Annotated in this window: 58 protein-coding genes (2 of these 58 cut by a window edge); 23 read left to right on the forward strand and 35 right to left on the reverse strand. The window is 46.1% G+C overall.

The features are described 5' to 3' along the window. The 4 genes in view from AC4CV5_RS15995 to AC4CV5_RS16010 are tightly spaced (at most 49 nt apart) and all read left to right on the forward strand, a layout consistent with a single transcriptional unit that may run on beyond the window. Positions 1–383, forward strand: partial view of a hypothetical protein gene (locus AC4CV5_RS15995; protein WP_019713648.1) — the final stretch only. It extends 841 nt beyond the left edge of the window; the window shows 383 of its 1,224 coding nt (coding positions 842–1,224); the start codon falls outside the window, past its left edge; it ends in the stop codon at positions 381–383. Positions 384–394: 11 nt separating this feature from the next. Next, positions 395–1,162, forward strand: coding sequence for a YfjC family protein (locus AC4CV5_RS16000; protein ID WP_019713647.1), 768 nt, complete (start codon positions 395–397; stop codon positions 1,160–1,162). A 23-nt stretch (positions 1,163–1,185) separates the two neighbouring features. Further along, positions 1,186–1,743 carry a YfjD family protein gene (locus tag AC4CV5_RS16005; RefSeq protein ID WP_019713646.1) on the forward strand — a complete coding sequence of 186 codons (558 nt, stop codon included), beginning with the start codon at positions 1,186–1,188 and terminating at the stop codon, positions 1,741–1,743. 49 nt (positions 1,744–1,792) lie between these two features. Beyond that, complete coding sequence (locus tag AC4CV5_RS16010; RefSeq protein ID WP_490923238.1) at positions 1,793–2,122, forward strand: YnfA family protein; 330 nt, start codon at positions 1,793–1,795, stop codon at positions 2,120–2,122. A gap of 35 nt (positions 2,123–2,157) precedes the next feature. Here AC4CV5_RS16010 and AC4CV5_RS16015 read toward each other — a convergent pair whose 3' ends face one another. From AC4CV5_RS16015 to rlmD, 11 genes are all read right to left on the reverse strand, one after another. Continuing rightward, on the reverse strand, positions 2,158–2,337 hold the full coding sequence (locus AC4CV5_RS16015; protein WP_003239795.1) for a small acid-soluble spore protein H: 180 nt from the start codon (positions 2,335–2,337) through the stop codon (positions 2,158–2,160). A 52-nt stretch (positions 2,338–2,389) separates the two neighbouring features. After that, positions 2,390–4,207, reverse strand: a complete 1,818-nt coding sequence (gene acoR / locus AC4CV5_RS16020; protein WP_490923240.1) for an acetoin dehydrogenase operon transcriptional activator AcoR — start codon at positions 4,205–4,207, stop codon at positions 2,390–2,392. Between the two features lie 117 nt (positions 4,208–4,324). Next, positions 4,325–5,701 carry an acetoin dehydrogenase complex dihydrolipoyl dehydrogenase gene (acoL, locus tag AC4CV5_RS16025; RefSeq protein WP_166853883.1) on the reverse strand — a complete coding sequence of 459 codons (1,377 nt, stop codon included), beginning with the start codon at positions 5,699–5,701 and terminating at the stop codon, positions 4,325–4,327. A 19-nt stretch (positions 5,702–5,720) separates the two neighbouring features. Continuing rightward, entirely contained in the window at positions 5,721–6,917 is a 1,197-nt protein-coding gene (locus tag AC4CV5_RS16030) for a dihydrolipoamide acetyltransferase family protein (RefSeq protein WP_490923241.1), read from the reverse strand. A gap of 13 nt (positions 6,918–6,930) precedes the next feature. Beyond that, positions 6,931–7,959, reverse strand: coding sequence for an acetoin:2,6-dichlorophenolindophenol oxidoreductase subunit beta (gene acoB / locus AC4CV5_RS16035; protein WP_490923243.1), 1,029 nt, complete (start codon positions 7,957–7,959; stop codon positions 6,931–6,933). Position 7,960: 1 nt separating this feature from the next. Further along, complete coding sequence (gene acoA / locus AC4CV5_RS16040; RefSeq protein ID WP_166853886.1) at positions 7,961–8,962, reverse strand: acetoin:2,6-dichlorophenolindophenol oxidoreductase subunit alpha; 1,002 nt, start codon at positions 8,960–8,962, stop codon at positions 7,961–7,963. 227 nt (positions 8,963–9,189) lie between these two features. Next, on the reverse strand, positions 9,190–9,879 hold the full coding sequence (locus AC4CV5_RS16045; RefSeq protein WP_248602551.1) for a YfjL-like protein: 690 nt from the start codon (positions 9,877–9,879) through the stop codon (positions 9,190–9,192). Positions 9,880–9,909: 30 nt separating this feature from the next. Further along, positions 9,910–10,362, reverse strand: a complete 453-nt coding sequence (locus AC4CV5_RS16050) for a DUF6884 domain-containing protein (RefSeq protein ID WP_166853888.1) — start codon at positions 10,360–10,362, stop codon at positions 9,910–9,912. Between the two features lie 144 nt (positions 10,363–10,506). Beyond that, positions 10,507–11,079, reverse strand: a complete 573-nt coding sequence (locus AC4CV5_RS16055) for a GNAT family N-acetyltransferase (RefSeq protein WP_490923244.1) — start codon at positions 11,077–11,079, stop codon at positions 10,507–10,509. A gap of 258 nt (positions 11,080–11,337) precedes the next feature. Next, positions 11,338–12,321, reverse strand: a complete 984-nt coding sequence (locus AC4CV5_RS16060) for a tRNA dihydrouridine synthase (protein WP_166854707.1) — start codon at positions 12,319–12,321, stop codon at positions 11,338–11,340. Positions 12,322–12,702: 381 nt separating this feature from the next. Next, complete coding sequence (rlmD, locus tag AC4CV5_RS16065) at positions 12,703–14,103, reverse strand: 23S rRNA (uracil(1939)-C(5))-methyltransferase RlmD (protein ID WP_490923246.1); 1,401 nt, start codon at positions 14,101–14,103, stop codon at positions 12,703–12,705. A 189-nt stretch (positions 14,104–14,292) separates the two neighbouring features. Between rlmD and AC4CV5_RS16070 the strand changes: the two genes are divergently transcribed. Next, on the forward strand, positions 14,293–15,291 hold the full coding sequence (locus AC4CV5_RS16070; protein ID WP_373924100.1) for a hypothetical protein: 999 nt from the start codon (positions 14,293–14,295) through the stop codon (positions 15,289–15,291). Between the two features lie 32 nt (positions 15,292–15,323). Here the strand turns inward: AC4CV5_RS16070 and AC4CV5_RS16075 are convergent, their stop codons facing one another. Continuing rightward, positions 15,324–16,187, reverse strand: coding sequence for a DNA-3-methyladenine glycosylase family protein (locus tag AC4CV5_RS16075; RefSeq protein ID WP_490923248.1), 864 nt, complete (start codon positions 16,185–16,187; stop codon positions 15,324–15,326). Between the two features lie 117 nt (positions 16,188–16,304). On the opposite strand from AC4CV5_RS16075, the gene corA reads away from it, so the two are divergent. Continuing rightward, positions 16,305–17,264, forward strand: coding sequence for a magnesium/cobalt transporter CorA (gene corA, locus AC4CV5_RS16080; protein ID WP_166853895.1), 960 nt, complete (start codon positions 16,305–16,307; stop codon positions 17,262–17,264). Between the two features lie 100 nt (positions 17,265–17,364). Beyond that, positions 17,365–18,225 (forward strand): NAD(P)-dependent oxidoreductase, encoded by an 861-nt coding sequence (locus AC4CV5_RS16085; RefSeq protein ID WP_490923249.1) that lies wholly within the window; start codon positions 17,365–17,367, stop codon positions 18,223–18,225. 37 nt (positions 18,226–18,262) lie between these two features. On the opposite strand, the gene pdaA is transcribed toward AC4CV5_RS16085, so the two are convergent. Next, positions 18,263–19,054: a delta-lactam-biosynthetic de-N-acetylase gene (gene pdaA, locus AC4CV5_RS16090; protein ID WP_166853897.1), complete on the reverse strand. Its 792-nt coding sequence runs from the start codon at positions 19,052–19,054 to the stop codon at positions 18,263–18,265. A gap of 100 nt (positions 19,055–19,154) precedes the next feature. Beyond that, positions 19,155–19,340 (reverse strand): SE1561 family protein, encoded by a 186-nt coding sequence (locus tag AC4CV5_RS16095; protein ID WP_003223132.1) that lies wholly within the window; start codon positions 19,338–19,340, stop codon positions 19,155–19,157. Between the two features lie 145 nt (positions 19,341–19,485). On the opposite strand from AC4CV5_RS16095, the gene yfkAB reads away from it, so the two are divergent. Both yfkAB and mscC read left to right on the forward strand, forming a co-directional pair. Beyond that, positions 19,486–20,607, forward strand: a complete 1,122-nt coding sequence (gene yfkAB, locus AC4CV5_RS16100; RefSeq protein WP_222143796.1) for a radical SAM/CxCxxxxC motif protein YfkAB — start codon at positions 19,486–19,488, stop codon at positions 20,605–20,607. Beyond that, positions 20,608–21,450, forward strand: coding sequence for a mechanosensitive ion channel protein MscC (mscC, locus tag AC4CV5_RS16105; RefSeq protein ID WP_490923251.1), 843 nt, complete (start codon positions 20,608–20,610; stop codon positions 21,448–21,450). A gap of 38 nt (positions 21,451–21,488) precedes the next feature. Here mscC and AC4CV5_RS16110 read toward each other — a convergent pair whose 3' ends face one another. Next, positions 21,489–22,283 carry a YfkD family protein gene (locus AC4CV5_RS16110; protein WP_490923253.1) on the reverse strand — a complete coding sequence of 265 codons (795 nt, stop codon included), beginning with the start codon at positions 22,281–22,283 and terminating at the stop codon, positions 21,489–21,491. A 70-nt stretch (positions 22,284–22,353) separates the two neighbouring features. Next, on the reverse strand, positions 22,354–23,409 hold the full coding sequence (gene cax / locus AC4CV5_RS16115; RefSeq protein ID WP_166853900.1) for a calcium/proton exchanger: 1,056 nt from the start codon (positions 23,407–23,409) through the stop codon (positions 22,354–22,356). A gap of 167 nt (positions 23,410–23,576) precedes the next feature. Between cax and AC4CV5_RS16120 the strand changes: the two genes are divergently transcribed. Continuing rightward, positions 23,577–24,752 carry an MFS transporter gene (locus AC4CV5_RS16120; protein WP_166853901.1) on the forward strand — a complete coding sequence of 392 codons (1,176 nt, stop codon included), beginning with the start codon at positions 23,577–23,579 and terminating at the stop codon, positions 24,750–24,752. Positions 24,753–24,953: 201 nt separating this feature from the next. On the opposite strand, the gene AC4CV5_RS16125 is transcribed toward AC4CV5_RS16120, so the two are convergent. The 3 genes from AC4CV5_RS16125 to yfkJ are packed head-to-tail and all read right to left on the reverse strand — an operon-like array spanning position 24,954 to position 26,612. Then, entirely contained in the window at positions 24,954–25,781 is an 828-nt protein-coding gene (locus AC4CV5_RS16125) for a YihY family inner membrane protein (RefSeq protein WP_166853902.1), read from the reverse strand. A 22-nt stretch (positions 25,782–25,803) separates the two neighbouring features. Continuing rightward, positions 25,804–26,124, reverse strand: a complete 321-nt coding sequence (locus AC4CV5_RS16130; RefSeq protein WP_166853903.1) for a hypothetical protein — start codon at positions 26,122–26,124, stop codon at positions 25,804–25,806. Between the two features lie 17 nt (positions 26,125–26,141). After that, positions 26,142–26,612, reverse strand: a complete 471-nt coding sequence (yfkJ, locus tag AC4CV5_RS16135; protein ID WP_326222830.1) for a protein-tyrosine-phosphatase — start codon at positions 26,610–26,612, stop codon at positions 26,142–26,144. Between the two features lie 201 nt (positions 26,613–26,813). Here yfkJ and AC4CV5_RS16140 point away from each other — a divergent pair, with 201 nt between their 5' ends. Continuing rightward, the gene (locus tag AC4CV5_RS16140; protein ID WP_003223104.1) at positions 26,814–27,029 is read left to right on the forward strand and encodes a DUF1128 domain-containing protein; all 216 of its coding nucleotides are present in this window, start codon (positions 26,814–26,816) and stop codon (positions 27,027–27,029) included. A 211-nt stretch (positions 27,030–27,240) separates the two neighbouring features. Further along, a complete protein-coding gene (locus AC4CV5_RS16145; RefSeq protein ID WP_490923254.1) occupies positions 27,241–28,440 on the forward strand; it encodes an MFS transporter in 1,200 nt (399 codons plus the stop codon). Between the two features lie 37 nt (positions 28,441–28,477). Here the strand turns inward: AC4CV5_RS16145 and yfkM are convergent, their stop codons facing one another. Beyond that, positions 28,478–28,996, reverse strand: a complete 519-nt coding sequence (gene yfkM, locus AC4CV5_RS16150) for a general stress protein 18 (protein WP_490923255.1) — start codon at positions 28,994–28,996, stop codon at positions 28,478–28,480. Between the two features lie 243 nt (positions 28,997–29,239). Here yfkM and AC4CV5_RS16155 point away from each other — a divergent pair, with 243 nt between their 5' ends. After that, positions 29,240–33,634 (forward strand): multifunctional 2',3'-cyclic-nucleotide 2'-phosphodiesterase/3'-nucleotidase/5'-nucleotidase, encoded by a 4,395-nt coding sequence (locus AC4CV5_RS16155; RefSeq protein WP_490923257.1) that lies wholly within the window; start codon positions 29,240–29,242, stop codon positions 33,632–33,634. A gap of 35 nt (positions 33,635–33,669) precedes the next feature. Here the strand turns inward: AC4CV5_RS16155 and AC4CV5_RS16160 are convergent, their stop codons facing one another. The 4 genes from AC4CV5_RS16160 to treP all read right to left on the reverse strand — a co-directional run bounded on the left by AC4CV5_RS16160 (position 33,670) and on the right by treP (position 38,384). Further along, entirely contained in the window at positions 33,670–34,335 is a 666-nt protein-coding gene (locus tag AC4CV5_RS16160) for an NAD(P)H-dependent oxidoreductase (protein ID WP_222143793.1), read from the reverse strand. A 139-nt stretch (positions 34,336–34,474) separates the two neighbouring features. Beyond that, positions 34,475–35,191, reverse strand: a complete 717-nt coding sequence (treR, locus tag AC4CV5_RS16165) for a trehalose operon repressor (protein ID WP_166853908.1) — start codon at positions 35,189–35,191, stop codon at positions 34,475–34,477. A gap of 20 nt (positions 35,192–35,211) precedes the next feature. Continuing rightward, positions 35,212–36,900: an alpha,alpha-phosphotrehalase gene (gene treC / locus AC4CV5_RS16170; RefSeq protein WP_490923259.1), complete on the reverse strand. Its 1,689-nt coding sequence runs from the start codon at positions 36,898–36,900 to the stop codon at positions 35,212–35,214. A 71-nt stretch (positions 36,901–36,971) separates the two neighbouring features. Continuing rightward, positions 36,972–38,384, reverse strand: a complete 1,413-nt coding sequence (gene treP, locus AC4CV5_RS16175) for a PTS system trehalose-specific EIIBC component (RefSeq protein ID WP_490923261.1) — start codon at positions 38,382–38,384, stop codon at positions 36,972–36,974. Positions 38,385–38,578: 194 nt separating this feature from the next. Between treP and AC4CV5_RS16180 the strand changes: the two genes are divergently transcribed. The 4 genes from AC4CV5_RS16180 to AC4CV5_RS16195 are packed head-to-tail and all read left to right on the forward strand — an operon-like array spanning position 38,579 to position 42,571. Continuing rightward, positions 38,579–40,120, forward strand: a complete 1,542-nt coding sequence (locus AC4CV5_RS16180; RefSeq protein WP_222143790.1) for a spore germination protein — start codon at positions 38,579–38,581, stop codon at positions 40,118–40,120. After that, positions 40,101–41,255 carry a Ger(x)C family spore germination protein gene (locus tag AC4CV5_RS16185; RefSeq protein WP_166853912.1) on the forward strand — a complete coding sequence of 385 codons (1,155 nt, stop codon included), beginning with the start codon at positions 40,101–40,103 and terminating at the stop codon, positions 41,253–41,255. Before AC4CV5_RS16180 ends, AC4CV5_RS16185 begins: the two co-directional genes overlap by 20 nt. Positions 41,256–41,270: 15 nt before the next feature. Then, the gene (locus tag AC4CV5_RS16190) at positions 41,271–41,471 is read left to right on the forward strand and encodes a hypothetical protein (protein ID WP_166853913.1); all 201 of its coding nucleotides are present in this window, start codon (positions 41,271–41,273) and stop codon (positions 41,469–41,471) included. A gap of 23 nt (positions 41,472–41,494) precedes the next feature. Beyond that, positions 41,495–42,571, forward strand: coding sequence for an endospore germination permease (locus AC4CV5_RS16195; RefSeq protein WP_490923264.1), 1,077 nt, complete (start codon positions 41,495–41,497; stop codon positions 42,569–42,571). Here AC4CV5_RS16195 and AC4CV5_RS16200 read toward each other — a convergent pair. The 3 genes from AC4CV5_RS16200 to AC4CV5_RS16210 all read right to left on the reverse strand — a co-directional run bounded on the left by AC4CV5_RS16200 (position 42,568) and on the right by AC4CV5_RS16210 (position 44,657). Then, positions 42,568–43,983, reverse strand: coding sequence for an alanine/glycine:cation symporter family protein (locus AC4CV5_RS16200; RefSeq protein ID WP_222143787.1), 1,416 nt, complete (start codon positions 43,981–43,983; stop codon positions 42,568–42,570). The two genes, AC4CV5_RS16195 and AC4CV5_RS16200, sit on opposite strands and share 4 nt — an antisense overlap. Before the next feature lie 127 nt (positions 43,984–44,110). Further along, a complete protein-coding gene (locus AC4CV5_RS16205) occupies positions 44,111–44,503 on the reverse strand; it encodes a DnaJ family domain-containing protein (protein WP_166853916.1) in 393 nt (130 codons plus the stop codon). Positions 44,504–44,507: 4 nt separating this feature from the next. Beyond that, positions 44,508–44,657, reverse strand: coding sequence for a hypothetical protein (locus AC4CV5_RS16210; protein ID WP_166853917.1), 150 nt, complete (start codon positions 44,655–44,657; stop codon positions 44,508–44,510). Between the two features lie 104 nt (positions 44,658–44,761). Here AC4CV5_RS16210 and ltaS point away from each other — a divergent pair, with 104 nt between their 5' ends. Continuing rightward, positions 44,762–46,711 carry a lipoteichoic acid synthase gene (ltaS, locus tag AC4CV5_RS16215; RefSeq protein WP_166853918.1) on the forward strand — a complete coding sequence of 650 codons (1,950 nt, stop codon included), beginning with the start codon at positions 44,762–44,764 and terminating at the stop codon, positions 46,709–46,711. 32 nt (positions 46,712–46,743) lie between these two features. Here the strand turns inward: ltaS and nagE are convergent, their stop codons facing one another. Next, entirely contained in the window at positions 46,744–48,102 is a 1,359-nt protein-coding gene (nagE, locus tag AC4CV5_RS16220; RefSeq protein ID WP_166853919.1) for an N-acetylglucosamine-specific PTS transporter subunit IIBC, read from the reverse strand. A gap of 170 nt (positions 48,103–48,272) precedes the next feature. On the opposite strand from nagE, the gene map reads away from it, so the two are divergent. The 4 genes from map to AC4CV5_RS16240 all read left to right on the forward strand — a co-directional run bounded on the left by map (position 48,273) and on the right by AC4CV5_RS16240 (position 49,982). After that, complete coding sequence (map, locus tag AC4CV5_RS16225; RefSeq protein WP_166853920.1) at positions 48,273–49,022, forward strand: type I methionyl aminopeptidase; 750 nt, start codon at positions 48,273–48,275, stop codon at positions 49,020–49,022. Between the two features lie 80 nt (positions 49,023–49,102). Further along, a complete protein-coding gene (locus tag AC4CV5_RS16230) occupies positions 49,103–49,417 on the forward strand; it encodes a DUF3243 domain-containing protein (protein ID WP_166853921.1) in 315 nt (104 codons plus the stop codon). A gap of 105 nt (positions 49,418–49,522) precedes the next feature. Beyond that, positions 49,523–49,678, forward strand: a complete 156-nt coding sequence (locus AC4CV5_RS16235; RefSeq protein ID WP_003239883.1) for a hypothetical protein — start codon at positions 49,523–49,525, stop codon at positions 49,676–49,678. A gap of 172 nt (positions 49,679–49,850) precedes the next feature. Further along, positions 49,851–49,982 (forward strand): YflJ family protein, encoded by a 132-nt coding sequence (locus tag AC4CV5_RS16240; protein WP_003223059.1) that lies wholly within the window; start codon positions 49,851–49,853, stop codon positions 49,980–49,982. Between the two features lie 47 nt (positions 49,983–50,029). Here AC4CV5_RS16240 and AC4CV5_RS16245 read toward each other — a convergent pair whose 3' ends face one another. Further along, positions 50,030–50,695, reverse strand: coding sequence for an MOSC domain-containing protein (locus AC4CV5_RS16245; protein ID WP_490923268.1), 666 nt, complete (start codon positions 50,693–50,695; stop codon positions 50,030–50,032). 66 nt (positions 50,696–50,761) lie between these two features. Here AC4CV5_RS16245 and AC4CV5_RS16250 point away from each other — a divergent pair, with 66 nt between their 5' ends. Next, the gene (locus tag AC4CV5_RS16250; protein WP_373924085.1) at positions 50,762–51,037 is read left to right on the forward strand and encodes an acylphosphatase; all 276 of its coding nucleotides are present in this window, start codon (positions 50,762–50,764) and stop codon (positions 51,035–51,037) included. Here AC4CV5_RS16250 and nosA read toward each other — a convergent pair. The 6 genes from nosA to yflR all read right to left on the reverse strand — a co-directional run. Next, complete coding sequence (gene nosA, locus AC4CV5_RS16255) at positions 51,028–52,119, reverse strand: nitric oxide synthase (protein WP_166853924.1); 1,092 nt, start codon at positions 52,117–52,119, stop codon at positions 51,028–51,030. The two genes, AC4CV5_RS16250 and nosA, sit on opposite strands and share 10 nt — an antisense overlap. Positions 52,120–52,238: 119 nt before the next feature. Then, a complete protein-coding gene (locus tag AC4CV5_RS16260; protein ID WP_373924083.1) occupies positions 52,239–53,033 on the reverse strand; it encodes an MBL fold metallo-hydrolase in 795 nt (264 codons plus the stop codon). A gap of 55 nt (positions 53,034–53,088) precedes the next feature. After that, positions 53,089–54,390, reverse strand: coding sequence for an Mg(2+)/citrate complex secondary transporter CitM (gene citM, locus AC4CV5_RS16265; protein ID WP_490923271.1), 1,302 nt, complete (start codon positions 54,388–54,390; stop codon positions 53,089–53,091). A gap of 192 nt (positions 54,391–54,582) precedes the next feature. Next, positions 54,583–55,542, reverse strand: a complete 960-nt coding sequence (locus AC4CV5_RS16270) for a tripartite tricarboxylate transporter substrate binding protein (protein ID WP_166853927.1) — start codon at positions 55,540–55,542, stop codon at positions 54,583–54,585. 2 nt (positions 55,543–55,544) lie between these two features. Beyond that, positions 55,545–56,225, reverse strand: a complete 681-nt coding sequence (citT, locus tag AC4CV5_RS16275; protein ID WP_326222822.1) for a two-component response regulator CitT — start codon at positions 56,223–56,225, stop codon at positions 55,545–55,547. A 13-nt stretch (positions 56,226–56,238) separates the two neighbouring features. Then, positions 56,239–57,671, reverse strand: the 3' portion of a protein-coding gene (yflR, locus tag AC4CV5_RS16280) for a two-component sensor histidine kinase CitS (protein ID WP_166853929.1). It continues 154 nt past the right edge of the window; only the last 1,433 of its 1,587 coding nucleotides appear in the window; its start codon lies off the right edge, out of view; it ends in the stop codon at positions 56,239–56,241.

A 57,671-nucleotide genomic window follows, 5' to 3' on the forward strand; every position in this document is an offset into this window, starting at 1 on the left:
GAGGGGCAACGGCAGGCGCTGTCGTCGGCGGCGCCCTTGGAAGTGTGTTAGGCCCTGTTGGTACAGTAATCGGAGGTACAATCGGATCAGCCGTAGGAGGCTTTGTTGGGGAAAAAATCGCAAAATTCACATCTGGCTTTGCTGAAAAAGCAGCTGTCAAGCTGAAAGAACCGATTCACGCTGTCGTTGATACTGCCAAGAAAGGATTGGAATCAGCCGGCAAAGTCGTCAAATCAGTAAATGACGGGATAGATGCAGCAAATAAAACGATACATAAAGGGATAGACAGCGCGAAAAAAGGAATGGAAAAAGCAAAGAAAACAGCGGATTCGCTCATACACGGCGCAACCCATTTCCTCAAAGGGAAACTTTCATTTGGATAGGAGAATAAACAATGAAGCAGTTTACGATCAGCATAGAAGAACTCTTATTTTGTTTTTACAGCGAAGGGTTTTTTGAACAGGGAATGGCCTTGAAGCAGGCCTACTTTCCGGAAATAGAGGATGAACAGCTCGGCGCTCTGTTTGAAGCAGCGTGCCGCTCACTCCTAGCCAAGGATGCGGCGGAATATCGGAATCACCAATATCGGTTAAAGGACGAGTACTGTCCGTTTATCCACGTATTAAACGACGCGGATTATACAGTGAAACTGTCCAAATTTGATGAACAAGGCAAAGAACAGAATGTGTCCTGCCATGTTTCTAAGTTCGGCACTTACTCTCATGAACTGCTGTTTGATGAACAAGTGCACAGCATTAAAAAAATGGACTCAAATGACGGATTACTTTCTAAAACATCCGATTTTTTAAATATAATAGATGCAGAGGATCACAAAGAATCAATGATGACTCTGACATCGCCCGAATTTGAATTGCTTCTGGAGGGTGCTTCAGACACTCCCTCACATCTGAAAGAGTTTCTACATAAGCATGAACACCAAGAGGATGTTACACGATTCGTAAATGATTTGGCTTTGCGAAAAGGGAAAATGGATACGCTGATGCGCCTTGTTTATGACAAAGACAACTCGCCGGAAGTGGCTGACATGGCTTTTGTCTTACCTGGCAGCCGTCATACTTGGCTGGTAACAGGTATCACCCAAAATGAATTTTCTATCGTGCCAGCAAATAAAGATGTGGTAAAAGGAATACTTTTTTGCTAAAGAGCGATAAAGGAGAATAGCAATTGAAAAAAGATGAAGTAATTAAGGTTAAAAGCAGACTGTTTTTTAGAATATGGCTGTTCCTCGCTACAGGAGGCGCTTTTATTGTGGGAGTCTGGCTGGTGTCTGAAGCTCTCACATTTGAATCTAAATATGCCCTGCTTTATTTGGGCGGCGGATTACTGGCGATAATTTATGGATTGATCACATTCTTTATGGCTTTTCCTGCGTTCACAAGCCGGGGAAATGTCATTTTCAGCGTAAAGACCGGGCCTGATGGCGAGATCTTCTCGAGAAAGCGCAGCGTGCTGTTTTCTGAGGTAAAACGGATTTATATGGGACGGCATCATTACAGTTTGAAAGGGATCTTTTTTGAGGATATTATCATTGAGAAAACAGACGGCAAAGTCGTTCGCATCCCTACCTGGAACATTATCGCGAATCCGTTGTTTTTTGAAGCGGTGGAACGCTATATCCTTCCCCATCTGAATGAAGAGGCGAAAAGCAATTGGATCGACCAATTTACAGAGGTTCAGCGAAAAGCGTATTTGAAGGAATTTGAGAATCATCCGAAGCTTTAAAAGCTCTCCTCCTCTATAATGAAAGATAAATGCAAATTGAGGAGTGCTCATGATGCTGATTACCATTCTTTTATTTCTCGCGGCAGGGCTTGCCGAAATTGGCGGCGGATATCTGGTTTGGCTATGGCTGAGAGAAGCAAAGCCAGTCGGCTATGGGATCGCCGGAGCGCTGATCCTGATTGTTTACGGCATTCTTCCGACGCTTCAGCCCTTCCCCTCCTTCGGCCGTGTATACGCCGCCTATGGCGGAATATTCATCGTGCTTGCGGTTCTATGGGGATGGCTTGTCGACCGGAAAACGCCTGATCTGTATGACTGGATCGGTGCATTCATTTGTCTCATCGGCGTCTCTGTCATTTTATTTGCGCCGCGCGGATAACAAAATGGCCTGCTAATGAAGCGGGCCATTTTTGTTTAATCCTCTTTTAAGTTGGTGAGTTGTACTTCATGCTCCTGCTCAGGTTCGTCCAGCGGATAAATTCTCGCTGTTCCGTTTTCTTCATTCACGTGCTGAATATAAATAGGAACACCGTTATATGTTACTTTTTTCATGTCGGGAGATTCTACAATTTCTTTCGCCCTTTGACTGTTCATTCTAACACCCTCCTTCACACATAACGTTTCCATTTCTTGAAAGAAGTATGCTTTATAATTCAGCGAACAGGTTGAATTTTTTCAGCCGTTTGTAGAAAGTGCTCCGGGGAATCCCGCTGATTTTGGCAGCTTGAGAGACGTTTCCTTTAGCAGATTCAAGCGCTTTGATGATGATATCTTTTTGGATTTGCTCACGAAGGGTGAGCGCGCCGGCAGCAGCCGGCTTTTTTTCCGCCGGGATGATCGGCAGTCCTGAAGCTTCCAATATAGCGGTGAGCGGCTCATCCCTCAGCCGGCCGTCCGGAAATCTGATGGAAAGACGTTCAAACACATTGAACAGCTCGCGAATATTCCCCGGCCACCTCCATTGCTTCAGCACATCCAAAAAATCAGGGGGAAGTTCGCCAGGCCAATGATTTTTCTGTTTGTAGTACTGAAAGAGGTCCGAAATATCTTCGGGGCGGTCGCGTAAAGGAGGAAGCTCGATCGGATAGACATGAAGGCGGTAAAACAAGTCCTCTCTGATTTTCCCGCTTTCGGCAAGCTCGCGCAAATCACAATGTGTGGCGGCAATGACTCTGATATCAACCGGAATTTCTTTCGTCCCGCCGACAGGCGTAATCTTACGTTCCTGAAGCACCCGTAAAAGCGCGACCTGCATCGAGTGGGAAATTTCTCCGATTTCATCTAAAAATAAGGTTCCTTGATTGGCTTTTTGAAAGGCGCCTTTGTAGCCGTTTCGTTTCGCTCCCGTAAAAGCGCCCTCCGCATAGCCGAACAGCTCGCTTTCAATCAAATCAGACGGGATCGCTCCGCAATTGACAGCAACAAACGGGCCGTGCCGCCGCTCGCTGTTCTCATGAAGTGCGCGGGCCGCGACTTCCTTCCCCGTACCAGTTTCGCCCGACAGACAGACCGTTGCATCCGCCGCTGCCGCTCGTTCAAGGCTCTTCAGCATAGCTTGCGATCGGCCTCTTTGCCCGATGACTCCATTGAATCGAAACGCCGTCTTTTTCTTTGATTCCGAGAGATAAAAACAAGTGCCGCCATCCCCGATGGAGACGGCTTTTTCGATTGAAAAGCCCCGTTCCTTCACCTCATATAGGTGCCGGCCCTGCCAATCTGACATTGAGGTTCGAATCGGTATGCTCGCGCTGATGATATGCTGTTTGGTATTGCAGAGCACCATTGGCACACAGGATGCAGCCCTATCCCCAAAACGGCTGATCAGCTCCAGCTCTTTCTCACGGCTTTTAGCTGCCAGTTCCCGTTCCGCAGCATAGGCGATCGCCGTGGCAATACCGAGCATATGAGGATGCGCGCCTGCTGCCGGACACGATATGTCAATCACACCTGCAAGGCTGCCATCCTCATGGTGAATCGGGGCGGCTGAACAGTTCCAGTGATGGGAAGCGATGGAGTAATGTTCTGATCCTTGTATTGCAACTGGCTCACTAATGTGGAGCGCCGTGCCAATTGCATTTGTCCCGACAGCCGTTTCCGTCCAGCACGCGCCTTCGACAAAGTTGATGCGTTTGGCTTCATTGAGCGCACGAGGATGGCCGTCCAATGCCAGAACAACGCCGTCTGAATCAATTAACAGCGCCATCATTTCCATTTCTTTTATGGCAGGCAGCAGTTTTTCGAGGTAAGGCTGTGCGGTCGTCAAGAAGAATGAATGATTTTTTGACTGCTGATCCAGCTCGGTTTGCTGTAAAACCTTCGGGCCTTTTTCTAAATAAGGATTGACCTCAGCTTTTTTGCAGCGATGCCATGACTCGGCGATCCGTTTTCTTAATCGGCCTTCGTCAAGCACACCGTCTTTAACAAAACGTTTCCAGGTTTGCAAATCGTTTGGGATCGAATTCATTTCCTTGATCGCTCCTCCCTTACACGCTGTTTTCATCTATTGTAGGGGAAAAATAAAGCGCTTTCAACAACAAAAAAAGCAGGCGCCTTGTATTCTCTGCGCCTGCTTTTTCCTATATTATGCATGTACTGCAAGCCCGATCGTGCTTAACAGCGCCTCGTGCAATGTTTCCGACAGTGTCGGATGGGCGGCGATAAAGTGCTCCGCCATATCAGCGGTCATCTCACCATTCATGATCGCAGCCGCCTGGCCGATGAGCTCGGTCACATCAGGACCAATCATTGAGACACCGACAATTTCGCCGAATTCCGGTTCAGCCACGATTTTGACCTTTCCTTCCGCTTGCTGTTTTATGAGTGCCTTGCCGTTTGCGGAAAAAGGAAATTCACCAATCTTTACATTCCCGTATACGCTTCTTGCTTGTTGTTCTGTCATTCCAATGCACGCAATTTCCGGAGATGTATAGATGCAACGGGGCACATGCTTCTCATTGATTTTGACATCCCTTCCGGAAGCATGAGAAGCAGCGATAATGCCCTCATGGAAAGCCGCATGCGCCAGCTGAATGCCTCCGATTGCGTCTCCGCACGCATAAATATGAGGCACGTTGGTCTGCATGTGCCCGTTTACCGGAATGCCTTTTGGAGAAAAATCAACTCCGGCCTGCTCCAGCTGTAATCCGTCAAGACGAGGTTTTCTGCCGATCGCCACGAGTACATAATCGGCCTTCGTTTTAAACTCCCGCTGCCCGCTTTTCCATATTGCCGTTTTGGCCGTTTGATCCACCCGCTCTAACTTGGATGAAGTATGCACTTCAACACCGTCTTCCTCGAGCTTCTCCTGAAAGAGACGGGCAATATCTTCATCTTCAGCCGGGATCAGCTGGCCTGCTGTTTCAATGATGGTCACCTTCGACCCCAGTCTGGCAAACAGCCCGGCATACTCACAGCCGATGACACCGCCGCCGACAATGACGAGTGAAGACGGGATCTCAGAAAGGGATAGAGCGTCCTTGCTGTCGATGATCCATTTGCTGTCAAACGGGGCGAATGGCAGCTCGATCGGCTCTGATCCGGATGCAATCAATACTTGGTCAGCCTCTCTGATTTCTTTTCCGTTCTCTCCTTCGATCAAGAGCTTTCTATCAGAAAGAAAGGAGGCCGCCCCCTTCACAACCTGTATTTGATTTTTCTTCATTAAGTATTGAACGCCTTGGACAAGCTGTCTGACAACCTGCTGCTTTCGGTTTTGCATTTTGCTCCAATCAACCGATATCGCACCTGCCGGAAGTTCGATTCCAAAGCGGTCGGCATGCTTGATTTTATCAAGAACGTTTGCGCTTTCTAACAAAGACTTCGTCGGGATGCAGCCTTCATTCAGGCAGGTTCCCCCAAGCTGGCCTTTGTCAATCAGCAGTACGTTTCTGCCCTGCTGCGCCGCGGAGACTGCAGCCGCATAGCCTGCGGGTCCGCCGCCGATAATGGCTAGTGTCATGTCGTTTCACCTGCTTTTCCTATAAAATTAGAGCTGCCGGTTCTTCCAAATATGTTTTAATCGCCTTCAGAAAGGCAGCGGCAGGAGCACCATCGCAGGCTCTGTGATCAAATGTCAGGCTGAGCGGAAGGATCGTGCTTCTGACAATTTCCTCCCCTTGATACAGCGGTGTGTCATAGCTTGCTCCGATGCCGAGAATACCTGTTTCCGGCGGATTTAATATCGGCGTAAAATGCTCCACTCCAAAAGCGCCAAGGTTTGTAATAGAGAAGGTTGAGCCTTGCAGTTCTTCGCTTCCTGCCCGTCCCTCGCGTGCTTTTTTTGCATATTCTGAGATGGATTGAGCCAGTTCAATCAGCGATTTCTTTTCAGCTTGGCGGATCACAGGCACAACTAATCCATTTTCCAAGGCTACAGCCATTCCGAGGTGCACATGAGGATGTGTAATGATGCGTTCATTTTGATAAAAGCTGTTCAGCGCAGGATGAGCTTGCAGAGCGAGAACGGCGGCTCTTGAGACCAAATGAGTCATCGTCAGCTTTGTGCCGTACCTCTCTTCTGCTGTTGGAGAAAGCTGTTTTTGAAGGGCTGCCAGCTTGGTGATATCAGCCTTCATCGTAATCGTCAGCTGCGCGCTGTTTGCCAGGCTTTCCTGCATTCTGGCCGCGATCACTTTTCTCATGCCTGTCACCGGTGTTTCTTGCGCCTTCTGCTCAGAAACCGGCTCTGTCCGGTCATTTTTCTGTTCAGCAAGCGCCTTTGTTACATCGTCTTTTACGATTCTCCCGCCTGGTCCTGTGCCTTTCAGCTGTTTCACGTCTAATCCCGCTTTTTCAGCTATTTTCCTGGCGACTGGAGATATTTTGATTCGTTCTTTTTTAGCGGCTGCGGGTTTGCTTTCTTGTTTTGCGGGCTGGACGGCTAGCGGCATGCTGTCTTCCGCAGCAGGCTCTTTCGCCTCTTCCTGCACCGATTCATTGGCGTCCCCGATGTAGCAGATCGCTGTGCCGGGCGGAACCTCTTCTCCCTCTTTTACTTTGATATCGATCAGCGTTCCTTTTTCAGGCGCCTCGATTTCCATTTCAATTTTCTCCGATTGAATGCTGGCAATGCTTTCTCCCTTTTCAACCGGGTCGCCTACTTTTTTATTCCATATTGATACTTCCCCTTGTTTCATGGCCATTCCCAATTTTGGCATCACTACTTTTACCGCCATTTGTGTCCCCCCTTTAATTCATTGCCGGCTCGCCAAGCAATTCAAGCGTGACGCTGACAATTTGATCTGGTGTCGGCAAATATTGATCTTCAAGCACTGGCGAAAACGGCACTGGTGTATGCGGCGCTGTAATCCGTTTAATCGGCGCATCAAGCAAATCAAAGCCCTTGTCGGCGACAATCGCAGCAATATCCGTGGCAATGCTGCATCGCGGATTGGCTTCATCGATGATGATCAGCCGGTTTGTTTTTTCCAACGATGTGAAAATCGCTTCCTCATCCAGAGGAGACAGACTGCGGGGATCGAGCACCTCAGCTTCGATGCCTTTTTCTGAAAGCTGGGCTGCCGCATCAAGCGCGGTATTGACCTGCTTGCCGACTGCAAACAGCGTGATATCGCCGCCTTCGCGTTTGATTTCCGCCTTTCCGAGCGGGATTGTATAATAATCTTCCGGCACATCGCCCTTCATGTTGTAGGACGTTTTGTCTTCAAAAAAGAACACTGGATCATTGTCTTCTATTGCTGCAAGGAGCAGGCCTTTGGCGTCATATGGATTGGACGGAACGACCGTCTTCAATCCCGGGATGCTGGTGAAAAGGCCATACAGCGCCTGTGAATGCTGAGCAGCTGCCCGAAACCCTGCCCCGTATGTGGTGCGGACGGTAATCGGCACTTGCGCTTTTCCGCCGAACATATAGCGGAATTTCGCCCCTTGATTGATCACCTGGTCAAAGCATGTGCCGATAAAATCATTAAACATCAGCTCGGCAATTGGTCTCAAACCGGTTGATGCCGCAGCCATAGCTGCACCCATATAGCCCGCCTCAGAAATCGGTGTGTCCAGTACTCGGCTGCGCCCGAATTCCTGTACGAGCCCTTTTGTGACCCCTAATACACCGCCCCATGCTTCATCATCCTGCAAATGATCGATTGCCGCTCCCCCGGCGACATCCTCACCGATCAAAAGCACATTTTCATCTCTTCTCATCGCAAGCTTCATTGCCTCATTGATCGCGTCTGACATGCTTATGACTCTCGCCATCTCACATTCCCCCTTTTTCATACGACACGTAGACGTCTGTCAGCAACTCTGACTCTTTCGGATATGGACTGTCTTCGCTGAACGAGACAGCTTTTTCAATCGATTTGCTGACACGCTGTTCAATGTCTGACAGTTTATTGGCATCTGTTTCTTTTAAAAGGTAGTTTTTAAAGCCTTGAATGGCATCCTTTTCTTCAAGGTGCTCAGCCCTTTCATCCTTCGTTTTATAGGTTTGGGCATCCCCTTCGAAATGGCCGTAGTTTCTGTAAGTCATACATTCAATCAAAGACGGGCCCCCGCCATTTCTTGCTCTTTCAACTGCTTCCTCGGCGGCTTGGTAAACTGCTAAAATATCTTTTCCATCCACCGTGACCCCCGGCATGTTGTAAGCAGCCGCCCGGTCGGCGATTGAATCACAGGCTGACGCGTACTCAAAAGGGGTGGCTTCGCCATAGCCGTTGTTTTCAGCAACAAATACGACAGGAAGGTTCCATACTGCCGCTAAGTTCAGCCCTTCATGGAAGGTGCCTTGGTTATTTGCTCCGTCTCCGAAAAAGCAAACGCTTACATTTTTAGTCTGTTTATATTTAGCGGTGAGCGCTGATCCGCATGCAAGTGTAAATCCGCCCCCGACGATTCCATTTGCCCCCAGCATGCCTTTATCGAGATCCGCAATGTGCATAGAACCGCCCTTGCCTTTGCACAATCCGGTCGCTTTCCCGAAAATTTCCGCCATCATGCCGTCCAAATCACAGCCTTTGGCGATACAATGGCCATGTCCCCTGTGCGTGCTTGTAATGCTGTCACCATCATGTAAATGAGCGCACACACCTACAGCTACCGCTTCCTCACCGGCATACAAATGGACGAATCCGGGAAGCACTCCCTGTGCGAACAGTTCATGCACTTTGTCTTCAAAGCCCCTGATTTCCAGCATCTTTTGGTACATCCACAGCGCTTTCTCCTCAGTTAATGACAAGCCTTCTCGTTTTAACAATTCCATTTTGTGCGCCTCCTTCTATTTAAGGTTCATATTTATAAATGCAAGAAGTGTGCCAGTCTTTGGAGCCCGTAAAAATCAGTCTTTTCATTTTTACACTGGAGACAGTTTGAGACAGGTGTCTCATTTTGTCTCGATCTGTTCCAGCTGTCTCGTTTTCTTGCATACAAAAAAGACCGGGCACCCCGGTCTTTGACAATGATCGACGTATTTATTTCCTCGGAAATCTTTTAACTGCCTAATTCCTCTGCATCGTTTGGCTGAATGGCTGTTTTCGGAAGAAAATCAACTGAATATTTGACATAACCGAAACCGCCGTCCGCGTCCTTCTGCATACAATCTACCGTGCCGTTTGCATATGTATATCCCTTTTCATTAAGCGTCTTTCTGACCGTTTCCGCCATCTTTGCGGCACCTGTTTTTGATAACCCGCTGGAATCTAACTGAATCGTCATGCTCATAGACGCTTTTTCAGCCAGCTGTTTGTTCCATTTTGTCTCTAAGGTGAACTGGCCGTTTTCTACGCTCAAAGCAGCGTCAGCTTTTATGATTTGCGGAACCGCCTTTTTCAGATCTGCTTCGATTTCTTTTGATGCTTCTAGATTTAGATGTTTTGCTACGGATTCGGTATACGCTTCTTCAATTCCATCGCACGTTACTTTAGGATGGAGGAATCCCTTCGTACACATTGGATAGCGATGGGATTGAGTGTTTGCTTGGAACACATATTCCGAGGTTTTAGCGTTATATACCCCATTTATGATCTTGATTTCTTTTTTGGGATAGGTTTGTGTCACATAAGATATAAGCTTTTGCTCTGCGGCATTTTTCGAAAATGGATCACCGAACCATACATGATAGATATATAGTCCGCATCCGAATACCGCAATAGCAAGCAAGCCAACCACAAGTTTTTTCATGTTCACACTCTTTTCTTCACATGTACCGTGCTACAGTTCATGCTTTTCTTCAACAGCCCGGTTCAGCGCTTGAAGCATGTAGCCAATGCCTTTGCATGATGACAGAGGCCAGCTAATATGCTGATGCTCGCCAATGACGGCGTTTAGAACGCTTCGATATTTTTTCCCGCCAAGCATGACAAGCTCTTCGATGTCGGAAAAGCCTTTTTCGCAAAATTGGCGGTGCAGCTCCTCTGCTGTCATGATCTCCGAATGCTCGGTTCCAAAAGCCACATCGTAATTTTCGGGAACGATATCATCTGGCCGAAGGAATCCGTGCTTCGCCGACAAAATCACCCATTCATCAAAAAATGCTTTTGCATACCTCTCGCACGCCTGATGAAACGGGCTGAGATAAGCGTCCTCCGCCCTTACCGGCCCTGTATCTGGATGGATGTCCCATATTTTTTTCTTGCCGCAGGGGATGATGCATAGTCGTTTCATTTTTATCCCCCTATTTCTGTTTCATATAATAATCAAAATAGCAAGTGCCCTGTTTAGTTTCTCCTTTGCATTTCGCAGGTCAAAAACCCTAATAATGGAGGCTGTTTTCCAGATCGCGGTTAGTTTCTCACAATAGAGAATTAGTTAAAGTTCATATTTATCTTTTCCCAAACCAGATTTTAAATCTTCTTTGATCATTGAATACATATATAAATCTTCAAATTTACCACAAGTAAATTCATAATGTCTCAGCAAGCCCTCTCTGCTAAAACCTTGTTTTTCTACTAGTTTTATCGATGGGATATTAGAAGGTTCAATAAGAGCTTCAATTCTTTCCAGCTGCAAGTGGTTATATCCATATTTGACAACTGCCTCTAATGCTTCACTGACGATTCCTTTTCTCCAGTAATCTTTGCTTAATTCATACCCAACTTCAGCTCGATAATGTTTTGCAAGTCTATTAAGAAATCCACAGCTTCCTATTACTATGCCTGAATCTTTAAGTGTAATTCCCCATCTGATTCCTGTACCTTTTTCATATATGGATTTATACCACCTAATCTCTTTCCAAACATCTTTAGTTGTTTCAAAGGGTTCTAACCCCATCGGCTTAACAACATCTTGATCTGAAAGATATGTTAGCATATCTTTGGCATCTTCAAATTCAACTTCTCTTAACAATAATCTTTTTGTTTCAATTATAGGAAATTCTTTCATCAAATCCCCCCCTTCATTGGATCCGTACCATCTCCTATTATTACCATGTATTTTATCTTATCTTTTTCGATAAAAAAAGATAGCAAGGAAAATTGTCCCTGCTATCTTGATTCTTACAATTGATAATCTCTCCACTTCAACAGCTTCCCGGCAGAATGTCTCCCTGATTATCGAATTTTTCCGTGATGAAAATCTGCAGGAATACTCCGGTTCAATACAGCCTTTCACACCAGTTTAACGTCCACAAATGGGATACTTCTACTGTTGCTCCACCCCATCAAGATACTTTCTCTCAAAGTCATCAAGCAATGCACGCACTTCATCTGTTGACTTTGTGTTCATGCATTGATTTCTTAATTCACTTGCCCCGCGGAATCCACGGAGATAAATCTTGAAAAAGCGAGGAAGAGGCTTATACGGACGGGCTTCTAATTCTGAATATTTATCATGAAGATCCAGATGCAGCCTTAAGAGATCAAGCAATTCCTTACTGCTATGCTCTTTCGGCTCCTTTTCAAAGGCAAATGGATTTGTAAAAATACCACGCCCAATCATAATCCCATCAACACCGTATTGTTCAGCAAGTTTCAGGCCAGTTTGGCGGTCAGGAATATCCCCATTGATCGTCAATAGTGTATCTGGCGCCACCTCATCACGAAGTTTCTTAATCTCCGGGATGAGTTCCCAATGCGCATCCACTTTACTCATTTCCGCTCTTGTGCGCAGATGAATGGAAAGATTAGCAATGTCTTGTTTCAATACGTGTGTCAGCCAGTCGCGCCATTCGTCTACATCCGTGTAACCAAGCCTTGTCTTCACACTTACAGGCAATCCCCCTGCTTTTGCTGCCTGTATTAATTCTGCGGCAACTTCAGGACGACAAATAAGGCCGCTTCCCTTTCCATTGCCTGCTACATTAGGTACAGGACAGCCCATATTAATATCTAGACCCTTAAACCCTAATTCCGCCATACCAATACTCATTTGGCGGAAGTTTTCAGGCTTATCCCCCCATATGTGAGCTACCATTGGTTGTTCATCCTCCGTGAAAGTCAAACGGCCACGCACACTATCCTTTCCATCTGGATGACAGTAACTTTCTGAGTTTGTAAACTCCGTAAAGAATACATCTGGTCTGCCAGCTTCACTCACGACATGGCGAAATACAACATCCGTCACATCTTCCATTGGAGCTAGTACAAAAAAAGGCCGTGGTAATTCACGCCAGAAATTATCTGTCATAATCAAATTCAAATCCTTTCATGATGGGATACAGCCAAACCTTTATCCCAAAATTAAAAAGCTGACATGCTTCTTTTACACTTATAGCATGCTTAAGCACTTCTTATCAAACTATAGTAAATTTTGAACATTTAAACCTTTACTAATAACACATAAAAAGCGACAAAGTAAACCGACTAGATAAGGCAGTTTGAGTCATAGGGTTAGGTACATGATCAGGGTTCTGCTTTATATTCCTGAAAGTATTCTTACAATAGCTGGTGGCTCATCACATACTTGTTTCTGCGTCCCTACCTCAATAAATGGGCTGCACATGGAAAAGACCCGAAAATCGGAATTGTTTATTTTACCGAGGTCCGGGTCTGATTGAAGCTGTTTATTTTAATTAGACGATTTCAATACAAGCTTCGCCACTGCTTCCACATGAGCCGTCTGCGGAAACATATCCACAGGCTGAATATATTCAACGCGATAGTCCTTCGACAGCGCCTGCAAATCCTTCGCAAGCGTGGATGGATTGCAGGAAACGTAGACAAAACGTTTCGGTTTGACTTTTTTGATCGTATCCAGGAACGTGCTGTCACAGCCGGTTCTTGGCGGGTCAACGATGACGACGTCCGGGCGGAAGCCTTCTTTCGTCCATTTCGGGAGCCAGTGCTCGGCTGTTCCTGTTACGTAGGTGGCATTTGTCATGCCGTGTTTTTTGGCGTTTTTCTTGGCATCATCAATTGATTCCTTGATGACGTCCATGCCGCGGACTTCCTTCGCTCCGTCCGCTACCCACATGCCGATGGTGCCGACGCCGCAATACGCGTCAACGACTTTTTCTTTTCCGGTCAGCTGCGCCGCTTTTTTCACTTCGTCGTACAGCTTGACGGTTTGTTCCGGGTTGAGCTGGAAGAAAGCGCGGGCACTTAATTCAAATGATACGTCGCCAAGCACCTCTTGGATCACTGTATGTCCGGCGAGCGGTTTTGATTTCTCACCGAAAATCACTGAGGTTTTCGCTCCGTTTACATTCTGGATAATGGATTTGACCTCTGGCAGGCGCTTCTGGATCGCTTTGACGATTTCTTCCTTGTGCGGAAGCGTTTCTTTTGCTGTCACAAGCACGACCTGCACCTCGCCTGTTTCAAAGCCGACTCTCGTCACAATAGTCCGAACGTCGCCTTTTCGTTTCCGTTCATTATAAACAGATACATTGAAGTCCTCCAAAATCCGGCGGACGATGCCTGTTGTTTTGTTAGTTGCCGGATGCTGAACGATGCAGTCTTTAATTGGCACGATGTCATGAGAATCAAGGCCGTATAAGCCGGCGATGATGCTGCCGCTTTGCGAGCGCCCGATCTGGAATTGGCTTTTGTTGCGGTAATTCCACGGGTTGTCCATGCCGATCGTTTCTTTGATTTCCATGTTTTCTACTTTAAACTTCGTATGGCGTTCAAGAGACTGAATGACAATGTCGCGTTTTTCCCGAAGCTGCTGGCTGTATGCAAGATGCTGAAGCTGACAGCCGCCGCACTGTTCGTATACAGGGCAAGGCGGTGCCACGCGGTGCTCCGACGCCTTGCGGATCTTCTTAACGCGGCCCTCCGAAAACTTAGGCTGAACCTTTGTAGCCTGCACGACAACCTCTTCACCGGGAAGCGCGCCGGGCACAAAGACGACTTTTTTCTTAAAGTAGCCGACACCTTCTCCGTTAATGCCGAGACGCTTAATCGTCAGCGGAAAGGTTTGTCCGACTTTCAGTTCGACGGGCGCCTGTTTCTTTTGTTGGTTCACGTTGTTCTCTCCGTTTCTATATGAAGCTTTCTGCGGATGGCAGAAAGTGAAATGTTTTTTTTCACATCTTTCTAGTATAACACGCTTGCCTAGATTCCTTCATACTTTTCAAAAACATTTCCATTTTTACTCAACCATTTAGCAAGACAGCCGATACAAGTTATGACTATTACATAAAAGAGGGATAAAATGAAGAAATTTCTAACCGCTACCTGTGCATTAGGATTACTATTCAGCGCAGCAGGATGCGGAAACGACAGCACCGCGACTTCTGCAAAAACAGAAAAAACGGCAGAAGACGAAAGCAAAAATCTGGATTTGCTAAAAAAAGACTTTAACAGTATTACCAAAGAAGATTGGGATAAAATCCATATTTCCAAAAAGGATTTAAACGGCGCATTTGAAAAAATGACAGAAGCCAATTCCGATGGAGAAAAAGTGGTTAAAAAAGTGGAAATAAAAAACAATACGGTTGTTGTTACCTTCAACAACTCAGACGGAAAATCGATGGAAAACGGTCTCTTGGCTATTGTCTTTGATCAGTTTCTTCGCGCATTGTATAAGCATTCATCTTATTATGACAGCAGCGAACCAACCATTCGATTTGTCGATCTTGACAATCAGCTGATTCAGGAAAGCAATAAGCCGCTGGATACAGACAATGAAACAGATGATTCAAGCCAAGACAGCGGAAAAAAAATTCTTTCCAAGCCCGGTGAAACATCCACCGAGGACAATGGAGAAATTGTTACACTAGAAAAAATTGCTGATGTCCAGAAACAGACAGCAATGAAGCCCTTAACGATTACTGTCGACCAAGTCAAATTGCTGTCGCGTACAAATATCACCCCTTACCAGCTGAAGCTCTTTAAAAGAATGACAGATCAAAAAGTTTCTGAACCGCTTCGATACATTCAAATCACCTATAAAGCCGAGAATACAGGAGACACACAAATTGATTGGCAGGGTATCGAGTCTGTAGAAACAGATGACGGACAAAAGCTGACAGTTGCTGATAATAATATCCTTAAAGACAATGATCATGCTTTCGCACCGCACACAGAAAACGAGGGTGTGATAGGAGCTGTGTACAGCGGAAAAGCGGAAGATCTTCACCAATTAAAAATTGCGTTTTCCCCTGTTAAAAATGCCGATACTGGCCAAAGCATTACAGTGAAGCTTGATTAATCTCAGGAGGCTGCCGAAAAGGCAGCCTTTCTTCATTCGATACTTCTCCACAAATACAGAGACGCATAGCTTAAATAAGGCTCCCACTCATTACTCATTGCCAGCATGACATCCTTTGCCGGCTTATCGTCCAGCTGAAAATGGCGTTTGAGCGCGTTCTGTAGGCCGATATCGGCAAGCGGGAATAAATTGGGACGACCAAGGCCGAACATGAGGACGTTTTGCACGGTCCACGGGCCGATGCCCCTGATTTTGATCAGCTTCTTCATAATGTCTTCATCCGTCATGTGTGGCAGCTCTGATAAGCTGAGTGTGCCTTCTGCGATCATCCTTGATGTATCAATGGCGTATTCCGCTTTTCTCATACTGAATTGCAGATCGCGCAGATCCTGATAATCGAGTTCGGCAATCGTTTCCGGCTTTGGATAGCACCATACGCCATCCTTCTGCTCGCCAAACGCATGAACAAACCGTTCTGTTAGCGTGTAAGCGAAGGAAAGATTGAGCTGTTGGTGGATAATGCATTTCATGATGCAGTTGTACACGCTGTAGTCCAGTACCAGCGGCGTGCCTGCGTGCTCTTCAAAAATGGCGGACAGATTTGTTTTTGAAAAATGATCGAGAACATGCTGCAAGTCATTTTCCCATTGAAAAATCCGCTTTATTTCCTTCATCATCTCTTCCTGATCCGTTTCTCCGCTGACGAGAAACTCAGGCTCATCCGCATGGCCTAACGCCTGTACCTTCACAATGCACACGTCTCCCGCTTGGTTTCTGACCGGCACACGGATTTCCCGCGCTTCTTTATCTGCCGCATTGAGAGGATCTAAAGACAGTCTGTCCAACACGCGGTCAAAATGGTACGGAGGCGTGACAGATACTTTTTCCTTCCACATGCAATCCACCCTTTTCCCGTTTTTGTTCAGTATAACACGCCGCTTGAAATAGGCAGAGAACACCGTATACTTTTCTCATAAAGGCCGCATGATATAATGGCAGGTGGAGGGTTGTTTATGATCAACATTACGGCAATTACAACAGAGCATCAGCTGCTGAAAAATATACCGATCGAACGAGTGGAACAGCCTGATATTGCGTGGTACTGGGTTGATTTATACGGCCCGGAGGATACAGAAACGGCATTATTAAGAGATTTTTTTCATTTTCATCCGCTTGCTATTGAGGATTGCTTTCAGCATATGCAGCGGCCGAAGCTTGACCATTATGACGGGTATCGCTTTTACGTGATTCATGCGCTGAATAAGGAAACGCTCGAGACGGAGGAAGTCGATATTTTTCAAGGCGAAAGATTTGTCGTCACCTTTCATTTACACGAAACACCCGGTATCGCCAAAGTCCGAGAGCGTTTGTATACTTCACCAGAGATATTAAAAAAAGGACCCGGGCATATCTCTTATATGATTATGGATCAGCTTGTTGATGAATATTTTCCGCTCGTGTACAAAATTGAAGACCGGCTGAACGAAATTGAAGAAAGCCGGCCCCACAAAACGTACGGAACACTGATGAACGAGGTGTTTGATCTCAGGACAGACCTTTTGCATCTAAGACGGACCATTATCCCGATGCGTGATTTGCTCTATCGGATTTTAAGCCTTGACCATGTGAAAGAGCAGCGGGAAACGAAAGCCTACTTCAGCGACATATACGATCATTTGTTAAAATTGTCTGAGATTGTCGAATCCAATCGTGACATGACGTCCGACTTGCGCGACAGCTATGTGACATTGAATTCAAACCGGATGAACGCAATTATGATGACACTGACGATCGTATCGACCATTTTTATCCCGCTCACCTTTATTGCCGGCGTATATGGAATGAACTTCGACAACATGCCGGAGCTGCATTGGAAATACGGATATTTTGCTGTACTTGGCCTGATGGCCGCACTTGTGATCGGGATGCTGATATGGTTTTTACATAAAGGATGGTTCAAAATTTTTAAATGAGGACAGCGTGAAGCTGTTCTTTTTATATTGGCGAGCAGATTTCCATGCATATAAAGTTCATTTTGTTTATAATGGAAAAAATGTTCAGGGAGTGATCTGATTGAAAATCGCTGTTATCGGACTCGGCAATATGGGACAGCCCATTGCCCGAAACGTGCTTCAGGCAGGCTATGAATTGACTGTTTATAATCGGACGAAACAAAAGACGGAGGAATTTATAACAGAAGGTGTACAGGCAGCTGACACGCCGCGACAGGCGGCAGAGTCCGCTGATATTGTCATAACGATGCTTTCAGATGACGATTCTGTCAGCGCAGTGACATTCGGAGAAGACGGACTGATTAAAGGATTAGCCAAGAACGGCATTCACATCTCGATGAGCACGATCAGTGTTGAGTTCTCAGAAAAGCTCGCAGCGGCTCATGCGGAGAAAGAACAATCCTTCCTCGCCGCTCCTGTGCTCGGAAGACCGGACGCCGCCGCCAAAGCCGCGCTCCGCATCATAACAGCCGGACCGGCGGAAGCGAAGCAAACCGCCAAGCCACTGCTCGACAGCCTAAGCCAGCAGGTATTTGATGTCGGCGAAGAAAGCAAGACTGCAAATGCGGCCAAAATCAGCATCAATTTCTTGCTCGTGTCTATGCTTGAGGCATTATCTGAATCATTCTTACTGATGGAAAAGTACGGCCTAGAACAAAAACAATTTTTAGAAATCGCCAGCGCGCTCTTTGGCTCTCCTGTCTATCAAAATTACGGAACCATCATGGCCGAGCAGAAATTTGAGCCAGCCGGTTTCAAAATGTCTTTAGGGCTGAAGGATACCAATCTGGCACTCGCCGCCGCAAAACAGGTCTCTGCAAACCTCCCTCTTGCCGAGCTGGCCAAGAGCCATTTTGAAGGCGGGATTGAAAAAGGGCTCGGAGATCTGGATTGGGCTGCACTGATTAAATGTATAAAATAATAAGAAAGCCTCTCCATTTAAGGAGAGGCTCTTCTCGTTACAAAGACGGCAGCTTCATTTCTTTCTCAAACATTAAATCATCAAGGCTTTTAAATGTGTAGCCTTGTTTTTTCAGGTCTGTGATCGCATCATCCAGTGCTTCGGCATTGTCCCTTGATACGGTGTGAAGCAGGTAAATGGCTCCTGGGTGCGCCTGCTTGATCATATGGTCGTAGGCATATTTCTTCCCCTTTTGGTTGTTGATTTTCCAATCAACAAAAGCAACCGACCAGAAAACGGTTTGATAACCTAAGCGTTTCGTTTCTTTCAGCACGTATTCACTGAACACGCCGCGCGGCGGGCGCAGATACAGATTGTCCTGTTTTCCTGTAATTTTATAGACCTCTTCGTTGACGGAATCAAGTTCGTCCTGAATTTGATCAGCCGTTTTTGTCGTTAAATCCGGATGGTGAAAGGAATGGTTACCGATAATATGGCCTTCATCTGACATTCGTTTAATCAGCTCAGGCTGATCCTTTACGAAATGGCCTGTGACAAAAAATGTTCCTGTTACGCGATGTTTTTTTAAGACATCAAGCACTTTTGGCGTATAGCCATTTTCATAGCCGTTATCAAACGTTAAGTAAATCGTTTTTTCCTTTGTATTGCCTAGATAAAATGCGTCATATTTTTCAACTAAACTGTTCAGCTGCTTCCCGGCATCAGGCGGCTGATGATTGACACTTCGTTTAAAGCCCCAGTTAATCGGCTCATTCGGCACCGCTTCCGCCTGTGCTGCGCCCCCGGCAAGCAAGACGGCGGCACAGCATATTGAACACATCCATTTCATGGCCAGCGCTCCTTCTGCATTTTTTCTTATTTTACAGAAAGGCGCTTCGTTTTATACTGACGCTTTATGCCAAACAAAAAACCGCGGCGGGCGCGCGGTTTTATTCCCAGTCTTTTTTAAAGCGTTCATATTTGGCTTCCAGGTCATCAAGCATGCTGATGAGCCTATCTATATCTTCAACGTCGGTTGCTTCAGGGTCTAATGAATCGATGACGTTCATAAACATGTCAAGTCTGTTCTTTAAATAATCAATCTGCTGATCCTTATTGTTTACGGCGTTCCCCATTCTGTTCCTCCCTTCATTTTTTATTATCGTAGCTCATTTTTTGCCGTTTTTCAATCACTGCGCTACTTGCGATCTTGACTAATCAGGTCTAAAATTAACTGTTGGCAGCGTTAGTATGCCCCATTTATAAAGGAGTTAGATAGTCATGACACAAAACACGAAGCTGCGTCCGATTACACCTGAGTTTGATCCTTGGGAAGCCTATATGGATGTTGACCAGTATGGAGACATGCAGCTGACAAACGTTGAATTCACAACGACGACACTGTGCAATATGAGATGCGAGCATTGCGCTGTAGGCTATACATTGCAGCCTAAAGACCCCAATGCTCTGCCAATAGATCTTCTGTTAAAACGGCTGGAAGAAATCCCGCGTCTGAGATCCATCAGCATTACAGGCGGAGAGCCAATGCTTTCGTTAAAATCAGTAAAGGAATATGTTGTTCCGTTATTGAAATACGCCCACGAACGGGGTGTGCGGACGCAGATCAATTCCAACCTGACGCTTGATATTGATCGATACGAATGGATCATACCGTATCTAGATGTCCTGCATATTTCTCATAACTGGGGTACAGTGGAGGATTTTGCCGAGATCGGTTTTGCGATGATGGACAGAAAACCGACCTTCGAACAGCGCGCGCGCTATTTTGAAAAAATGATCGAAAACAGCCGCACGTTAGTCGATGCCGGTGTAATGGTATCTGCGGAAACGATGCTAAACAAACGCACACTTCCGCATATCGAGCATATTCACCGCCAAATCACAGAAGATATGAAATGTCAGCGTCACGAAGTCCATCCGATGTATCCGAGCGATTTCGCAAGCGCTCTTGAATCTCTCAGCCTGAAAGAGATGAGACAGGCCATTCACCGCTTGCTGGATATTCGTGATGAAAATACGTGGATGCTGTTCGGAACACTTCCGTTTTATGCCTGCAGTCAGAACGAAGACGATCAAAAGCTGCTTCGCCGGCTTCGCGCGGCGAAAAACGTCACGGTGAGAAATGATCCTGACGGCCGTTCCCGCCTGAATGTGAACATTTTCGACGGAAACATTATCGTGACCGATTTCGGCGATACACCGCCGCTTGGCAATATTCAGACGGACAGCCTCCCTTCCGCCTATGAAAAATGGAGAGACACCAAGCTTGCGAAAGAGCTGAATTGCCACTGTCCGAATGTCCGATGCCTCGGGCCGAATGTTCTCGTCAAAAACAGTTATTATCAAGATACAGATTTCTCAAAACGTCAAGCCAGGAGTTAGATGCGGATGGAAGAAACACTCACGGAGATTTTTCAGAATAAAATCGTCGATATTCTCCTCGTCGCCGTTATCCTTTGGATCGGTGTCTTTATCATCAACCGGCTGGTACAGCTATTTTTTAAACGGACTGACTTTATCGAAGAAAGAAAAGAAAAAACAATTGAAAGCCTTATCCGTTCTGTCACCCAGTATACAGCGACGATTGGTTTTATCTTTTACGTTATTTCTTTATTTGTCCATGATTTCGGCAAAATATTAGCTGGAGCTGGCGTAGCCGGTATCGTCATCGGTTTTGGCGCCCAATCGCTGATTAAGGATGTGCTAGCGGGTGTGTTCTTAATTTATGAACGCCAGCTGCACAAAGGCGATTATGTCACCGTCAACAATTTGTTTAACGGGACTGTGGAGGAAATCGGCCTTCGCTCGCTGCAAATCCGGGAATGGAGCGGGAAGCTGCTCACCATCAGCAACGGCGAGGTCAGACAGATAGAGAACTATAATATCGATTTTATGCGGATTACCGAATCCTTTCTCATCAGCTTTAAAGAAGATCCAGACCGCGTGTACAGTGTGTTAGGGAAAGCATGTGACATTCTGAATGAAAAGCTTCGGGATTCATTGAAGCTGGATGAATTCGGCAATCCGACAGAACCGTTTCAAATCCATGGGATCACCGCATTGAATAAAATCAATCGCGGCGTCGAATTTACGGTAAAAGGCATGGTGAAAGATGACGATTATTTCAGCGCCAGCCTTGCTGTAAGACGGGTTCTCGTTCGCCAGCTGTACCAAAACAATGTGCAAATGCTTGAGGAAGCGGTCAGAATCGAAAGAACGCAATAAATAAAAAAACTGATTCCAAGTTGGAATCAGTTTTTTGTTTATCTTGGCTGCGAGGAAAGCTGAAAGCTAAATGTGACGTGGTCTTGTACCGGAATCCAGGCTCCGATTCCCTGTGACGTGACATTTTTCACGACAAGTTTTCGTTTATTCCCTTTCAACACTAAGTATACTTCTCCGTAAGTCACTTTTCCTTTTTCATTCACAGCAGGTGCATATGCATTTAGATAACCTAGTTTTTTAGGAGCGACTTTATAAATTTGATCCCGCTTTGTACCCGCTCCAACGACTGTATCAAATGCAAGCGGAAGGTTCGTTTTTTTCATCGCCTTCAGCATGATCATGCTTTTGACATCTTCCGCATTTGGAACCTTAGCTGTCAGGCCGCCCTTTACTTTGTATTGCTGTTCTTGGGCATAATGCATTTCAGCCGTTTCTTTCCCGCCGCGGTTATCTGCGCGGTTTGTGTTGATTTTTTTATATTCCCAGTTCGCAACTGTTTCATTTGATTCATAGCCGAGCGCCCATTTCCCGAGAAATATTGTTGCCCGGTAGCCGACCGCAAGCGGTGTGCCGGATATGTTGGATTCATTCAGCATTTTGATAAGGTGCGGGTTTTCAATCTTCACCTCAGAATGATCGAGTAATTCCTTTGCCAGCTTGCTCGGCTGAAGCATCGGCTGATCCTGTGAAGCATTCGGATACGTGTTTTCCTTCGAGATGCTTGCAACAGAATTAGGAACCTTAAACTGCTTTTTCGCGTGGATGGGCTGAACGTCGAAAAAACTAAAGAATAACAACACAATAAGTGTGGAATGAAATAGCTTTTTCATCATATCACTCTTTCTATGGCATTTTCCCTTAGTCTTTTCATCCCGCTTTGTTGTTATCCATCATTTTTTCAGGTTATAGAAGGAAAAAGCCGATCGCCATAATGACATAGGCGGCGAGCAGTGTCGCTCCTTCAAACCAGTTGGAATCGCCGTCATTCGAAATGGCGATCATCAAGAGAACGGCTGATACCATCGCAACGAGCTCCGGCAGTGTAAACACTAGCGGCATGCTTACTGGGAAAAAGATGGAACAGATGACGAGAACCGGCGCGACAAACATAGCAATCTGCAGCGTCGAGCCGACTGCGATTTCAACCGCAATATCCATTTTATTTTTATAGGCCATAATGATGGCTGACGCGTGCTCCGCGGCATTACCGACAATCGCAACGATGATGACACCAATAAACAGCTCGCTCCAGCCGAACTGTTCAGCCACCGAGTGGAATGTGTGCACCAGATTTTCCGATATGTATGCCACGGCAATCGTTGCCGCAAACAAGACAATCGTAGCAACCTTGCCTGACCATTCCGGCTCCTCTTCTTCCACATGCTGGGCGGCATTGTTCGGCTGATAAACACCGCGGTGTGTAACGAGTTTAAAGTACAGAGCAGCCACATACAACAGAATCAAAATGATGCTGATCCCGATGCTTAAATTAAGCTTGCTCACGTCACCCATACCAACGGAGAATACCTCCGGAATCACAAAAGCGACGATGATGGCAAAAATCAAAAGACCGGAATTATGGCGGGCATCATGGATATTAAATTCCTGCCGCTTAAATTTTAAACCGCCGACAAAAAACGATAGGCCCGCTACCAGCAGCAAGTTCCCCAGCACTGAACCGGTTAAAGAGGCAAGCACGATCCCGGTCAAGCCTTCCTTTAATGCAAAAATGGAAATGATCAGCTCAACCGCATTTCCGAAGGTGGCGTTCAACAACCCTCCGATCCGCGGCCCTGCGATGATGGACAGCGATTCTGTCGCCCTCCCCATATAGCTTGCAAGTGCGATAATCGTTACGCAATACACTGCAAAGAGAATGGCAGAAGGCCAATGCATGAAACTGCCGATCACAGAAAGCGGAATCCCAGCCGCTACTAAAATAAAAAAGATACGATTCATGGTGAAATGACTCCTTTTATATGACTTGTTTTATTTTTATTCTTCACAAAAATCATCATGATTACACGAGTTCAAATGTTTACCTGTGGTATAGGCTTTTTTCATGTTGCCTGCTTTTGGAAATCATTGTACGATCAACATAGATTCCACATAAGGAGAAAAACACGATGTCACGATTTCATTTCTTTATCCTTGTTTTGCTCGTTTCCATTTCCGGGTTTTCACAAGGCATGCTGCTGCCTGTCATCTCGATCATTTTTGAAACAAATGGGGAATCGGCCGCCATCAATGGCCTGCACGCGACCGGACTGTATATCGGCGTGCTTTTGGCCTCGCCATTTATGGAAGCGCCGCTCAGAAAGCTTGGATTCAAGCCGCTGATCGTCATTGGCGGGAGCATTGTGATTGTAAGCTTGTTCGGTTTTATTTGGCTTCAGTCGGTTTGGATCTGGTTCCTGCTTCGCTTGTTTATCGGAATTGGCGACCACATGCTTCACTTTTCTACGCAAACGTGGGTGACCTCCATGTCATCAAAACAAAATCGCGGAAGAAATTTGTCTATTTACGGGCTTTCCTTCGGCCTTGGCTTTGCCGCGGGCCCGTTCATGGTTCCGCTAGTCAAGCTGAGCCCGGCGCTGCCTTTTATTGTGTCCGGCTGCTTCAGTCTGTTTGCGTGGCTTTTTGTTTTCTTTCTACAAAATGCATACCCGGAAACCAGTCCTCACGAAACCAAATTAGACAATAGTTTCAAGCGGTTTTATCAAGCCATGCTGTTTGGATGGGTTGCCTTTATGCCTACATTTGGCTACGGCTTTCTGGAGACAGCACTAAACGGAAGCTTTCCGGTGTATGCGCTCCGTTTGGGGATATCTGTAGATGCAGTGGCACTGATTCTTCCCGCATTTGCGATTGGGAGCATAATCTTTCAGTTTCCGCTCGGCATCCTCAGCGATAAATACGGGCGGCGGAATGTGCTGCTTGTGATTTTGCTGACAGGGGCACTGTGCTTTTTCATCGCTGGTGTTTTCCCTTTGCCTTACGTCATCGGCTGCTGTTTTTTTATTGCGGGAATGGCAGTCGGATCAACCTTTACACTTGGCATCAGCTATATGACAGATCTGCTTCCGCCTCACCTGCTGCCGGCGGGTAACCTGCTTTGCGGCATTACATTCAGTCTCGGCAGCATCCTCGGCCCAATTGCCGGCGGCTGGTATATGCAGACATTTGAAAGCGCAAACTTGTTTTATTTCATTACCCTCACGCTAAGTGGTGTGTGGCTGGCCCTTGTGCTGGGCAAACCGAAAAGCTGGTCACCAGCCGAAACCTATTCTTCATCTTCCTAATCATCAAAAAGCCCCCTGACATGACGTCAGGAGGCTTTTGTGCTAATGGTAGCCGTTTTGTCCGTTGGCGCTTCCGCTTGTTTTATGGCTCGATTTGCTTTTCGAATTTTGTTTGTTATGGCTTCCGCCTTTTTTCGTATGCTTGGTCATCACGATAGCCCCCCGACTTCATTTTGAACCGAAGTTCCTTTATAGAGTGCGCTAATTGTAGGGATTTTCATCAGGAAGCTTTTTACGTTTATGTAAAAGAGCGTTGATTTCTCCCCCAAGGATAATTAAAATGCCGCTCAAGTAAAACCAAATCATCAGGACGATGATTCCCCCGATGCTTCCATATGTGGCACTATAGTTGGCAAATGTGCTGACGTAAAACGAAAACAGAGTGCTGACAACGATCCAGCCGATGGTCGCAAACACCGCACCCGGCATGACAAACCGAAGGGACAGTTTTTTGTTCGGTGCAATCACATACAGGGCGGAAAAAACGATCAGCAGCACGACCGGGCTGACACCCCAGCGAATTGCGGCCCAAATCGATAGAAACAGATCCGACGCGCCGACAAAGTCGGAAGCGAGCCTTCCAATCTCCCGGCCGAATACCGGCAGTAGCAAGGCCACTAAAATCGTAAATACCATGGCAATTGTCAGAAAAATTGAGGTTAGACGAACAATGATAAAAGAGCGGTTTTCCTCCACTTCATACGCGTGGTTTAATGATCGGACGATGGCGTTCATTCCATTAGACGCAGACCATAAAGCCGCGATAATCCCGAATGACAGCAAGCCGCCATTTCGATTATTTAAGGTTTGCTGGGTAATGGATTCAACGAGGGACATCGCGCTGTCTGGAGCATATTGTTTTACAACTCCCAGAACATCATTAGTAGAAATCGGAAGATACGCGGTGAGCGTCAGCATAAAAATCAAAAACGGAAACAACGACAATAGAAAGAAATACGCCAGTTCCGCTGATTTGCTTTGCCCTTCATGAAGGGTGTATCTGCTGAAAAGCTCTTTCAAAAAATTCATGTCGTCTCACCTCGCCTATTTATCATTTTTTTGAAAAATGCTCTTTCGTTTCTTGTACGAGCTCCATCACTTGCGGTGTAGCTTTCTTCAGCTCTTTCACCTGCTGATTCACAAAACCGACTTCATCTGACAGCGTTTGGGCCAGCTTCTTGGCCTCATCCATTTTTGTGATGACGGTGTTTTTCAACAGCTCCGGATTGCTTTTGTACAGTGAAAGTTTATGCTTGCATGTCAGCCATCTCATGCCGCATGCCTGTCTTGTCGGCTTATGGAGCAGTGATAACGCCGCACCTGCCGCAGCTCCGAGAAATATCCCTTTCAACATTAAACGTTCGTTGTTCATGCAAATTCTCCTTTCACTCACAATTGTTTTTCTTTTTGAATGGATGCAAGCAGATGCTCACAGCCCGATTTGATTAATTGGCAGACCTCTTCAAAGTTCCCTGTGTAGTAAGGATCGGGAACGTCAGCCAGATCTGAATCTTCAACATAGTCCAACAGCCTTTTGATATGCGACGTGTTCTTAAAGCCCGCCATGCTTCTGAGGCTCCCGATATTTTCTGCATCCATCGCAATGATGTAATCAAAATCGGCCAGATCCTGTTCGCTGACTTGCCGCGCCAGCATGCCCTCAAAGCTGATTCCTTCTTTCTGCAATATCTCCCGCGTTCCTTCATGGGGCGGATTGCCGATGTGCCAGCCGCCGATACCGGCTGAGTCCGTCTTGATTTTCCCCTCTAATCCTTTTTTGGCTGCCAAGTCCCGAAAAATCGCTTCTGCCATCGGAGACCGGCAAATGTTTCCTAAACAAACAAATAACACGCTGATCATATTGTGCAACCTCCCTATTCTTTGCCCATATTTCTTTAAAAAGAAACCTTCATGAATATCTTAGTAGGATGTTCATTTCCTTTTCAACTGATGTCTCCACTTTTTTGAAATCAACAGCAGCTATTAGAATAGGGTTTTTTTCTGATCGAATTCTGTTAAAATAAACATACCGAATATCGCGTAAAGAAAGGATGGAACCATTTGTCCAGCCCAAATACAGAAACATTAACTCAAATGATTGAAGAGATTTCCCAAAAACTGAACATGCTGAACGTCGGCGTGATTAAAGCGGAGGATTTCAGTGATGAAAAGATCGAAGACCTCACATACCTTCACAGCATGGTGATGAAAAAACAATCATTCAGCCCTAGTGAAATGCAGGCGATTGCTCAAGAACTAGCCTCACTTCGTAAATAAATGAGACTGGCCGAAAACTCGGCGAGTCTTTTTTATCATTGTCCCAAAACCAAATTTCCTTAAAACAGGCGTCATTCACTTTATTTTTGCAATCGGAAGATACAGGCTGCCAAACATGATACTGTGGCAGGGCGCCCTCGCTTTACGCTATTTGACCGGTAAAGAATGCCTGTGATGACAAAGTTCGAATAAGATTTGAAGGAGTACAAGCATGCAAACGACACCTATCAAAACAGCATCCGGAATGTATATCAACTACTTCTTTCTGGGGATGGTCAACATCATTCTCGCGTCCAATATGTCCTCATTAACGAAACAATGGAATACGGACCCAACCGGCATCAGTTATGTCATTGCCGCTATCGGCTTCGGCAAGCTGCTGACATACGGCATTTCTGGCGTTTTATCAGATAAAATCGGCAGAAAGCCGCTTGTGGTCGCCTCTGCTGGAATTATGGCCGTCTTTTTAGTCGGTATTCCTTTATCACCGAGCTATGAACTGGCGTTTGTGTTTGCCTTATTAGCCGGAGTCGCAAATTCAGCGATGGATGCTGGAACATATCCGGCACTAACCGAGCTCTTCCCGGCTGCTTCCGGCTCGGCGAATGTTCTGGTCAAAGCCTTTATGTCTGTCGGGGCCGCACTTTTGCCGCTTTTCATCACTTTTTTAGCAGACAACAGCCTGTTTTACGGTTTTGCTTTTTATCTGCCGGCAGCAGTCTATGCGCTGAATATCGTTTATCTATCAACGCTTTCGTTTCCTAAGAGACAGAAACCAACTAACAGCGGCCAACAAGAGTCTCCCGCTTTCTTGTCTGAACCCGTTTTTCAGAAAGAAGGCACCGCATTGATCATTATCGGTTTTACATCCACGGCATTATTTACGGTTTCTCAAATCTGGCTTCCGAGCTACGCGCAAAATGCAGCCGGTTTAGCTGAAGCAGCATCCGTGCAATTGCTGAGCTATTACAGCATAGGATCTCTGACATCCGTTTTACTATTAGCCGTTTTGCTGAACAGATGGGTAAAGCCCGTTATGATTACGCTCTTATATCCTGTTATTACTTTATGTACGCTTGCAGTCATGCTGACGGTTCATGTGCCGGTTGTGCTCGGCATCACCGCCTTTTTCTTAGGCTTTTCAACCGCGGGTGTGTTTCAAATTACCATTACATTAATGACAGAGCTTTTCTGGAAGCGAAAAGGAACCGTTACCGGAATTGTAGCCACCGCTTCAAGCATCGCGTCGATTGTGCTGCCGATTGCCACCGGGCTTATCGCAAAAGCGGGAGGCATCGCCCATATCTTTATGTTTGACTTCTGCATTGCCGTCATCGGCACAGCTGCAGCCGCCTTCTTGTATTACAGGTACAAGAAACTGACGGGTGCTCCGGCAGATGCTAGGCTGTAATCAACAAAAAACGGACGCTCCTAGGCGTCCGTTTTTCTTATTTCTCAAGCAATGCCAACGATTCACGATTAAACGCCGGAATATCATCCAGTGTGCGGCTTGTGACTAATTGATCCTGGCAAACGACCACTTCCTGGTCCACAACGTCGGCACCCGCGTTTTCCATATCTACGCGAATCGATGTATAGCCTGTCGCTTTTCGGCCATCGAGTGTTTTCGCATTAATTAAGAGCTGCGGGCCGTGGCAAATCGCGAATACCGGTTTCTTGTCAGTCATAAACGCTTTGGTAAACTGGACGAAACGGTCGTCAGCGCGAAGCTGGTCTGGTGAAAATCCTCCGGGAATCAAAAGCGCATCGAAGTCTGAAGGGTTGACGTCGTCAATGGACGCGTCAACTGTCACTTCCGCGTTCCCCTGCTTGCCTTTTACTGTTTTTCCTTTTTCATTTTCGATGACGGTCAGTTCATGCCCCGCTTCTTTAAATGCTTTCGCAGGTTCAGTGTACTCGCTGTCCTCAAAATAATCTGTTAAAACAACTGCAATTTTTTTCCCCATCATTCATAACCTCCCGCTTAATATGACTACATAAAACACTCTACCCCAGCCACACTAAAGTAAACATTCCGCAGATCTGAACAAACGATAAGCAAAAATACCCAGCATATGTCGTTTGATACTATTACATAATACTCATTTTTCTCCCTTTTACAATAATCATAAAGAAACACCTACAAATAGTTACAAAATATTCTTACAATAGTAGCTGTAACACAAATTTCGTTGAAAGGTGGAGAACTGGTGAGAATACAGAAAAGACGAACACACGTCGGTAACATTCTCCGTATTCTTTTGCCCCCAATTATGATATTTAGCCTAATCCTCCCAACACCACCCATTCATGCAGAAGAAAGCGCGGCTCCTCAGGTACAACTGAGTATTTTGGCCACGACTGATATTCATGCCAACATGATGGATTACGATTACTACAGCGACAAAGAGACAACGGATTTCGGGCTGGCAAGAACAGCACAGCTGATCCAAAAGCACCGCGAGCAAAACCCAAACACCCTGCTCGTTGATAACGGCGACTTGATTCAAGGGAATCCGCTGGGCGAATACGCGGTGAAATATGAAAAAGATGACATTATCTCCGGCGCGAAAACCCATCCCATCATCAGCGTCATGAATGCGCTGAAATACGATGCCGGCACACTGGGGAACCATGAATTCAACTATGGGCTCGACTTTCTAGATGGCACGATCAAAGGAGCCGATTTCCCGATTGTAAATGCCAACGTCAAAACAACAAGCGGTGAAAACCGTTATACGCCGTATGTCATAAAAGAAAAAGCCGTCACTGACGAAAACGGCAATGAGCAGAAAGTGAAGATTGGCTACATAGGCTTTGTCCCGCCGCAAATCATGACGTGGGACAAAAAGAATCTTGAGGGGCGGGTTCAGGTGCAGGATATCGTAGAATCCGCCAATGAAACGATCCCGAAAATGAAGGCGGAAGGCGCAGATGTCATCATTGCCCTCGCCCACTCCGGCATTGAAAAGCAGGCGCAATCGTCAGGAGCAGAAAACGCCGTGTTTGATCTTGCCACCAAAACGAAAGGCATTGACGCGATTATCTCGGGCCATCAGCACGGACTGTTTCCTTCCGCTGAGTATGCAGGTGTTTCTCAATTCGATGTTGAAAAAGGAACGATTAACGGCATTCCTGTCGTCATGCCGAGCAGCTGGGGCAAATACTTAGGCGTGATTGACCTTAAACTCGAAAAAACGGACGGATCATGGAAGGTGGCAGATTCCAAAGGCAGTATTGAATCGATTGCCGGCACTGTCACATCCCGAAACGAAACCGTTACAAACACCATTCAGCAAACACACCAAAATACATTGGAATATGTCCGAAAACCAGTCGGCAAAACAGAAGCCGATATTAATAGCTTCTTTGCACAGGTCAAGGATGACCCTTCCATTCAGATCGTGACTGACGCGCAAAAATGGTACGCCGAAAAGGAAATGAAGGATACCGAGTACAAGGACCTCCCAATTTTGTCGGCTGGAGCGCCGTTTAAAGCAGGCGGCAGAAACGGAGCCAATTACTATACAAACATTCCGGCCGGAGATCTTGCCATAAAAAATGTCGGTGACTTGTATCTATACGACAATACCGTTCAGATCGTCAAACTGACTGGAAGCGAGGTTAAGGACTGGCTTGAGATGTCAGCAGGCCAATTCAATGAGATTGATCCATCAAAAGGCGGCGATCAAGCCTTGCTGAATGACAATTTCCGCTCCTATAATTTTGATGTGATTGACGGTGTCACATATCAGGTCGATGTGACAAAACCGGCGAAATACGATGAGAGCGGAAAAGTGATCAACGCGAATTCATCCCGGATCATCAACCTTTCCTATGAAGGCAAACCAATCAGCCCGAACCAGGAATTTCTCGTCGTCACCAATAATTATCGTGGGTCCGGAGGCGGCGGTTTTCCACACCTGACGAGCGATAAGATTGTCCACGGCTCCGCGGTTGAAAACAGACAGGTGCTGATGGATTACATTATTGAACAAAAAACAGTCAATCCAAAAGCAGACAACAACTGGTCAATCGCGCCTGTTTCCGGCACGAATTTAACGTTTGAATCCTCGCTTTTGGCTAAGCCATTTGCCGATAAAGCAGACGATGTTGCTTATGTAGGCGAGTCGGCGAATGAAGGCTATGGAATGTACAAGCTGCAATTTGACGATGATTCAAACCCTGAGCCTCCTAAAGACGGACTGTGGGATTTGACTGTCATGCACACCAATGATACGCATGCTCACCTTGATGACGCAGCAAGACGAATGACGAAAATCAACGAAGTACGAAACGAAACAGACCACAATATTCTCCTTGATGCGGGAGATGTATTTTCCGGCGACCTGTATTTCACAAAATGGAACGGTTTAGCCGATTTGAAATTGATGAACATGATGGGCTATGACGCCATGACCTTCGGAAACCACGAGTTTGATAAAGGGCCGACAGTGCTTTCTGATTTTCTCAGCGGAAACAGCACAACCGTCGACCCGGCGAACCGCTATCACTTTGAAGCACCTGAATTTCCGTTCGTCAGCGCTAACGTAGATGTGTCAAATGAGCCTAAGCTGGCACCATATGTCAAAAAGCCGCAAACCTTTACGGCAGGTGAAAAGAAAGAGCCCGGCATCCACCCTTACATTCTGTTAGATGTTGACGGTGAGAAAGTCGCCGTATTCGGACTGACAACCGAAGATACTGCCACCACATCAAGCCCGGGCAAAAGCATCGTATTTCATGATGCTTTTGAAACAGCGCAAAACACTGTCAAAACGATTCAGGAAGAAGAAAAAGTAAACAAAATTATCGCTTTAACCCATATCGGGCATAACCGCGATCTTGAGCTGGCCAAAAAAGTAAAAGGCATTGACTTGATCATCGGCGGACACACCCATACCCTCGTTGACAAAATGGAGATCGTGAACAACGACGAAGAGCCGACGATTGTAGCGCAGGCAAAAGAATACGGCCAATACTTGGGACGTGTCGATGTCGTATTTGATGAAAACGGCGTTGTGCAAACAGACAAATCAAATCTGAACGTGCTGCCAATTGATGAACATACAGAAGAAAACGCAGAAGCAAAAAAAGAGCTTGATCAGTTCAAAAATGAATTAGAGGACGTTAAAAATGAAAAAGTCGGCTACACGGATGTGGCGCTTGACGGCCAGCGTGAGCATGTGCGAACGAAGGAAACGAACCTCGGAAACTTCATCGCGGACGGCATGCTTGCAAAAGCGAAAGAAGCAGCCGGCGCCAGAATCGCGATCACAAATGGCGGAGGCATCAGAGCCGGAATTGACAAAGGCGATATCACACTCGGCGAGGTGCTGAACGTGATGCCTTTCGGCAACACGCTTTATGTGGCAGATTTGACCGGAAAACAAATTAAAGAAGCTCTTGAACAAGGTTTAAGCAATGTGGAAAACGGAGGCGGCGCCTTCCCTCAGGTGGCCGGAATCCAGTATACGTTTACATTAAACAAGGAACCTGGACACCGTGTTCTTGAAGTCAAATTGGAATCGCGTGACGGAAAAACAGTTAATCTTGATCCTGACAATACCTACCGCGTGGCAACGAATAATTTTGTCGGCGCCGGAGGAGACGGATACTCTGTCTTTACGGAGGCATCCCATGGTGAAGACCTTGGCTACGTTGATTACGAGATTTTCACCGAACAGCTGAAAAAACTAGGAAACAAGGTGTCTCCTAAAATCGAAGGACGCATCAAGGAAATATTCCTGCCGACAAAGCAGAAGAACGGCAGTTGGACACTCGATGAAGACAAATTTGCGATTTATGCTAAAAATGCCAACACCCCGTTTGTCTATTATGAAACATCCGAAGGATCTCAAGAGAAACCTATCAATCTTAAAGTAAATAAAGATCAGATCAAACTTTTGAAAGAAAGAGAGTCAGATCCTTCATTGACGGTCTTCAACTACTGGTACAGCATGAAACTGCCAATGGCGAACCTCAAAACCGCAGACACTGCAATTGGAATCAAATCTACCGGTGAATTGGACGTGTCCATTGGAGATGTATATGACTTTACAGTAAAACAAAAAGGAAAAGAAATAAAATCATTTAAGGAGCCCGTTCAGCTTTCGCTTCGCATGTTTGATATTGAAGAAGCTCATAACCCTGCCATTTACCACGTCGACCGGAAAAAGAAAGCTTTCACAAAGACAGAAAACGGATCAGTTGACGATGATATCGTGACAGGATATACAAACCACTTCAGCGAATACACGATCCTAAATTCCGGTGAAAACAACAAACCGCCGGCATTTCCGTCCGATCAGCCGACAGGCGGTGATGACGGCAGCAATGGCGGAGGCTCCGACAAACCAGGCGGAAAACAGCCGACTGATGGAAACGGAGGAGGAAATGATACACCTCCTGGCACCGAACCGACAAACGGCTCTGGAGGAAACGGATCAGGTGGATCAGGAACGGACAGCCCTACCGGCGGCTTGCTTCCGGACACAGCTACATCCATGTACTCGATCCTCTTGGCCGGTTTTCTGATCAGCGCGCTCGGAACGGCATTGTACTTACATCAGAGAAGAAAACAGAATAAAGCGAATCAGGCATAAAAAAAAGCTGCTCGTTAAGCGAGCAGCTTTCTTTTTTAGACCCACTTCACAACATCTTCAACAGCAGATCTTGTTTTCGGACGAGGGTCTCGTACACGGTAGCCGAATGCCACCATCACAGAAATGTCGAAGCTTCCGTTTTCCAGAAGGCCTTCTTCTTCAAGAATGCGATGAATGTGATCATACTGGAAGCCTTCGATAGGGCAGGAATCAACGCCGATTTGCGCAGCGGCAGTCATCATGTTGCCAAGCGCAATATAGGTTTGTTTTGATGCCCAGTCAAACAATGTTCTGTCACTTTCAAGCAAATGCAAATCGTTTTTCTGGAACTCTTCCGTTTTGCTGAGATAGCCTTCATACACGTCCTGAGGCATTTGTTTTACTTCTTTTAAATGACGTTTGATGTAGTCCGCATCGTATTTGATATCCTTCGCAGTACGTGCAAGAATCAGAACGAAATGGCTTGCTGTCGGAAGCTGATTTTGCGCGCCCCAAGTATATTCGCGAAGCTTCTCGCGAAACTCCGGATTTTGGACGACGACAAACTTCCAAGGCTCAAGGCCGAGTGAGCTCGGAGACAGTCTTCCTGTTTCTAAAATAAATTCAAAATCACTGTCTGATACTTTTTTATTTGGGTCAAATTCCTTTGTCGCATGTCTGAAATGGTATGCATCTAGAATTTGTTTCTTTACATCTGCCATATTTTACACCTCTCCTTATGGTTACTCTCATCTCTATTGTAGCCATTATGATAAAAAGTAAAAGTACGCACATTTTTGTTGGATAGTATCAATTTTGATACCAAACAAAAAAAGCGCCCTGCCGCAGGCAGGCGCCTTCTCATTTTCCCCGCCGCGCAAAATCAACAAACCGGAATTTGTCGAGACGGTGTCTGCTTTCCGTATATTGAAACAGACTCGTATCTTCTAAAAAGACGTAGTTTCTCACCACGACCATATGGTCATAGCCGCGTAAATCGAGCAACTCCCTGTCCTCATCCGTACATGGCTCGGCAACAATTTCTTTTTGGGCATAACTGATCGAAAGACCCAGCTCTCCTTCAATATATTCATATATGGAGTTTTCACAAATTTCTTTCGTCAGGTGAGGCACATGCTTTCTGAAAAAGTAATCCTTGTCCAAAATCACATGTTCTCCGTCAATTTTTCTAGACCTGATGACTTCCCAGATGTCGTCATCCGGTTTAGCACGGAGCTGTTTTTGGATCAGCTCTGACGGAGGCTCCAGCCCGAATTTGTGTACAGTTGTTTTCGTTTCCTTGCCAAGCGTTTGCGCGAGCTCCTTGAAGCTGACAAGACCCGAGACGGGAAACTGCATTTTTTCACGGTTGAGAACAACAGAGCCCTTCCCTCTGATTTTCTGAATATAGCCGTTTTGCGCAAGCATGTGAAGCGCCTTTCGGACCGTTTCTCTTGATGTATCATACTGTGCGGCCAACTCATGTTCAGACGGAAGAATCCCCTCCGCTTTCCATCGGCCGCCTTCAATTTGCTGTGCAATGTCTTTATAGATTGTGATGAATTTATTCACCTTCATTATGGACCACCCAGCTTAGTTTAACACGGTTTCGTTAAACGATAAACAATGGACTCATACGGACGAAGCGTCATGTTCTGCAGCCCTTCCCTTACATTATCGTTCGTCAACATCACCTCTGCCTTCCACTCGTCAGGCGCTAAAGAGTCCGGCAGAGTAAAGGCTGCCTCCGTCCCGTAAAAATTATTGATGACGAGCAGCTTTTCATTGTTGCCGTGTCTGAGATACGCAAAAACGTTCGGATCATCCTTTGCGATTAACTCATACGTCCCCTCTGTCACAATGTCATACCTTTTTCGAATCTGAATCAATTTTTGATAATGGTAAAACACCGAGTTCTGATCCTTCAACGCCGCTTCGGCATTGATTTCCTTATAGTTGCCGGAAACCGGTATCCATGGCGTACCCGTTGTAAAACCGCCATTCTCCGTATCATCCCACTGAACAGGCGTTCTAGAGTTGTCGCGGGATTTCGCCTGTAAAATTTCTGTGATCTCTTGGTCGGGCATTCCTTTTTCCTTAAAGGCTTGATACATGTTCAGTGATTCGACATCCCGATAGGAGCTGATGTCTGCAAACTTCGGATTCGTCATTCCCAGCTCCTCGCCCTGATAAATATAAGGCGTGCCCTGCATCATATGAATGGCGGTAGCGAGCATTTTCGCCGATTTCACCCTGTACGCGCCGTCATCCCCATACCTAGATACAACGCGCGGCTGATCGTGATTGCACCAAAACAGAGCGTTCCATCCCCCTCCAGCGTGCATCCCCGTCTGCCACTCGGATAAGATCTCTTTCAGCTTCAAAAAGTCAAAAGGTGCCAAGGCCCACTTTTCCCCGTTTGGATAGTCAACCTTGAGATGATGGAAGCTGAATGTCATATCAAGTTCTTTATTGTCAGGATTCGTATACCGGATACAATGGTCTACGGTCGTTGAAGACATCTCACCGACCGTCATACTGTTGTAATGTGAAAACACCTTTTCGTTCATTTCATGCAGAAATTCATGCACCCGCGGTCCGTCAGTATAAAAGGAACGGCCATCGCCTCCGTCTTCCGCATCCGGAAAGCGCTGTTCTTTAGAAATCAGGTTGATGACATCCAGCCTGAAGCCGTCTATTCCCTTTTCAAACCAAAAATGCATCATGTCATAGACATGCTTTCTGACCTCTTCATTTTCCCAATTCAGATCAGCCTGCGTCACATCAAACAGATGCAAATAATATTGGCCCGACGCTTCGTCAAGCTCCCATGCCGAGCCGCCGAATTTCGATTCCCAGTTTGTCGGAACAGAACCGTTTTCTTGCGGGTTTTTCCATATATAAAAATCACGGTACGGGCTGTCTTTTGACGAAATCGCCTCTTGAAACCAATTGTGCTCTGTTGATGTATGATTGACGACAAGATCCATGACGACTTTCAGGCCCCTTTTATGGGCTTCGGACAGTAACCGCTCAAAATCCTCCATCGTCCCATATTCAGGATAAATCGAGTAATAATCGCGAATATCGTACCCATTATCATGCTGCGGAGAATCATAAATCGGTGTCAGCCATAGCACATCCACCTGAAGTGTTTTTAAGTAATCAAGCTTTTCAATAATGCCGTTCAGATCGCCGACACCGTTTCCCGTCGTATCGTTAAAGCTTTTCGGATAAATTTGATAGACCACAGCTTTTTTCCACCATGGTGTTTGTTCTGTTTTCATCTGTCTCCACCACCGTTTTATAGAATAAAAACGGGAAAAGGGAACGTTGAAACACGTCCCGCTCCCATTCGTTATTTATGTTTAAATCTTGCATACGCGTATGTTCCGGCAAACGGCACGATCAATACAATGGCCATCCCGATTGCAAACGCGCCCCAGTACTGGCTCATGATTGAGAAAATCCCCGGCACCCCGCCGACACCGACGGAGCTTGCCAGCACACCTTGAGAAGAAATATACATTCCGGCCAGCCCGGAGCTGACCATCGCAATGATAAACGGGAATCTGTATCGCAGATTCACCCCAAAGATGGCAGGTTCTGTAATGCCGAGATAAGCAGAAATCCCTGATGTGAGGGAAAGGCCTTTTTGTTTCTCATCCTTCACGATAAACATCATGGCCAGCGCTGCCGAACCTTGTGCGATATTAGAAAGCGCCAGCATCGGCCATAAAAATGTGCCGCCGAGCTTTGACCCGATGAGCTGCAGGTCGACTGCAAGGAACGTGTGATGCATGCCGGTAATGACTAGCGCTGAGTAGAAACCGCCATATAACAAACCGCCCAGTGCGGCAAAAGAGCCGAACACCGAGATAAGCCCTGAAGTCAGCACGTTTCCGATCGCAAATGTAACCGGACCGATAATGATAAAAGAGGCAAAACCTGTTACGAGAAGCGTAATCGGTGCGACAACGAGCAGCTGTATACCCTCAGGTGTTCGTTTTGTTAAAAACACCTCAACCTTCGCCAGCATATAGGAAGCAAGTAAAATCGGGAGCACCTGCCCCTGATAGCCGACTTTCTGCACCTCAAGGCCGAACAAATTCCATACCGGAATTTTCCCGCTTTGTTCTGCAGCGCCATATCCCCACGCATTAAGCAAATCAGGATGCACGAGCATAACGCCAAGCACAATGCCAAGAAGCGGATTTCCGCCGAACCGTTTGACCGCAGACCAGCCGATTAACGCAGGCAGAAACGTAAAGGCCGTGCCTGCAATCAGATTAATCATATTTGCGAAATCAGCCCACTGCGGATAGACCTGCACAATCGATTTTGTGCTGAAGAAAATGCCTTGCGCCGTTAAAATGTTATTGATTCCCATCAAGAGACCCGCCGTGACAATCGCAGGCAATATCGGAATAAAAATATCTGCAAGCGTTTTCACAGCACGCTGCAAAGGATTCATATTTTTTTCTGAAGCCTTCTTCACTTCATCCTTTGTTGACTCGCCAATCCCCGTTTCCTTGACCAGCTCAGCGTACACTTTATTGACCGTTCCTTGGCCAATCACAACCTGAAACTGCCCGTTTGTCGAGAACGACCCCTTTACAATGTCAATTTGATCAAGCACCTCTTGGTCAACCTTGCTTTCATCTATTAATGCAAAACGCAAACGTGTAACACAATGAGTTGCCGCTGCAATATTTTCAGCACCGCCGACTGCCTCGACAATCTGCCGCGCCGATTTGTTCAGTTCCCCCATGCCAACCCCTCCGTATCCGTTTTTATAACTTGTATATACAACTTATGATTATATTGTATTCCTGTATATACATGTAGTCAACATTTTTTTATAGCGCTTTCATCCTAGACCAGGAATATCTAAAACAGACAAGGTTACTCTAAAAGTCACAAGCACTTATTGTATAAGATATTGAAAAAGCAGGGTGAGCCTCTATGAATAAACGCGATAAAACGCTTCAGCTCATCAAAGAGCTTGAAGACAATCAGGACAGACCGATCTCTCCCAATTTAAAGGAAAACCTCGATACTCTGACCTTATTAACAGAAGACTGCTCAGACATCGTATTTAGACAATTTGACTTTGGTAACGGGCTGTGCGGATTTATTGTTTATATCGAAGGAATTGTAAAATCGGAACATATTCAAGATCACGCCCTCCGTCCTTTCTTGAGTCATCTGACGGATCAGTTAGATGAACATGAAGAGGCGCTGCAAAACACATTATCGATTTCAAGCGTAGCGTCAGAAACAAGTGTAAGCAAAGTGGCTGCATCCATCATTGAGGGGAACGCGGTTTTATTTGCCGAGGGGCATTCAAAATGCCTGATCTTAAAAATAAAAGGCGGCCAAAGAAGAAGCATTGAAGAACCGATAACAGAATCGACCATCAGAGGGTCTAGGGAGGGCTTCACTGAAAGCCTCAGGGTCAATACCGCTCTAGTGCGTTTTCGCATCAAAACGCTTCAACTTAAAATGATCTCTTTTAAAATCGGCACGAAAACCAAAACTGACATTGTCTTGGCCTATATTGACGGGATTGCCGATCCAAAGGTCATTGACAAAGTGAAAAAAAGAATCAAAAAGATCAAGATTGATGCCGTCCTAGAAAGCGGATATATTGAGGAATTTATCGAAGACGACACGTACTCGCCCTTCCCCCAGCTGCAATACACGGAAAGGCCCGATACCGTCGCCGCCCAGCTTCTCGAAGGCCGATTTGCCATTTTCACAGATAATACGCCGTTCGTCTTAACAGGCCCGATTACGTTTTGGCAGCTGATGCAGGCCAGTGAAGATTACTATGAGCGCTATTTGATATCTAACTTACTCCGCTGGCTGCGCTATATGTTTTTATTCATTGCTCTTTATTTGCCGGCTATTTATGTTGCCGTGATTACATACCATCAGGATTTAATGCCGACAAACTTAATGTTCAGCGTGGCATCTGCCCGTGAACCGATTCCTTTCCCAGCTATCGTAGAAGCATTAATTATGGAAATTTCCTTTGAGGCCCTTCGTGAAGCAGGCGTTCGGCTGCCCAAAACGATTGGCCAGACAGTCAGTATTCTCGGCGCTCTTGTCATCGGAACGGCCGCCGTTGAAGCGGGAATTGTGTCAGCCCCCATGGTGATCATCGTATCGTTAACAGGGATCGCGTCATTTACAATTCCGCGGTTTAATTTAGCCATTTCCATCAGGATGCTTCGTTTCCCGTTTATGATTTTGGCAAGCATTTTCGGGATATTCGGCATTATGCTCGGCACGATTATTTTAGTGCTTCATTTGTGCAAGCTGCAATCTTTCGGCATTCCTTATTTATCCGGGATTTCTCCATTTAAACGTGATGAAGTAAAAGATATTTTTGTCCGGGCGCCTTGGTGGGCGATGACCAGAAGACCGAGCACGTATTCGCGCGGCAATGGACAGAAGGGAGCGAAAAGAGAGGACCCTCAAGATGAAGAAAACAATATATAAGGCTGTTGCACCGCTTCTCGTTTGCATGCTTCTAGCGGGGTGCTGGGACCGGACAGAAATCAATGACATCGCATTTGTCGTCAGCTCTGCAATTGATAAGAAAAAGGATCAGTATCGAGTAGCCATGCAGATTCCCTTGGTTGGCCAATTAGGCGGACAGACAGGAGGAGGAGGCGGAACTACCGGTTCAAAAACATGGTATGTTGATTCAGCTTCCGGCACTACGATCAAGGAAGCGAACAACAAGCTGCAAACCTCCTTATCCCGAACGATCAATACGTCCCACAGACGTACGGTTGTTATTGGAGAGGATATGGCGAGAGAAGGCGTCGCCCCAGTATTTGATATTTTAACGCGAAATCCGCAGAACAGATTAACGGCGCTTTTTTTAGTCAGCCAGGGTGAGGCGCGGGATATTTTAAACACCGATGTTCAGCTTGAACAGTTTCCGGCGGAAATGATTCGAGAGCTGGCCATTTTGGCGACGAACCGCCCCGTGTTTTTAAGCAGGTTCATGTCTGACTTGGTAGAAAAAGGCAATGATCCGTATGCGCCGGTCATCTCCTCCTCTAAAACAAAGCCTGGAGGGAAAGGGAAATCCAATTTAAAAATTGACGGGCTTGCGATCTTTAAAAAGGACAAATTAGTGGATATTTTGAAAAAGGAACACATGACAGCTGCCCTGATTTTACTGAATCAGGCCCGTCAGCCAGAATTCATTTTAGTCCTGCCGAATCAAATGGGGAAAGCGACCATTCAGCTTCAAAAGCCGAATGCATCCTTTCATGCGGCTGAAAAAAACGGAAAGCTGTCGATGACAGTCGAGATCAGAGCCAAAGGAATTATTATGGAAAACCAATCCACTTATGAAACGAGAGAAAATGACCAATTTTACATCATACAAAAAGCATTAAACAGGGCTGTAAAGGAAGAGATGATCAGCACCGTACATCGGCTTCAAAAGCTAAAGGCGGACCCGGCCGGCTTTCAAGACCGAACGATAAGAAGCATGGACATCACAAACAATCTGCTAAGAAAGGATTGGGATGAGGTCTACAAGGACATGGAGATTCACGTCAACCCGATTGTGACGATTGAGCAAGGCGGAGTTTTGTATAAAACGATCAGCCATTAATGGAGGTGCGCCGGCATGATCAGCTATATTGTACAGGCATTGATTGTGTGCATTGCCATTTACGCATATGAATGGAAGAATTTTCGTTCCGCTAACACCGTAACAAAATGGGCTTTCAGCCTGCTGATTGCAGGAAGTATTTTTCTGTGGATTTATATGAGAGTGAACCCCCTGCTTCCGCGGCTGGGACACCTGTTTAAATATATTCCGTTTTGAACATGACAGAAAGGATGTGCTTTATGGATAAGACCTCTGCATACCAAGGATTATTTTTCGGAGCGCTGTATACGTTAGCGGTCGGACTGAAGCATGCTCCGATCCTCATGATCCAATCGGCAAAACAAAACGCCTGGCACAGCTACATCCTCGGCGTTATCCTCGTGATTCCGGCACTCTGGCTAATGCACAGGCTGATGAAAAAGCATCAGAAAAAAAATATCTATGAACTGCTGAGTGATTCCTCGCCAATCGCCGGCCGGTTTATTATTTTGCTGTTTACATTGTATTTCCTGTTAATTAACGCTCATGACATACGTTTCTTTATTAATCTAATTAACATTCTATTTCTCCCGAGAACACCGATGGCCGTTCTTGGCGGTGTTATTATCTTTGTGGCGATCTGTATTGCCAGAGAGGGCAAGGAAACGTTGACCAGAATGGCGCAGATTTTTTTATTACCATTCGGCATCCTGGTCTTGTTCCTTCCATTTACGCTGGCCACACAAATAGAGCTGCAAAATGTAACACCGATCTTTGAAGGGCCGATTCAATACCTTCAATCAGGTTTTTATGCGTTCGGGACAATGGGGGAATTGATCATCCTGCCGCTTCTCTTCTCAAGCCGGAGCGTTCCGCTGAAACACACCATTATCGCAATACTGCTGGGAGCTTTATTGCTAGCCGTGATGTTATTTTCCTCAATTTCTGTCTTTGGCCCCAACCTGACATCTACTTTCTTTGATCCGGCCTATATGGTGATCAGGCAGATCCGCATTACGGATTTTCTGGATCGTTCAGACCTGATCATCGCGGCCTTATGGATTCCGGTCATTATGGTGAAGATATCCGGTTCGCTTTATATTGTGGTCTATGGGCTTTCCTTCTTGCACTCAAAAGTCTACCTGAAAGCCATGTATACACCAACCGGCTTGTTTTCTCTCGTATGCAGCTTTTGGTTCTTCTTAAATACAAATCAGCTGATCGACTTTAACAGAATCAAACCGATCATAAATGTGGTGATTTCCCTTTTGCTGCCTTTATTCATCTATTTGATCATCAAAAGCAAAGCAATGTTCGGCGCCAAAGCAAAACACTAAGAGTTTTTGGCTTCTTTTGTCTGATAAACAGGGTTCTGTTTCGTTTTCCCTGTATCTTTCAGGTAATACTGTTCAGATGTAAAAAATTCGGTATACAGCGCTTTTACCTTTCTGCTCAATAACAGCAGCGCAATCACATTCGGAACAACAATAAAAACTAATGCTAAGTCCAAAATGCCCCAGATGGCTTTTGCTCCGCCTGCGGCACCTATGATAATAGCCGCTAAATAAACGAATTTGATTACATGCCCTGCCAGCCGCCCGAACAGAAATTCAGCTTGCTTTACGCCGTAAAAAATGACAACCATAATGGTCGATACAACAAAGAAAACGAGAGAAACAGAGACGAAGTACCCTCCGCCAGAACCGAAGTAGTGCTGAAATGCAGCCGTTGTCAATGCTGCCGGGTCATTTGAGGCATTTTTCCCTGTCCAGACACCGGATGAAAGGACGATAAAAGCCGTGGTGGTGCAGATGATCAATGTATCAATGACAATGCCGATCACAGACCAGAACCCTTGCCTTACAGGGTGATCAGTCTTTGCCGCCGCATGTGCAATCGGGGCTGTTCCCATTCCGGCTTCATTAGAATACAGTCCGCGGGCAAATCCCCAGCGAACGGTTTCAGCCAGGGCAGCACCAGCGAATCCGCCAACTGCTGAAGAAGAGGTAAACGCATTCGAAAAGATAAGAGAGAAAAACGCCGGCACTGATGAAAGATTCATCAGAACAGTGAGGAGCCCGGCTCCCACGTATGCCCCTGCCATAAGAGGCACGACAAACTCTGTTACTTTTCCAATCCGCTTTACTCCCCCTATTACCACTAACCCGATCAAAAACGCAATGCCTATTCCCGCATATATTTTATTGAAAGAAAACGTTTCGGCAAGAGAGACTGAAACCGAATTCCCCTGAACCATAATGCTCGGAATCAGCTCCACGATCAGCGCAACCGAGAAAAATACGCCGAGCCATTTCATGCGCAGGCCTTTGGTTATGTAATACATCGGTCCCCCGACAAATTCCCCCTGCTCATTTTTTTCTCTGTAATGAACAGCAAGCACACTTTCAGAAAACTTAATCGCCATGGCAAATAAGGCAATAAGCCACATCCAAAAAACAGCTCCGGGTCCGCCAAACATAATAGCGGCAGGCACCCCGACAATATTCGCCGCACCGATCGTGGAGCTGAGGGCTGACGTCAAAGCCTGAAGCGGAGTGACTGTGCCCTCTCCCTTCGGCTTTTTTCCTACGCTGCCGATCGTCTGCTTCAAAATGTATAAAGGATAACGAAATTGAAAACATTTCAGCAAAATGGTGAAGTACAATCCCGTCCCCGTCAGCAAGATGATTAGCGGCGGCCCCCACAGCCAATCTGATATACGCTCTATCCATTCCAATAGTCGTTCCATCCTATCACCCTTTTTTCGTTTATGAGTCATTTCCCCACAGACGGATAAACATAAACCTTTTAGACTGAGACCACTGGAACATAAAGAGGATGGCTTGTGTCAATCGCCATCCTTCAGACAGGACAAATCAGCTGGAAGAAGGTCTGTTTCGTCCAAGCCGGTCATATACTTTATTCTTATAAAAAGCGGACGCCGGCTTTGAAAACATGCCTTTTTTGTCGACAAGCTTATCAAGCAGCATCTGCTTTTCGGTTTTTTTTCTGATTAATAGCTCACGTTCTTTTTCGTCATAGCATTTTGAGATTAAATGGTCGATGGTCATGAGCTCTTTTTTGAGCGCGCCCTCATCCTCTGCCATTCCTGCGTTTTTTAACACACGGTAGCTCATGCGAAGCGATTCCGGCAAGTGTGCCGCGTCATCCTTTGGCAGCGGCTTTCCCATTCCCGGCAGGTTTTCAAATTCTCCGTCTTTGATGGCACGTTTAATTTTATCTTCAGACACAATATGGGAAAAATCCATCAGTTCACCTCTTTTCATTTATTTCCTTATATTTTATCATACATCTCCCGCAGTACCATTTTATTCCTTTATTTCTAGAAAGAAACCTTTTTTTACATTTAGCAATTTGCAAGCGAAACGTTGATTCGACGGCGTTTTTCGCCACTTTTTCCACCCGACGATTTACACTTTTCTAATCTGCTGATTCGTGTTATATTGGATACGTTCGTTTTTTCTATCGTTTCGCTCGAACTGTGATCGGAAAAAAGGAGTGTAACAATGAAAACATTTATAAAAGAAAGAGGACTGGCCTTCTTCTTAATCGCGGTCGTCCTGTTATGGATCAAAACGTATGTCGGTTATGTCCTGAACTTCAACTTAGGAATAGACAACACGATACAAAAAATATTGCTTTTTGTGAATCCTCTCAGCTCAAGCTTGTTCTTTCTTGGCTTTGGACTCTTGTTCAAGAAAAAATTACAGCAGACAGCCATTATAGTGATTCATTTTTTAATGTCTTTTTTACTGTACGCAAACATTGTGTACTACAGATTTTTCAATGATTTTATTACAATTCCGGTCATTATGCAGGCTAAAACAAACGGCGGCCAACTCGGTGACAGCGCATTTTCGCTGATGAGACCGACTGACGTCTTTTACTTTATCGATACGATCATTCTGATTATCTTGGCGATCAAAGTGAACAAGCCTGCCGAAACGTCGAGCAAAAAATCGTTCCGAATCGTTCTAGCGTCTTCGATTCTTGTGTTCTTAATCAACTTGGCAGTTGCGGAATCAGACCGACCTGAATTGCTGACAAGATCATTCGACCGAAACTATCTTGTGAAATACTTGGGAACGTACAATTTTACGATTTATGACGCTGTGCAGAATATCAAATCCAACAGCCAGCGCGCGCTTGCCGATTCCAGCGACGTGACGGAAGTGGAAAACTACATGAAAGCCAATTACGACGTGCCGAATAACGTGTATTTTGGCAAGGCAGAAGGAAAAAACGTCATTTACGTTTCACTTGAATCTCTGCAGTCATTTATCATTGACTATAAAATTGACGGCAAAGAAGTCACACCTTTCTTAAATAAACTGGCACATGATAACGAAACGTTCTACTTTGATAACTTTTTCCACCAAACGGGACAAGGTAAAACATCTGATGCAGAATTTATGATGGAAAACTCTCTGTACCCGCTGGCTCAAGGTTCAGTTTTTGTAAACAAAGCGCAAAACACGCTTCAATCCGTTCCGGCGATTTTAAAGTCTAAGGATTACACATCTGCTGCATTCCACGGAAACACGCAGACGTTCTGGAACCGTAACGAAATGTACAAAGCGGAAGGCATCGATAAGTTCTTCGATTCTGCTTACTATGACATGAACGAAGAAAACACGAAAAACTACGGGATGAAAGACAAACCGTTCTTTAAAGAATCAATGCCGCTGTTAGAAAGCCTGCCGCAGCCGTTTTATACGAAGTTCATTACCCTATCTAACCACTTCCCATTCGGAATGGATGAGGGTGATACAGACTTCCCGGCTGGAGACTTTGGTGACTCTGTCGTCGACAACTACTTCCAGTCAGCCCATTACCTTGATCAGTCCATTGAACAATTCTTCAATGATCTGAAAAAAGACGGGTTATATGATAAATCGGTTATCGTGATGTACGGAGATCACTACGGCATCTCTGAAAACCACAATAAAGCAATGGCCAAAGTTCTTGGCAAAGATGAAATTACTGATTATGACAACGCCCAGCTTCAACGGGTGCCGCTCTTTATCCACGCTGCCGGCGTGAAGGGCGAGAAAGTTCATAAATATGCCGGAGACGTCGATGTGGCTCCTACCATTCTGCATTTGCTCGGAGTGGATACGAAAGACTATCTGATGTCCGGTTCTGATATTTTATCTAAAGAACACCGTGAAGTGATTCCGTTCCGTAACGGAGACTTTATTTCACCGAAGTACACGAAAGTATCCGGCAAGTATTACGATACGAAAACCGGAAAAGAGCTTGATGAATCCGAAATCGACAAGTCAGAAGACTCACTCGTCAAGAAGGAACTTGAAATGTCCGATAAAATCATAAACGGAGACCTGCTGAGGTTCTATGAGCCGAAAGGTTTTACAAAGGTGAATCCTTCCGATTATGATTACACAAAACATGACGAAGATTCTTCCGAAACGTCAACGGATGATGAAGATCAATAAGAAAAAGCGGAGAGGATGCCCTCTCCGCTTTTTTATTTCACCGCAGCTCTCAATTCCTCTGCCGCAAATTCGACATTCGGCCCAATGATCACTTGAACCGATTGCCCTCCTGATTTGACGACCCCTTTTGCGCCTGCTTTCTTTAGCAGCGCTTCATTCACTAAAGCGGTATCCTTCACAGTCAGCCGCAGTCTTGTGGCGCAATGATCAATGGTTTGAAGGTTTTCTTTTCCACCGAGCCCCTTCAGCATGATGTTTTCATTGACATCCTGAACGGTGTTTTCATCAAGCACTTCATCCACATCGTCATCTTCCCGTCCCGGCGTTTTTAAGTTCAATGCCTTAATCAGTATATAAAACACGATAAAATAGACTGCCGCATAGCATATACCTACCAGAAGCAGCAGCAGCGGTTTTTCTGCAATTCCATAGCTCAGCACATAATCGATGGCTCCGGCTGAGAAAGAGAAGCCTGAGCGGATGCCGAGCCAGTTGACGATAAATAAAGACAGCCCGGTTAAGACCGCGTGAACAGCGTATAATAACGGAGATAAAAACATAAATGCAAACTCAATCGGCTCCGTAATCCCTGTGATAAACGCAGTCAAGGCAAACCCGATCATCATTCCCGCCGTTGCTTTCCGTTTTGACGGCTTTGCAGTCACAACCATAGCCAGACACGCCGCCGGAAGACCGAACATCATGATTGGGAAGAAGCCGGTCATATATGTGCCCGCTGTCGGATCTTTCGCGAAAAAGCGCGCCAGATCTCCTGTCACTCCGTTATATTCTCCGAATTGGAACCAGAAAATATTGTTCAGCACGTGGTGAAGGCCAAGCGGAATTAACAGCCTGTTGAACAGGCCAAATATGCCAGCCCCGATGCCGCCGAGCCCAAGCATCCATTCTCCAAACTCGTTAATGCCCGATTGAATCGGCGGCCAGACGACTCCAAATATGCCGGCTAAAATAATCGTAATAATAGCTGTTACAATCGGCACAAGCCGCCTGCCGCTGAAGAAGCCAAGATATTCAGGCAGCTTTGTATCCTTGAAGCGGTTATAGGTATAACCGGCTATTAAACCAGCAATGATTCCCCCAAATACCGCCATGTTGTTTGTTTTATCAATTGTCTTTGTCGCCGCGTCGAGCATCAGATACGATATCGCCCCTGATAAACCCGCGGCTCCATTGCTGTCCTTTGAAATGCCAATGGCAATTCCGATCGCGAAAATAAGCGGCAGATGATCAAAAACCGCCGTCCCCGCTTGATAGATAAACGGGATATTAAATACATCCTCTCTGCCAAGCGCAAGGATAATTCCAACTGCAGGCAGAACCGCAATCGGGAGCATAAATGACTTCCCGAGTTTTTGTAAAAATGAAAGCATACCCATCCCCCTCATACCCTTTTTTTTCAAATATACCATATAAGATATCTAGTGATCTATACCAATTTTCCCGGAGTATTTCTTTTTTCCCAGGTCCGTGTGTTTCCTATTTTTAAGACAGTTGTGGTAAGCTTAAACTAGATTATTTAAAAAGAAAGCGGGAATGACAGATGATTGTAACAAACGATCAAGAATTAGAAGGCATGAAAAAAATCGGAAGAATCGTCGCGCTGGCGCGTGAAGAAATGAAACGGAAAGCAGAGCCCGGCATGAGCACAAAAGACCTTGACCTGATCGGAAAAGCGGTGCTTGATGAGCATGGCGCCGTGTCAGCTCCTGAGAAAGAATACGACTTTCCGGGCGTGACATGCATCAGCGTAAATGATGAAGTGGCTCACGGCATACCAAGCACTTCTAAAATTTTAAAAGCGGGAGATCTTGTGAACATTGACATCTCCGCTGAATTTGGCGGCTTCTATTCCGACACAGGCATCTCATTTGTGCTTGGTGAAGGAGAAGAGCGCCTTCATAAGCTTTGCCAATGCGCGGAAGACGCTTTTCAAAAAGGACTGCAGCAGGCAAAAGCAGGCAAGCGCCAAAACCAAATCGGAAGAGCCGTTTATCATGAAGCACGCTCTCAAGGCTTTACCGTCATTAAAACCCTGACCGGCCACGGAATCGGCAGAAGCCTGCATGAAGCGCCGAACCACATCATGAACTATTATGATCCGTTTGATAACGCGCTTTTCAAAAACGGGACAGTCATCGCGCTTGAACCGTTTATTTCAACGAAAGCCGAAACAATTGTTGAAGCTGGAGACGGCTGGACGTTCAAGACACCGGATAAAAGCATGGTTGCCCAAGTTGAACACACCATCGTCATCACAAAGGATGAACCGATTATCCTGACAAAACTGTAAAACACATTCCGGGCTGCCGGATGGTTTAACCTCCTCCAATTGCAGGTAAAACATCACTATTCGCAGGAGGAGGTATTGCAATGAACAAAGATCAAGAAAAAATCCAAATTGAAAACGAATTGAATGCGATGCATGGCACAACAAAAGAAGAAATTTTAAAAGACTTTGAGGAATTTAAAGAATACCTAAGCAAACAAGTGAACCGAGGCAAAAAGCTGGGATTGGATGACGGCAAGCTTGTGAAAAGCGCCGCGATCCTGGGAGACTACCTCGCGAAGCATGAAGAGCCTCACAACAGTGAAGAAATGCTCCTGCAAGAGCTTTGGAGCGTTGCGGACGAAGATGAGAAAAAACATTTGGCACAGCTGCTGGTCAAATTGGTTGATAAGCAATAAAAACACGAGCCGGGCGTGCTGCCCGGCTTTCTTGATATTGTCACAGCCCGGCTCTTTCAGATATGCTACACTACTATTATGTCTGCGAAAGGAGCCTTTACCTGCATGTGGTTTATTATTTTCGGCATCATTTTTTTCATTGAAGGCATTATTATGACCGTTTACGGCGTGAAGAAGAAAAACGGGATGCTCACATATATCGGCATTGTTTTCAGCATTATGACATTCGGCGTTGTCATGATGAAACTAACCGGCCATTAAATCATATTCAGCTTTTACTCAGCATATACATACAGAAGTACATTCGCATAACTAGTGCGAAAGGCTCAGTTTTTCCCGCATCTCTTTTCAGCATCATTCCATGGATGTTACAATGCCAATCGTTTGGTAAAATCCTCTCCATTGGGAGAGATAGGGAAAGGAGTTTTCTGACATGCATTACGGCAGTAAAGGCTGGTATGTGGCAGAATTAAAAAAGCAGGGGATCACGCACCATGAAGGAAGAAAGCTTCAAAGCTATAAGACCTATTTTCTTGCCAACCTGCTTGAAACAAAGAAAAAATGATCAGAAGAATGATAAAGCCGCGCACGTTGATATGCGCGGCTTTTTTTCTATTCAACCGGCAGCAGCCTGTCCTTTTTTTTCATAAAGGACGCTCTCCAGCTTTCCGACAGTGCGTCTTCACTTAAAATCCGTTCAATGGCGGCGAGATTTTTTGCATCATGGTAGTTGATTTGGTTTGCGAATTGGACTGATATGTCTTTCTCGCCTCTGGACAGCAATTCCAGTTTGGCGCCGGGAGCCACCCTGCCCTCTTCCAGCACGCGAAAATAAAAACCGGTATAGCCGGTTTGCTGAACCTTCAGCACCATTTCCTTTATGCCAAACTTTTTCGCCAGCTTTACACACGGCTGGCGCGGCTGGCTGACCTGAACAACAGCTTCATCAAGCTTGAACACATCCCCGATGCAAACGCTCTCCTCGGTCAGGCCCGTGACCGTCAGATTTTCACCAAATGCGGCGCTTGGCAGCGGTCTTGAGAGAAACTCTTCCCAAAACGGATAATGCTCCGCCGGGTAGACACAGACAGCCTTATCAAGTCCTCCATGATGGACGAGATCCGCCTGCCCGTCTCCTTCAAAGTTTTCCCGATACAGCATAACAGCGGAATCGGCGGGCCGCTTCATGATGCCGGTTTCGATTTTCTTTCCGTCATATTCAAGCGTCTGCGGCTTTCCGAGATTAAGAGAAAGAACTGAATAGTGCGCTGCTTTCATACGAACACATCCCCTTTACAGGTTGTAAAATGATTGATTATCATAAAAAGAAAAGGTGGTTTTTACATGCTTCAGTACCGAATCGTTGTAAACGGCCGGGTTCAAGGTGTGGGATTTCGCTATTTTGTTCAAATGGAAGCCGATAAGCGAAAACTGGCCGGCTGGGTTAAAAACCGTGATGACGGCCGTGTCGAGATTTTGGCAGAAGGCCCGGAAAACGCCTTACAATCATTTCTTGAGGCTGTAAAGAAAGGCAGCCCTTTCTCAATAGTTGCTGACGTCTCTGTCACAGAATCCCGCAGCCTTGAAGGACATCACCGATTTTCCGTTGTTTACTCGTAAGGTTTATCCTGATAAAAGTAATTCGGCTTAACGATTGAGTTGTCATAGGAACGGTGGAAGATATGAGTGGCAGCGGGTGAAATCGGCGGAATCAGCCACGTCCAGTCCCCCGTCAGCTTTCTGCCCGCTTCTTCCTCCTGTTCTTCAAACCGTTTAAACTGGCTTGCGGCCGTATGATGGTCAACAATGCTGACACCTTGCTTTTTATACGAGTGCAGCACAGCTTTATTCAATTCAACAAGCGCTTGATCCTTCCATAAATCCGTATTGTAATCAGTAGAAATGCCGATAACGGATGCCACTTTTTTGAGCTTGTCGTACCGCTTTTCATCTGCCAGATTTCTTGCTCCGATCTCCGTACCCATATACCAGCCATTAAACGGCGCGGCATTATAATGAATGCCCCCGACCTCAAGCTTCATATCAGAAATAATCGGCACGCCGTACCATTTCAGCTCAAGATCAGAAAACGCTTCGATTTCAGGATGTGTGATTGGAACCTCGATCACAAGTGAACGCGGCAGCTCATACCAGACCGGCTGTTCGTCGCCTTTCATGCGAAAAATGAGCGGCAGCAGGTCAAAATCCGTTCGCTCTCCGCGCCAGCCGAGCTTTTCGCAGGCTGCTGTCAGAGAACGGGAAGCGGGGTCACCGATTCTTTCTCCGTCTGATTCATATCCAGCGTACCGGATCAGCTGATGATTCCAGATTTCGACTTGCTTTTCACCCTTCTCTTCCGGAGGGAAAATTGTAATGCTCGGCCTGACTTTCCCATTATTCGTGGCGGTTTCAATGTGATGAAAGAGGGCGTCCCGAACATCCTCCTTCGTCCGGACGTCACGTCTGTCGATGACATTCAGCGAATTCCAAAACAATCTGCCGATGCAGCGGTTGCTGTTTCTCCAAGCCATTTTCGCTCCGTGCTCGATTTCTTCCTTCGTATGGACATAGCTTCCGGTCCGGCCAATTTCACTTTTAATGCTATCGAGACGGTCTTTCACTTCCTCCTCCTTTCCCAATTCCTGATAGCAAGCGGCAATAAACGCTTTCGCTTCGTTCCAAAGTATTTCTTTTTCTTCCAACAAACTCTCCCCTTCAAATCGCATTCATGCTTTTCATTGTATCGTTTTTAAGCCGGAAGACAAATGATTTTTCTGTATCTTCTTGGAAAACAATAAAAAAACACCCGCGTATCCGGGTGTTAAAAAGACGATAAACGATTTGCCAATTCAATTAAGTCACTGCGAAAGTTTTTGCCCGTCATCGGTATTCCATGCCCCGTCAGCAGTGCTTCCGGTTCAAGGCCGGCAAGCTTCTGAATAGATTCGGCAGCAGTCGCTGTGTCAGGCGTAAAATAAGCCGGCGGCCCATGAAGCTCCTGTTTTTGAATCAAGACCTCAGCCATTTTCTCCTGTTCCACTGTAATGACTGCATCACCCGCCACAAGCACGCGCCCGTCCTCTCGGAATAACGAGATATGGCCAGGTGTGTGTCCGGGAGTCGCAATCCAAATCCACTCGTCAAGAAACGGTACAGAGCCGTCTTCTGGCAGTACCTGCACATGTGAGGAAATATCGATAGAGTGCCGCGGGAACAGCGGCGACAGTTTGGCGACCAGCCCACTCTTGCTGTCAGGACGAGCCGGAGGATAATCCTCTTTACCTGTTACATAAGGCATTTCCCGAGAATGAACATAAACAGGAACATCCCAATGCTCAAGGATCTCTTCTATCGCACCGATATGATCAAAGTGCCCGTGTGTGAGGATAATTGCTTTGAGCTGAAAATCATCGCCGAATCTTTGTTTTGCTTCATTTACTATCATGTCTGCTGATTGAGGCATGCCAGCATCAACTAAAACAAATGAGCGAGGTTCAGAAGGCAGCTGAATCAAATAGACATTCACTATTTGCACGGTCAAGCCGCGCACCCCTTTTGCCGCCTCGAACCCCGTTCCGCTTCTGACTGAAGTCATCGGCATATAAGGATCACTCATGATGACACCTCCGGTATGTTGTATGCCGTTAGTGTGTGTCATTACGCCTGAATTATCATACGGAAATTGAGATCGCACCGATCAATAGAGCAATAGCCGTCATGACAATCACTGCGAGAACCGCCCATTTCAATGCGAATTTTTGATGGTCGTCAATAGAAACCCCGACAAGTCCGACAAGCAAATGAGTGGATGGCACAAGCGGGCTCAGCATATGAATCGGCTGGCCGATAATAGATGCTCTGGCAATTTCAACTTTATCCACACCATATGCGACAGCCGTTTCTGATAAAATCGGCAGCACCCCGTAGAAATACGCGTCATTCGGCATCAGGAATGTGAAAATGCCGCTTGTTAAAGCCACGATCGCCGGGATCAATCCGCCCATTTGTTCAGGAATCATCGACACAAGCGAAATCGCCATTTCATCAACCATTTTAGTGCCTGTCAAAATCCCCGTAAAAACCCCCGCAGCAAAAATCATGGAGCCGATGGCCAGCACGTTGCTGGAATGCGCCGATATACGCTGTCTCTGATGCTCAAGGTTTGGATAGTTCACAATCAGTACAATACAGAACGCAATGACAAACAGTACGGTTAAACTGACTTTACCCGATACTAAACATCCTATCAGAGAAAGCGTTAACAATAAATTGAACCACCAAAGCTTCGGCCGTTTCCACTCATCTTCAACCGCAGCCGCAGGTTCATTGGCATTGGCCGGCTGTTTCAGTTCAATCACCCCAAGGCGCTTCCGTTCCGCTTTTCCAAGCACATACGCAACAGCAACCATACAAAGCATCCCGCTTGCGATGACAGGAATCATCGGCCCGGTAAGCTCAGCCGGATCAACCCCAAGCGCGCTCGCCGCCCGCGGCGTAGCGCCACCCCACGGAATTGTGTTCATGATTCCCATGCCGACTCCTGCGATTCCCGCCAGGATAATCGGCCGGATGCCTAGCAGCAAATAGAGCGGTAGCATTGCGCTTGTCGTAATCATATACGTGGTCGAGCCATCTCCGTCCAAGGCGACAAGCATCGTAAGAACCGCTGTCCCGACAACAATTTTTAATGGGTCGCCTTTGACCATGCTTAAGATTTTGCCAACCATCGGATCGAACAGCCCTGTATCAATCATAATCCCAAAATATAAGATCGCAAACATTATCATGACGGCAGTCGGCGCTACTTGTTGAATTCCCGAAATCATCATGTCCCCGACTTCAGTAAATCCAAATCCAGCAATTAGCGCAAACACAATCGGCGTCAGAACTAATGCTGTCAAAACAGAAAGCCGTTTTGTCATGATCAATGCCATAAACACGAGCATCATGAGAAAGCCTAAAATTGCTAACACGTCCATTCCCCCTTAAATGAATCCGCTTACATTTTTTTGTCCCTTACTCCCCTTCTTGCCTTTTTGCCATCGTATGGGAAAACCAATCGCAAGTAAATAATTTGGTTTTTTTGTATTTTTAATTTTTTAAAACCGTTTTGTTCTTTTTGATCATTTCTGGTTATATCAAAAAGATCCCGGAATGCCGGGATCTTAATTTCCTGTCATAATGCTTTGATAAAAAGCGGATTGCTGGTCAAGAAACCGTTTCGTTTCCCTGCTGTTCAAATAAAAGCTTTCCCAGTCCTGTTCATTTATTTTCCGCTTCCACTCAGGCGAGGATGTGACCTTCTTTAGCGCTTGATCCCAGTAAGAAATCTCTTCCTCAGACATGTTTTTCGGGCCCAAAACCCCTCTCCAATGAGAAAAGACAAACGGGATCTCCTGCTCCTTCCACGTTGGTACATCGGGAAAACCGGGAAGTCTTTTATCAGACGTTACAGCAGCTAACGTGATATCGCCGCGCCGCTCATAGGGTTTCGCTTCAGAAAGTGTCATGGAGGCCGCTTCTATCTCATGTCTGATCAACGCCTGAATGAGCTGCTCACTGCTGTCATACTGCAGAAATTGGATGTCAAAAGGGTCAATGCCGTACATGTCGGCCGCTCTGACGAACGAGAGCTGATCATCGTTGCCAAGCCCAGGGGCAAAGCCGATTTTCACCTTTCCAGGATGCATCTTAATCTCATTCAGCAAATCCTTGCCGTTAGTTAACGCAGATTCTTTTGGCAATGCAACAGTCTGCCATTCCTTGGAGAGAATGGCGAGCGGAGTAAAATCGTCTGTTTGTAATTTGCTTTGCCCGAGAAGATCATTGCTCAGTATTAAGCTGGACGTCATGCTAATGGTCTGTTTGCTGCTTTCGTTGACATATTTCCAGCCTTTCTCTCCCCCGCCGCCGGGTTTATAGACGATATGTACATCACCCTTCACAATCTGCTTCTGCCTCAAAACGGCTTGGATCGCCTGCGCTGTGACATCCCAGCCGCCAGAAGGTTCAGCAGGGACGACAATTTCAATCGGCCCGTCAGGCAGGCGCGGCGCAGCCGCCTGCCTGATATCCCCCTGCATAAAGATCAATAAAGAAATCAATAGGATGATAGATTTTTTCATATCTAGTCCGCCGCCAAATAATATTTTCTCTCCGGCCTGCCGATAATCCCGTATTCAAGCTCTGCTCTTGCTTCTTCCTTTGCCACAAGGTACTCGGCATAGCGGCGGGCCGTCGTTCGTGACGCCCCCATTTTTTCTCCAAGTTCTTCCGCTGTCAATCCTTCTGATGCAGTTCGAAGCGCTTCCTTAATTTTTCGCAGTGTAATCGAATTAATGCCTGTCGGCAAATCCTCTGCCGGCAAAGATGACTTCACACCGTTCCCGAAAATATGATCAATCATGGATTGGCTGACCTCCGGCTGAGACAAAAGCAGCTTCCTTTTTTCTTTATACTGAAGCAGCACCTGCCTGAACTTGTCAGCCGTTACGGGTTTGATCAAATAGTGGGCAATCCCTGCCCTGAGCGCTTCCTGCAAATGACGGGTTTCTGTTGCCGCTGTGATGATCATAATATCCACTTTAGGAAATCGGCTTCGTATCTCAGGAATCAATGTGGTCCCAAGCTCATCCGGCATATAAATATCCAGCAAAAGCAAATCAGCCTTTTGTTTCTCTAAAAGCGCCATTGTTTCTTTGGCATTTGCCGCCTTACCGATAATTTTGAATCCATCAAGCTGTTCGATCAATCTCTCATGGATTTGCGCAACCCGAAAATCATCCTCCGCAATCGCGATGTGAATCAAATGGATTCCCCCTTTATTTCTCCTTCGGTATAAACACAGTGAATACCGCACCGCCAGTTTTTTGATTCGCCAGTTCGATCCAGCCGCCCAGTTCACGCACTGAGTCTTTCACATTGGCCAGACCGTAGCCTCTCTTCATCCCCTTTGAAGAATAGCCTCTTTCAAACACAGCTTCCGTCTTATCGGGCGGCACACCGGGCCCTGTGTCTGATACTTCGATGACAATGTCACGGCCCATATCCGTGATGAAAAACAATACTTCCCTCACGCTTTGATCCGCTACAGCTTCGAAAGCGTTATCAATTAAGTTGCCGATAACCGTAATGAGATGAGACAAGCCGATATGTGCAGGAAGAGGCGCGAGCGAGCTGTTCTCATCAATAGACAGCTTGACCTTCTTTTCCGATGCTTTGCTTATTTTCCCTAACAAAATGGCCTGCACCTGCTGCGAATGGATGTTATGGAATAAAATATCATGCTGTTCATTTTGTATCGCGTATTCCTCTTTAATTAAATCAATGGCTTCATCATACTCACCAAGTTCAAGCAGCCCTAAGATCGCGTAAAGCTTATTTGAAAATTCATGAGTCTGCGCCCTGAGATCCTCTGAATATTTGCGAACCTCTGTCAGTTTATCGATCAGCTTTTTCAGCTCCGTTTTCTCCCGGAAACTGACGACAATCCCATACGCCAGCCCGCCTTGAGTCATCACTTTTGTATTGATAATAAAAACTTGACCGTTGACACTTACCTCTTGGTTCGGCGCCGTTTCTCCTTGCTCAAGCACACTCTTCAGCCCGGCTCCCGGCATAACGTCATCAATAGGAAGATTGACCACAGGCTCGGGAAGCTTTAGCATCTCGGCAGCCGATACATTCATCATAGTGACGACGCCTTCACGATTGGTGGCAATGATTCCTTCTCGAATCGCGAAAAGCATTGCATTCCTCTCACGATAAAGAGCCGCGATCTCATGCGGCTCAAGGCCAAGCGTATCCTTCCTGATGCTTTTCGCCAGTGCGGCGGCACCAGCAAATCCGAGCAGCAGCACAAGTACAGCGATCACACTCAAGTTTCTCAGATGCGTTTTGATGCTTTGCTCTGTCTCCGTTTGCAGAAAATCAACAGACACGCTGCCGATCACTTGGCTGTATTCCTTCTGCTCTTTTATAATCGGCGCGCTCCCCCTGATCACTCTTCGTCCATCGGCAATTGTTTCAGAAACATGCGAGCCGCCAAACAAAATTTCTCTGCTGCGATCCAGTTTCTTTTGGCCGCTTTTTTCAGAAGCGCTCCGAATGTCTCCTTTTTCGTCCAACACATAAATGGCATACGCGCCAGTCTGTTCTTTCATTTGTTCAATGACCTCTTGCGTCTCATCCTCATGTCCATCTTTTTTCTCAATGAGCTCTTTAGCCGGCGGCATATAGGAAATGGTTCTTGCCG

The sequence above is a fragment of the Bacillus sp. NS1 genome, from assembly GCF_058248265.1.

Excerpts from the sequence above, each read along its gene's own strand:
- AC4CV5_RS16130 (WP_166853903.1), bottom strand. The coding sequence starts at position 26,124 with ATGAACAACGAACGTTTAATGTTGAAAGGGATATTTCTCGGAGCTGCG.
- AC4CV5_RS16010 (WP_490923238.1), top strand. The coding sequence starts at position 1,793 with ATGATGCTGATTACCATTCTTTTATTTCTCGCGGCAGGGCTTGCCGAA.
- AC4CV5_RS16050 (WP_166853888.1), bottom strand. The coding sequence starts at position 10,362 with ATGAAACGACTATGCATCATCCCCTGCGGCAAGAAAAAAATATGGGAC.
- ltaS (WP_166853918.1), top strand. The coding sequence starts at position 44,762 with ATGAAAACATTTATAAAAGAAAGAGGACTGGCCTTCTTCTTAATCGCG.
- AC4CV5_RS16075 (WP_490923248.1), bottom strand. The coding sequence starts at position 16,187 with ATGTGGAAGGAAAAAGTATCTGTCACGCCTCCGTACCATTTTGACCGC.
- AC4CV5_RS16270 (WP_166853927.1), bottom strand. The coding sequence starts at position 55,542 with ATGAAAAAATCTATCATCCTATTGATTTCTTTATTGATCTTTATGCAG.
- map (WP_166853920.1), top strand. The coding sequence starts at position 48,273 with ATGATTGTAACAAACGATCAAGAATTAGAAGGCATGAAAAAAATCGGA.
- AC4CV5_RS16110 (WP_490923253.1), bottom strand. The coding sequence starts at position 22,283 with ATGATGAAAAAGCTATTTCATTCCACACTTATTGTGTTGTTATTCTTT.
- AC4CV5_RS16045 (WP_248602551.1), bottom strand. The coding sequence starts at position 9,879 with ATGAAAAAACTTGTGGTTGGCTTGCTTGCTATTGCGGTATTCGGATGC.
- AC4CV5_RS16125 (WP_166853902.1), bottom strand. The coding sequence starts at position 25,781 with ATGAATTTTTTGAAAGAGCTTTTCAGCAGATACACCCTTCATGAAGGG.
- yfkAB (WP_222143796.1), top strand. The coding sequence starts at position 19,486 with ATGACACAAAACACGAAGCTGCGTCCGATTACACCTGAGTTTGATCCT.
- AC4CV5_RS16145 (WP_490923254.1), top strand. The coding sequence starts at position 27,241 with ATGCAAACGACACCTATCAAAACAGCATCCGGAATGTATATCAACTAC.
- AC4CV5_RS16230 (WP_166853921.1), top strand. The coding sequence starts at position 49,103 with ATGAACAAAGATCAAGAAAAAATCCAAATTGAAAACGAATTGAATGCG.
- AC4CV5_RS16195 (WP_490923264.1), top strand. The coding sequence starts at position 41,495 with ATGGATAAGACCTCTGCATACCAAGGATTATTTTTCGGAGCGCTGTAT.
- AC4CV5_RS16205 (WP_166853916.1), bottom strand. The coding sequence starts at position 44,503 with ATGGATTTTTCCCATATTGTGTCTGAAGATAAAATTAAACGTGCCATC.
- cax (WP_166853900.1), bottom strand. The coding sequence starts at position 23,409 with ATGAATCGTATCTTTTTTATTTTAGTAGCGGCTGGGATTCCGCTTTCT.
- acoL (WP_166853883.1), bottom strand. The coding sequence starts at position 5,701 with ATGACACTAGCCATTATCGGCGGCGGACCCGCAGGCTATGCGGCTGCA.
- AC4CV5_RS16190 (WP_166853913.1), top strand. The coding sequence starts at position 41,271 with ATGATCAGCTATATTGTACAGGCATTGATTGTGTGCATTGCCATTTAC.
- AC4CV5_RS16235 (WP_003239883.1), top strand. The coding sequence starts at position 49,523 with ATGTGGTTTATTATTTTCGGCATCATTTTTTTCATTGAAGGCATTATT.
- pdaA (WP_166853897.1), bottom strand. The coding sequence starts at position 19,054 with ATGAAATGGATGTGTTCAATATGCTGTGCCGCCGTCTTGCTTGCCGGG.
- yfkM (WP_490923255.1), bottom strand. The coding sequence starts at position 28,996 with ATGGGGAAAAAAATTGCAGTTGTTTTAACAGATTATTTTGAGGACAGC.
- AC4CV5_RS16180 (WP_222143790.1), top strand. The coding sequence starts at position 38,579 with ATGAATAAACGCGATAAAACGCTTCAGCTCATCAAAGAGCTTGAAGAC.
- acoA (WP_166853886.1), bottom strand. The coding sequence starts at position 8,962 with ATGGAATTGTTAAAACGAGAAGGCTTGTCATTAACTGAGGAGAAAGCG.
- AC4CV5_RS16200 (WP_222143787.1), bottom strand. The coding sequence starts at position 43,983 with ATGGAACGACTATTGGAATGGATAGAGCGTATATCAGATTGGCTGTGG.
- AC4CV5_RS16000 (WP_019713647.1), top strand. The coding sequence starts at position 395 with ATGAAGCAGTTTACGATCAGCATAGAAGAACTCTTATTTTGTTTTTAC.
- acoR (WP_490923240.1), bottom strand. The coding sequence starts at position 4,207 with ATGAATTCGATCCCAAACGATTTGCAAACCTGGAAACGTTTTGTTAAA.
- AC4CV5_RS16095 (WP_003223132.1), bottom strand. The coding sequence starts at position 19,340 with ATGGGGAACGCCGTAAACAATAAGGATCAGCAGATTGATTATTTAAAG.
- AC4CV5_RS16250 (WP_373924085.1), top strand. The coding sequence starts at position 50,762 with ATGCTTCAGTACCGAATCGTTGTAAACGGCCGGGTTCAAGGTGTGGGA.
- AC4CV5_RS16185 (WP_166853912.1), top strand. The coding sequence starts at position 40,101 with ATGAAGAAAACAATATATAAGGCTGTTGCACCGCTTCTCGTTTGCATG.
- AC4CV5_RS16240 (WP_003223059.1), top strand. The coding sequence starts at position 49,851 with ATGCATTACGGCAGTAAAGGCTGGTATGTGGCAGAATTAAAAAAGCAG.
- yfkJ (WP_326222830.1), bottom strand. The coding sequence starts at position 26,612 with ATGATCAGCGTGTTATTTGTTTGTTTAGGAAACATTTGCCGGTCTCCG.
- treP (WP_490923261.1), bottom strand. The coding sequence starts at position 38,384 with ATGGGGGAACTGAACAAATCGGCGCGGCAGATTGTCGAGGCAGTCGGC.
- nagE (WP_166853919.1), bottom strand. The coding sequence starts at position 48,102 with ATGCTTTCATTTTTACAAAAACTCGGGAAGTCATTTATGCTCCCGATT.
- AC4CV5_RS16245 (WP_490923268.1), bottom strand. The coding sequence starts at position 50,695 with ATGAAAGCAGCGCACTATTCAGTTCTTTCTCTTAATCTCGGAAAGCCG.
- AC4CV5_RS16070 (WP_373924100.1), top strand. The coding sequence starts at position 14,293 with ATGAAGAAATTTCTAACCGCTACCTGTGCATTAGGATTACTATTCAGC.
- mscC (WP_490923251.1), top strand. The coding sequence starts at position 20,608 with ATGCGGATGGAAGAAACACTCACGGAGATTTTTCAGAATAAAATCGTC.
- AC4CV5_RS16015 (WP_003239795.1), bottom strand. The coding sequence starts at position 2,337 with ATGAACAGTCAAAGGGCGAAAGAAATTGTAGAATCTCCCGACATGAAA.
- corA (WP_166853895.1), top strand. The coding sequence starts at position 16,305 with ATGATCAACATTACGGCAATTACAACAGAGCATCAGCTGCTGAAAAAT.
- AC4CV5_RS16260 (WP_373924083.1), bottom strand. The coding sequence starts at position 53,033 with ATGAGTGATCCTTATATGCCGATGACTTCAGTCAGAAGCGGAACGGGG.
- AC4CV5_RS16030 (WP_490923241.1), bottom strand. The coding sequence starts at position 6,917 with ATGGCGGTAAAAGTAGTGATGCCAAAATTGGGAATGGCCATGAAACAA.
- AC4CV5_RS16120 (WP_166853901.1), top strand. The coding sequence starts at position 23,577 with ATGTCACGATTTCATTTCTTTATCCTTGTTTTGCTCGTTTCCATTTCC.
- treR (WP_166853908.1), bottom strand. The coding sequence starts at position 35,191 with ATGAAGGTGAATAAATTCATCACAATCTATAAAGACATTGCACAGCAA.
- treC (WP_490923259.1), bottom strand. The coding sequence starts at position 36,900 with ATGAAAACAGAACAAACACCATGGTGGAAAAAAGCTGTGGTCTATCAA.
- acoB (WP_490923243.1), bottom strand. The coding sequence starts at position 7,959 with ATGGCGAGAGTCATAAGCATGTCAGACGCGATCAATGAGGCAATGAAG.
- AC4CV5_RS16055 (WP_490923244.1), bottom strand. The coding sequence starts at position 11,079 with ATGAAAGAATTTCCTATAATTGAAACAAAAAGATTATTGTTAAGAGAA.
- AC4CV5_RS16160 (WP_222143793.1), bottom strand. The coding sequence starts at position 34,335 with ATGGCAGATGTAAAGAAACAAATTCTAGATGCATACCATTTCAGACAT.
- AC4CV5_RS16060 (WP_166854707.1), bottom strand. The coding sequence starts at position 12,321 with ATGACAGATAATTTCTGGCGTGAATTACCACGGCCTTTTTTTGTACTA.